Source organism: Bradyrhizobium tropiciagri, from assembly GCF_001189845.1.
In the GTDB taxonomy this organism is placed as follows: Bacteria; Pseudomonadota; Alphaproteobacteria; order Rhizobiales; family Xanthobacteraceae; genus Bradyrhizobium; species Bradyrhizobium tropiciagri.
In genome coordinates, this window is record NZ_LFLZ01000002.1 from 1 (window position 1) to 56,570 (window position 56,570).

General features: G+C 60.6%; 54 protein-coding genes, 1 tRNA gene and 3 pseudogenes (1 of these 58 running past the window's edge). 34 read left to right on the plus strand and 24 right to left on the minus strand.

All coding sequences use genetic code 11. From position 1 onward, the window contains the following. Positions 1-603: 603 nt before the first annotated feature. Complete coding sequence (locus tag AKN84_RS01820) at positions 604-1,452, plus strand: Wzz/FepE/Etk N-terminal domain-containing protein (RefSeq protein ID WP_050419085.1); 849 nt, start codon at positions 604-606, stop codon at positions 1,450-1,452. 66 nt (positions 1,453-1,518) lie between these two features. Beyond that, positions 1,519-1,680, plus strand: coding sequence for a hypothetical protein (locus AKN84_RS47140; RefSeq protein ID WP_157863234.1), 162 nt, complete (start codon positions 1,519-1,521; stop codon positions 1,678-1,680). Positions 1,681-1,816: 136 nt separating this feature from the next. On the opposite strand, the gene AKN84_RS01825 is transcribed toward AKN84_RS47140, so the two are convergent. Both AKN84_RS01825 and AKN84_RS01830 read right to left on the minus strand, forming a co-directional pair. Then, complete coding sequence (locus AKN84_RS01825) at positions 1,817-2,245, minus strand: hypothetical protein (protein ID WP_128970339.1); 429 nt, start codon at positions 2,243-2,245, stop codon at positions 1,817-1,819. Between the two features lie 119 nt (positions 2,246-2,364). After that, positions 2,365-2,604, minus strand: coding sequence for a hypothetical protein (locus AKN84_RS01830; RefSeq protein WP_050419087.1), 240 nt, complete (start codon positions 2,602-2,604; stop codon positions 2,365-2,367). Between the two features lie 1,011 nt (positions 2,605-3,615). Here AKN84_RS01830 and AKN84_RS47145 point away from each other — a divergent pair. Continuing rightward, positions 3,616-3,768, plus strand: a complete 153-nt coding sequence (locus tag AKN84_RS47145; RefSeq protein ID WP_157863235.1) for a hypothetical protein — start codon at positions 3,616-3,618, stop codon at positions 3,766-3,768. Positions 3,769-4,450: 682 nt separating this feature from the next. Here AKN84_RS47145 and AKN84_RS47150 read toward each other — a convergent pair. Together AKN84_RS47150 and AKN84_RS44440 are read right to left on the minus strand one after the other, a co-directional pair. Then, positions 4,451-4,523, minus strand: a tRNA-OTHER gene (locus AKN84_RS47150). Positions 4,524-5,103: 580 nt separating this feature from the next. Then, positions 5,104-5,361 carry a hypothetical protein gene (locus tag AKN84_RS44440; protein WP_128970340.1) on the minus strand — a complete coding sequence of 86 codons (258 nt, stop codon included), beginning with the start codon at positions 5,359-5,361 and terminating at the stop codon, positions 5,104-5,106. A gap of 757 nt (positions 5,362-6,118) precedes the next feature. On the opposite strand from AKN84_RS44440, the gene AKN84_RS01845 reads away from it, so the two are divergent. From AKN84_RS01845 to AKN84_RS01860, 5 genes are all read left to right on the plus strand, one after another. After that, positions 6,119-6,532, plus strand: a complete 414-nt coding sequence (locus tag AKN84_RS01845) for a hypothetical protein (RefSeq protein WP_128970341.1) — start codon at positions 6,119-6,121, stop codon at positions 6,530-6,532. 324 nt (positions 6,533-6,856) lie between these two features. Continuing rightward, positions 6,857-7,567: a hypothetical protein gene (locus AKN84_RS01850; RefSeq protein ID WP_050419091.1), complete on the plus strand. Its 711-nt coding sequence runs from the start codon at positions 6,857-6,859 to the stop codon at positions 7,565-7,567. Between the two features lie 190 nt (positions 7,568-7,757). Continuing rightward, a complete protein-coding gene (locus AKN84_RS47155; RefSeq protein WP_157863236.1) occupies positions 7,758-7,910 on the plus strand; it encodes a hypothetical protein in 153 nt (50 codons plus the stop codon). 163 nt (positions 7,911-8,073) lie between these two features. Next, positions 8,074-9,480 (plus strand): MBOAT family O-acyltransferase, encoded by a 1,407-nt coding sequence (locus AKN84_RS01855; protein ID WP_050419092.1) that lies wholly within the window; start codon positions 8,074-8,076, stop codon positions 9,478-9,480. A 5-nt stretch (positions 9,481-9,485) separates the two neighbouring features. Further along, entirely contained in the window at positions 9,486-10,508 is a 1,023-nt protein-coding gene (locus AKN84_RS01860) for a hypothetical protein (RefSeq protein WP_050419093.1), read from the plus strand. A gap of 74 nt (positions 10,509-10,582) precedes the next feature. Here AKN84_RS01860 and AKN84_RS01865 read toward each other — a convergent pair whose 3' ends face one another. Beyond that, a complete protein-coding gene (locus AKN84_RS01865; RefSeq protein ID WP_050419094.1) occupies positions 10,583-10,768 on the minus strand; it encodes a hypothetical protein in 186 nt (61 codons plus the stop codon). 336 nt (positions 10,769-11,104) lie between these two features. Between AKN84_RS01865 and AKN84_RS01870 the strand changes: the two are divergent. Next, positions 11,105-11,566: pseudogene (locus AKN84_RS01870) on the plus strand (phosphomannomutase/phosphoglucomutase); the annotation flags it as partial. Positions 11,567-11,814: 248 nt separating this feature from the next. On the opposite strand, the gene AKN84_RS01875 reads toward AKN84_RS01870, so the two are convergent. Together AKN84_RS01875 and AKN84_RS01880 are read right to left on the minus strand one after the other, a co-directional pair. Continuing rightward, a complete protein-coding gene (locus AKN84_RS01875) occupies positions 11,815-12,009 on the minus strand; it encodes a hypothetical protein (protein WP_128970343.1) in 195 nt (64 codons plus the stop codon). A 202-nt stretch (positions 12,010-12,211) separates the two neighbouring features. Further along, positions 12,212-12,460, minus strand: coding sequence for a hypothetical protein (locus tag AKN84_RS01880; protein ID WP_050419097.1), 249 nt, complete (start codon positions 12,458-12,460; stop codon positions 12,212-12,214). A 233-nt stretch (positions 12,461-12,693) separates the two neighbouring features. Here AKN84_RS01880 and AKN84_RS01885 point away from each other — a divergent pair, with 233 nt between their 5' ends. The 5 genes from AKN84_RS01885 (at position 12,694) to AKN84_RS01905 (ending at position 18,418) form a co-directional block, all read left to right on the plus strand. Then, positions 12,694-13,167 (plus strand): PH domain-containing protein, encoded by a 474-nt coding sequence (locus tag AKN84_RS01885; protein WP_128970344.1) that lies wholly within the window; start codon positions 12,694-12,696, stop codon positions 13,165-13,167. Between the two features lie 395 nt (positions 13,168-13,562). Further along, positions 13,563-13,889, plus strand: a complete 327-nt coding sequence (locus AKN84_RS01890) for a hypothetical protein (RefSeq protein ID WP_050419099.1) — start codon at positions 13,563-13,565, stop codon at positions 13,887-13,889. Positions 13,890-13,975: 86 nt separating this feature from the next. Beyond that, the gene (locus tag AKN84_RS01895) at positions 13,976-15,325 is read left to right on the plus strand and encodes an MBOAT family O-acyltransferase (protein ID WP_050419100.1); all 1,350 of its coding nucleotides are present in this window, start codon (positions 13,976-13,978) and stop codon (positions 15,323-15,325) included. Between the two features lie 30 nt (positions 15,326-15,355). After that, a complete protein-coding gene (locus AKN84_RS01900; RefSeq protein ID WP_128970345.1) occupies positions 15,356-16,189 on the plus strand; it encodes a hypothetical protein in 834 nt (277 codons plus the stop codon). Between the two features lie 237 nt (positions 16,190-16,426). Then, on the plus strand, positions 16,427-18,418 hold the full coding sequence (locus tag AKN84_RS01905) for an acyltransferase family protein (RefSeq protein WP_050419102.1): 1,992 nt from the start codon (positions 16,427-16,429) through the stop codon (positions 18,416-18,418). A 623-nt stretch (positions 18,419-19,041) separates the two neighbouring features. Here the strand turns inward: AKN84_RS01905 and AKN84_RS44450 are convergent. Then, positions 19,042-19,767, minus strand: a complete 726-nt coding sequence (locus AKN84_RS44450) for an outer membrane protein (protein ID WP_128970346.1) — start codon at positions 19,765-19,767, stop codon at positions 19,042-19,044. 286 nt (positions 19,768-20,053) lie between these two features. Between AKN84_RS44450 and AKN84_RS48695 the strand changes: the two are divergent. Then, positions 20,054-20,466 (plus strand): annotated as a pseudogene (locus AKN84_RS48695) (hypothetical protein). 74 nt (positions 20,467-20,540) lie between these two features. Here the strand turns inward: AKN84_RS48695 and AKN84_RS01910 are convergent. Beyond that, positions 20,541-21,821 (minus strand): glycosyl hydrolase family 28-related protein, encoded by a 1,281-nt coding sequence (locus AKN84_RS01910; RefSeq protein WP_128970347.1) that lies wholly within the window; start codon positions 21,819-21,821, stop codon positions 20,541-20,543. 618 nt (positions 21,822-22,439) lie between these two features. On the opposite strand from AKN84_RS01910, the gene AKN84_RS01915 reads away from it, so the two are divergent. Next, positions 22,440-23,765 (plus strand): hypothetical protein, encoded by a 1,326-nt coding sequence (locus AKN84_RS01915; RefSeq protein ID WP_050419104.1) that lies wholly within the window; start codon positions 22,440-22,442, stop codon positions 23,763-23,765. A gap of 970 nt (positions 23,766-24,735) precedes the next feature. Continuing rightward, on the plus strand, positions 24,736-25,035 hold the full coding sequence (locus AKN84_RS01920; RefSeq protein ID WP_050419105.1) for a hypothetical protein: 300 nt from the start codon (positions 24,736-24,738) through the stop codon (positions 25,033-25,035). Positions 25,036-25,411: 376 nt separating this feature from the next. Here AKN84_RS01920 and AKN84_RS01925 read toward each other — a convergent pair whose 3' ends face one another. The 4 genes from AKN84_RS01925 to AKN84_RS01940 all read right to left on the minus strand — a co-directional run bounded on the left by AKN84_RS01925 (position 25,412) and on the right by AKN84_RS01940 (position 30,125). Next, positions 25,412-26,209 carry an enoyl-CoA hydratase/isomerase family protein gene (locus AKN84_RS01925; RefSeq protein ID WP_050419106.1) on the minus strand — a complete coding sequence of 266 codons (798 nt, stop codon included), beginning with the start codon at positions 26,207-26,209 and terminating at the stop codon, positions 25,412-25,414. Between the two features lie 49 nt (positions 26,210-26,258). Next, positions 26,259-27,455 carry a pyridoxal-phosphate-dependent aminotransferase family protein gene (locus tag AKN84_RS01930; RefSeq protein WP_050419107.1) on the minus strand — a complete coding sequence of 399 codons (1,197 nt, stop codon included), beginning with the start codon at positions 27,453-27,455 and terminating at the stop codon, positions 26,259-26,261. Positions 27,456-27,585: 130 nt separating this feature from the next. After that, the gene (locus tag AKN84_RS01935) at positions 27,586-28,869 is read right to left on the minus strand and encodes an MFS transporter (RefSeq protein WP_050419108.1); all 1,284 of its coding nucleotides are present in this window, start codon (positions 28,867-28,869) and stop codon (positions 27,586-27,588) included. A gap of 53 nt (positions 28,870-28,922) precedes the next feature. Then, the gene (locus AKN84_RS01940) at positions 28,923-30,125 is read right to left on the minus strand and encodes a pyridoxal-phosphate-dependent aminotransferase family protein (protein WP_050419109.1); all 1,203 of its coding nucleotides are present in this window, start codon (positions 30,123-30,125) and stop codon (positions 28,923-28,925) included. A gap of 131 nt (positions 30,126-30,256) precedes the next feature. Between AKN84_RS01940 and AKN84_RS01945 the strand changes: the two genes are divergently transcribed. The 4 genes from AKN84_RS01945 to AKN84_RS01960 all read left to right on the plus strand — a co-directional run bounded on the left by AKN84_RS01945 (position 30,257) and on the right by AKN84_RS01960 (position 35,676). Continuing rightward, positions 30,257-31,009, plus strand: a complete 753-nt coding sequence (locus AKN84_RS01945; protein WP_050419110.1) for a GntR family transcriptional regulator — start codon at positions 30,257-30,259, stop codon at positions 31,007-31,009. Between the two features lie 139 nt (positions 31,010-31,148). After that, positions 31,149-34,127 (plus strand): FAD-binding and (Fe-S)-binding domain-containing protein, encoded by a 2,979-nt coding sequence (locus AKN84_RS01950; RefSeq protein ID WP_050419111.1) that lies wholly within the window; start codon positions 31,149-31,151, stop codon positions 34,125-34,127. After that, a complete protein-coding gene (locus AKN84_RS01955) occupies positions 34,120-34,548 on the plus strand; it encodes a GlcG/HbpS family heme-binding protein (RefSeq protein WP_050419112.1) in 429 nt (142 codons plus the stop codon). The genes AKN84_RS01950 and AKN84_RS01955 overlap by 8 nt, the downstream gene beginning before the upstream one ends. 234 nt (positions 34,549-34,782) lie before the next feature. Beyond that, positions 34,783-35,676: a 3'-5' exonuclease gene (locus tag AKN84_RS01960; protein ID WP_050419113.1), complete on the plus strand. Its 894-nt coding sequence runs from the start codon at positions 34,783-34,785 to the stop codon at positions 35,674-35,676. Between the two features lie 69 nt (positions 35,677-35,745). On the opposite strand, the gene AKN84_RS01965 is transcribed toward AKN84_RS01960, so the two are convergent. Together AKN84_RS01965 and AKN84_RS01970 are read right to left on the minus strand one after the other, a co-directional pair. Next, positions 35,746-36,486 (minus strand): invasion associated locus B family protein, encoded by a 741-nt coding sequence (locus AKN84_RS01965; RefSeq protein ID WP_128970348.1) that lies wholly within the window; start codon positions 36,484-36,486, stop codon positions 35,746-35,748. Between the two features lie 59 nt (positions 36,487-36,545). Then, the gene (locus AKN84_RS01970; RefSeq protein ID WP_050419115.1) at positions 36,546-37,745 is read right to left on the minus strand and encodes a YadA-like family protein; all 1,200 of its coding nucleotides are present in this window, start codon (positions 37,743-37,745) and stop codon (positions 36,546-36,548) included. On the opposite strand from AKN84_RS01970, the gene AKN84_RS01975 reads away from it, so the two are divergent. Next, on the plus strand, positions 37,728-39,002 hold the full coding sequence (locus AKN84_RS01975; protein WP_128970349.1) for a hypothetical protein: 1,275 nt from the start codon (positions 37,728-37,730) through the stop codon (positions 39,000-39,002). The genes AKN84_RS01970 and AKN84_RS01975 overlap by 18 nt on opposite strands. A 61-nt stretch (positions 39,003-39,063) precedes the next feature. Here AKN84_RS01975 and AKN84_RS01980 read toward each other — a convergent pair. From AKN84_RS01980 to AKN84_RS01990, 3 genes and pseudogenes are all read right to left on the minus strand, one after another. Next, positions 39,064-39,842 (minus strand): annotated as a pseudogene (locus AKN84_RS01980) (enoyl-CoA hydratase/isomerase family protein). Between the two features lie 78 nt (positions 39,843-39,920). Next, positions 39,921-42,020, minus strand: coding sequence for a molybdopterin oxidoreductase family protein (locus AKN84_RS01985; RefSeq protein WP_050419117.1), 2,100 nt, complete (start codon positions 42,018-42,020; stop codon positions 39,921-39,923). A gap of 127 nt (positions 42,021-42,147) precedes the next feature. Further along, positions 42,148-43,218 carry an ABC transporter substrate-binding protein gene (locus AKN84_RS01990; RefSeq protein ID WP_050419118.1) on the minus strand — a complete coding sequence of 357 codons (1,071 nt, stop codon included), beginning with the start codon at positions 43,216-43,218 and terminating at the stop codon, positions 42,148-42,150. A gap of 175 nt (positions 43,219-43,393) precedes the next feature. On the opposite strand from AKN84_RS01990, the gene AKN84_RS01995 reads away from it, so the two are divergent. The 3 genes from AKN84_RS01995 (at position 43,394) to dapD (ending at position 46,379) form a co-directional block, all read left to right on the plus strand. Further along, on the plus strand, positions 43,394-44,344 hold the full coding sequence (locus AKN84_RS01995) for a tripartite tricarboxylate transporter substrate binding protein (protein WP_430649878.1): 951 nt from the start codon (positions 43,394-43,396) through the stop codon (positions 44,342-44,344). A gap of 38 nt (positions 44,345-44,382) precedes the next feature. Next, positions 44,383-45,090, plus strand: coding sequence for a molybdate ABC transporter substrate-binding protein (locus AKN84_RS02000; protein ID WP_050419120.1), 708 nt, complete (start codon positions 44,383-44,385; stop codon positions 45,088-45,090). Between the two features lie 317 nt (positions 45,091-45,407). Then, complete coding sequence (dapD, locus tag AKN84_RS02005) at positions 45,408-46,379, plus strand: 2,3,4,5-tetrahydropyridine-2,6-dicarboxylate N-succinyltransferase (RefSeq protein ID WP_050419121.1); 972 nt, start codon at positions 45,408-45,410, stop codon at positions 46,377-46,379. Positions 46,380-46,537: 158 nt separating this feature from the next. On the opposite strand, the gene AKN84_RS02010 is transcribed toward dapD, so the two are convergent. Then, positions 46,538-47,344, minus strand: a complete 807-nt coding sequence (locus AKN84_RS02010) for an SDR family NAD(P)-dependent oxidoreductase (RefSeq protein ID WP_050419122.1) — start codon at positions 47,342-47,344, stop codon at positions 46,538-46,540. 78 nt (positions 47,345-47,422) lie between these two features. Between AKN84_RS02010 and AKN84_RS02015 the strand changes: the two genes are divergently transcribed. The 5 genes from AKN84_RS02015 to AKN84_RS02035 all read left to right on the plus strand — a co-directional run bounded on the left by AKN84_RS02015 (position 47,423) and on the right by AKN84_RS02035 (position 51,687). Next, positions 47,423-48,166, plus strand: coding sequence for a GntR family transcriptional regulator (locus AKN84_RS02015; protein ID WP_050419123.1), 744 nt, complete (start codon positions 47,423-47,425; stop codon positions 48,164-48,166). 42 nt (positions 48,167-48,208) lie between these two features. Then, positions 48,209-49,234 carry a TRAP transporter substrate-binding protein gene (locus AKN84_RS02020; protein ID WP_050419124.1) on the plus strand — a complete coding sequence of 342 codons (1,026 nt, stop codon included), beginning with the start codon at positions 48,209-48,211 and terminating at the stop codon, positions 49,232-49,234. 42 nt (positions 49,235-49,276) lie between these two features. Then, positions 49,277-49,789, plus strand: a complete 513-nt coding sequence (locus AKN84_RS02025) for a TRAP transporter small permease (RefSeq protein WP_050419318.1) — start codon at positions 49,277-49,279, stop codon at positions 49,787-49,789. Positions 49,790-49,804: 15 nt separating this feature from the next. Further along, the gene (locus AKN84_RS02030; RefSeq protein WP_050419125.1) at positions 49,805-51,100 is read left to right on the plus strand and encodes a TRAP transporter large permease; all 1,296 of its coding nucleotides are present in this window, start codon (positions 49,805-49,807) and stop codon (positions 51,098-51,100) included. 161 nt (positions 51,101-51,261) lie between these two features. Beyond that, complete coding sequence (locus AKN84_RS02035) at positions 51,262-51,687, plus strand: cyclase family protein (protein WP_050419126.1); 426 nt, start codon at positions 51,262-51,264, stop codon at positions 51,685-51,687. Here the strand turns inward: AKN84_RS02035 and AKN84_RS44460 are convergent. Continuing rightward, positions 51,672-51,869: a hypothetical protein gene (locus AKN84_RS44460; RefSeq protein ID WP_128970351.1), complete on the minus strand. Its 198-nt coding sequence runs from the start codon at positions 51,867-51,869 to the stop codon at positions 51,672-51,674. The two genes, AKN84_RS02035 and AKN84_RS44460, sit on opposite strands and share 16 nt — an antisense overlap. Before the next feature lie 292 nt (positions 51,870-52,161). On the opposite strand from AKN84_RS44460, the gene AKN84_RS50565 reads away from it, so the two are divergent. The 3 genes from AKN84_RS50565 to AKN84_RS02045 all read left to right on the plus strand — a co-directional run bounded on the left by AKN84_RS50565 (position 52,162) and on the right by AKN84_RS02045 (position 54,122). Further along, the gene (locus tag AKN84_RS50565; RefSeq protein WP_430649879.1) at positions 52,162-52,533 is read left to right on the plus strand and encodes a tripartite tricarboxylate transporter substrate-binding protein; all 372 of its coding nucleotides are present in this window, start codon (positions 52,162-52,164) and stop codon (positions 52,531-52,533) included. Between the two features lie 55 nt (positions 52,534-52,588). Further along, positions 52,589-52,924, plus strand: coding sequence for a Bug family tripartite tricarboxylate transporter substrate binding protein (locus tag AKN84_RS49865; RefSeq protein ID WP_128970353.1), 336 nt, complete (start codon positions 52,589-52,591; stop codon positions 52,922-52,924). Positions 52,925-53,027: 103 nt separating this feature from the next. Continuing rightward, positions 53,028-54,122: an amidohydrolase family protein gene (locus AKN84_RS02045; RefSeq protein WP_050419128.1), complete on the plus strand. Its 1,095-nt coding sequence runs from the start codon at positions 53,028-53,030 to the stop codon at positions 54,120-54,122. A 72-nt stretch (positions 54,123-54,194) separates the two neighbouring features. On the opposite strand, the gene AKN84_RS02050 is transcribed toward AKN84_RS02045, so the two are convergent. Next, a complete protein-coding gene (locus AKN84_RS02050; RefSeq protein WP_050419129.1) occupies positions 54,195-54,464 on the minus strand; it encodes a hypothetical protein in 270 nt (89 codons plus the stop codon). A gap of 137 nt (positions 54,465-54,601) precedes the next feature. Beyond that, a complete protein-coding gene (locus AKN84_RS02055) occupies positions 54,602-55,339 on the minus strand; it encodes a Crp/Fnr family transcriptional regulator (protein WP_050419130.1) in 738 nt (245 codons plus the stop codon). Between AKN84_RS02055 and AKN84_RS47680 the strand changes: the two genes are divergently transcribed. After that, positions 55,284-55,559, plus strand: coding sequence for a hypothetical protein (locus AKN84_RS47680; protein ID WP_162240839.1), 276 nt, complete (start codon positions 55,284-55,286; stop codon positions 55,557-55,559). The genes AKN84_RS02055 and AKN84_RS47680 overlap by 56 nt on opposite strands. A 70-nt stretch (positions 55,560-55,629) precedes the next feature. Here the strand turns inward: AKN84_RS47680 and AKN84_RS02060 are convergent, their stop codons facing one another. Together AKN84_RS02060 and AKN84_RS02065 are read right to left on the minus strand one after the other, a co-directional pair. After that, complete coding sequence (locus AKN84_RS02060) at positions 55,630-56,469, minus strand: phosphodiesterase (RefSeq protein ID WP_050419131.1); 840 nt, start codon at positions 56,467-56,469, stop codon at positions 55,630-55,632. A 9-nt stretch (positions 56,470-56,478) separates the two neighbouring features. Beyond that, positions 56,479-56,570, minus strand: the end of a protein-coding gene (locus tag AKN84_RS02065) for an ABC transporter ATP-binding protein (protein WP_050419132.1). The gene runs 967 nt beyond the window's last position; only the last 92 of its 1,059 coding nucleotides appear in the window; the start codon falls outside the window, past its right edge; it ends in the stop codon at positions 56,479-56,481.

Genomic DNA, 56,570 nt, shown 5'->3' on the forward strand with positions numbered 1-56,570 from the left:
GCACCTTCACACCGCAAGAATGCTCAAACTACTTCCAGGCCGCAGGATATGGTTCAGCGTGATCGGAATCTGCTCTAGCCAGCCAAGCGGGGCAACAATTCCTAGCGGCTTCCAGCCCGCGGAACTCCGCGCGATAATGGGCGCTCATGGCCTCGAAACATCGAAACACCACCCCACGCCCCTCTCTGAGGGGCGACCGAAAGGCGCTGAAGAAGGAGGTTTCGCGAGCTCGAGCCACCGGATCTACAGCATGCGATCCAGCCTAGGTCGGTTTCCGTTCAAGGCCTTCATGACTGACCGGCGCGATCGCGCATGGGCGTCGACCGACGGCTTTGCATAAGTTTAGCTGAGGAAATCGGGCTGAGGCTGCGAAACGTCCTTCACCCGAGAGACCCCCGTTGCTTGGTTGCAGAATGCGGAACAAGGCTGGCGAAGAACCGTTAGACTTTAGCAATGCTGATCTTCCGTATTAACCCGTGATTGCCCACAGCATAGGCGCTTGATTTAAGCATCGTCGAACAAGCTACGGGCCTTCACGATCGACCACGTTCTGGGGCGATAATTGTTTCAATAAAGGGGACTAATTAAAGGGGATTAGACGAAGTGACGTCAGTTTCAAGCCATTTTCAAGAACCGCAGCTTCATGAAACCGGTATTCTAGAGGCAGCCATCCGCGAAATCTATGCGGTGGTCTGCAAAAACGTTGTTGCATTGATCGTGGTGCCGCTCATTGCAGGTACCCTTGCCGCCGCTTACGCGAGCTTCCGAACCAAGGAGTATACTAGCCAGGCCTACCTGCGGCTTGAAGAGAACTCGGCACGGGCCACCGACGCCATCATGAGCACTGCTTCCGTCCTCGATCAAATACTCGCCAAATTCAAGGTCGACGGCGCGACCGCCGAGGATCGCCGCCGCGCACTCGACAGCAAACGGTCGCTCTCCGTCCCGCCAAACCAAAACCCTAAGACATCGCCACTGTACCGGCTTAGTGTAACCGACCCCGATCCGGCGATGGCGCAAGCCATCAATGCGGCGTTCATAGAAGCGTGGCTTGAAGCAACAATCCCGCCGCCAATTAAACTGCGGTCACTGAACGACGAGATTGCTCGAACGGAACAATTGATTCCGCAAATGTCTGATCTGCTCAACATCATCAAGAAGGCGTCGCCGCCCATGTTGCACGCCGAGAACACGCTTTCGGAGGATGCCTTGACCCCGGCCATCGCTCTTATCACCAAGATAGATCAAGCCAGTCAACGAATTGAGGACCTAAAAAGGCAGACGCTCGGGGCCTCGCAGGACGCGGTGTTTAGCCCGCCGAACCTGCCCGATGCTCCTAACCCATCTCATGCCGCTCGCTGGGGCCTGCTCGCAGCAATCGCAGCCGAGCTACTACTCCTGATACTTCTGCTCGGGCGCTCGATTCGAATGCTCCCAGCTGCAGTTGAGTAAGATCAGGAGCAGAGCAGCACCATGGCTTTACGGCCATGGTGCAACTACAAGCACATGACCAGACGCATGATGTTCGAACATGTCTTCTGCGATTACTGCGAGGAAGATTATGCGCCAGAGGAGCTGGCTGTTCTCGCGCCACCAACCGGAGACGGCAAGCTGATTTGCGCGCGGTGCCTTGAGATCAAGCTGCGCCGGGCGATCGCGGAGCTGGAGCACAAGAATTAACAGACGCCAGCGCCCCAGCCCGTACAAAGCTGGGGCGCCCACGACCAGCCTCCTGAACGCGGATTACAGGGGCTGCACAATTATAGCAGCAGCTGACATCCACATGCAACCGCTGGCTGAGCAGCACCCCGAAGGGCTATCGCTTACGTTTTTGCGGTGCTGGAGCGGGTTGCGATGCTGCAGCGGGAGTGTCAGCCCTTGCCGATTCCAGTGAGTTGACTCGCGCACTGAGCGCGCCCAGCTGGTCAGATATCAGCTTTTGCTCGCCCTGTCGTGCAGACGTCTTCTGCTGGACATCGCCGACTTGGGCACCGAGCTTTTGCTGATCCTCCTGCAAACCCTGAACTGCCTGTTGCAGCGAAGACAAGGTCTGCTTCATCTGCTCAATAGCCGGGTCCGGAGGAGGCGCGACCGCTGCTTGCTGTTGTGTGGCTGCAATTTTTGTTGCGTTACCGTAGCTCATCCAAAGCCCAGCGGCAGCGACGATGAGGGCGAGGATAGCCACCATCAATGGCAGTGTAGATCCCGGCCGAGCGTCGGCGGGAGTTGAGCGGTCGTCGGTCATGAGTGATCCCGAGTTACAGATGACGGACCTAATCATCCAAACACATGTTGGTTCCGGGCGCCAGTGACAGCAATGACAATGCTGCTCCATTCGCGCCCGGGTGCAGTCGCAGGTGGGTTTTAGCCGAGCCGTTCGATGAGCCAGTGCACCTTGGTGTCGGCCGGCCAGTCGTTTTGCAGCGTGAGCTTGATCTCCTCGACGAGCACCCTCAGGCGCCAGGCCTCGCGATCGTCCCGCACCTTCTCCACGTATGCTGCTTCGCTGTCGGTGATAGCCATGGCCTGCGTTTCTGTATGGCTGGCAAAAGAGCGCAGGAACCTATACGCCGACCAGCCCGCCACAAAGGCAATGACGAACACCAGGGCTGGATACCACGGTTGGGCGACGACGTCCCCAATGACGCCAAGTAACCAGGCGAAGCCTGATCGGAATCATCGAGATATCCGCGCCGATCGAGCCAACGCTGCAAGACCTCTGCAACATCAGTAACAGCAGCAGCAAGGCCCAAAAAAGAAATCATGACGGCTCCGAATATGACCGCCCTTCCGAAACTAAACTTCAAGGCCCCCCCCTAAAGACTTGAAAGCGAAATAATTTAGGGATTACACGCGCGGGCTCGGCGGTCAATCCGGAGATCTGCAGGGACTCTGTTTCCGATCGCGCAGTCAAAAGCACGCGAAGCCGGAAATAACCCACGTTAATTCCCCGAAAAAATCACCGAACTCGGCCGGGGAGACAGCTACGGAGCGGCGATGGCGAACAGGCTGAAAACCGAATAAGCATAAGCAAGCCGGCCTCCCTACACTTTACAATGCGATATTCGGCTTCATTATAGCTCACCGTTCATTGCCGTTTTTCGGAATATCGCATGTTACTTTTTATGCCTCGCGGTGCCGCTTTTTCCCCATCAGCTGTCGCGGCGTGGAGGCTCAATTGGCTGCGCTAGCTTCCGATTGGGGCAGACTGATCCCGGCGCTGATGATTGCCATTGGCTTTGCACTAGTAGTGGCCGGATTGATCGCTAGACGCCGGCTCGAGCGATTTCAGGCCGAGCAGGAAGAAGAGCCGAGACCTTCGCGACCGCAGATGGCACCACTTCCGCGGTTGCTTTCGACTGAACGATCCAACAAAGAAAATCCCGACGCCGGTTAAGGCGACGAGCAGAACACAATGGGCCCAGCTAGGCATCTGGTGATCAGAGCTGCGAGCGAACAGCGCGATTCGACTCAGCGGGCTCAAGTCACTAAATTTGACATGGGACCTTAGTTTGTTTGGAGCTGCGTCATGCGTCGGTCCGATTGGACACCTCGATGTCGCGGCCGGGCGCCTGAAAGATAGCATATGACGTCGCCGCCGAGACCGCCCGCCTGATGAAGGTCGCCGAGGCAATTGTTCATGAGATGGACCGTCAGGGCGTCGCAGACATGCTGGCCGATCGTGGCTTCAAGATAATGGATCTGGCAAAGGTTGTGATCCGCGCCGCTGATGGTGACGTAGTGCCGTTCCGGAGGCCGCAGAGTTGATGCACCTCGCGCTCTGCCCCACCGTCATAACCGGCACCTTGACCTAGCCGTTGTACGCGAGTGCGGGGCGTCCAATAGCCCTGCCGGCTTCGCACTCAGGCGACCGGGCGGAAAATGGCCTCGCTTCACCTTCTCCGTCCACGCTGACCGAGCCACCTATCGCTTGGTGCGTTTTGGGGGCAGAAGCCGCCTTTCGGCCCTTGCCGATTCCAATGAGTTAACACGCGCGCTGAGGGCTCCGAGTTGGTCAGAAATCAGCTTTTGCGGTGCGATCGTCAACGGCGCTCCCCCGTTCGAGGACCGTACCGTGAGCCAAACGACGCTGGCGGTACTGGAAGCGCGAGCAAAACGCTAGCACATGAACCGCATCGGCCCCCGCACCGCGTCACTCCCGCGTCGGGAACAAGTTTAGTTCCACTCCATGAGTGCGTTTCTCTAAACGCAACCAGTGGAGTAGCATTTAGGTTCCCCTCAGTAAGAGTCAGGGACGCGCCATGTCTGCTTCCAAGCGAAGCTCGAACGATTTGAAAATCTCGCCGACGAGTGCGAGCTAATCGCTAGCCGATCGCTGGAAGTCAGCAACCGTGAACTCTATCGGAGGCTCGGTGCTCACTATCGCGAATTGGCCACCGATATGCGGGCTGTCATTGCAAGTTTGGACGCCGCCGCGCAGAACGGCCAATGGAGCGGACCTATGGAGTCGAACCATATCTCCGCCCTTGGACAGGGCGGCGCTCAACCTAGAGCTGGCCCGCAGCTCTCCGAACACAGGCAGCAAACGCTTTTCAGCTCCTAAAGGAGCGGAAATCAATTTTATTGATCGCCGGCCGCGCTGTGGACCATGCGACCTGCGACGCGGCGTTGCTGTAGGGCGGTCGAGGCTGCTTCGAAGGTCCTCCCGGTCCCGCCGGTGCTCAGGGCGAAAAGGGTGCGCAAGGTGCACAGGGCGAGAGGGGCGAAAAAGGAGAACCTGGCCCTAACGGTGACAAGGGTGACCGGGGTGACAAAGGCGACCAAGGCGATCCAGGCAAAGATGCGCCGGCGCCGGCGGCAACGAGACGATGAAGAGCGCACTTCACCTGATCTTGCTCACGGCTAGGCGCCTTGCCCCTCTTGCTCCACTTCCAAGAAGGAAACGTGGAATGTGATTGGGTGCTTGTTGCCGTCCAAAAGCACGCGGACCTTCGTTCGAGTCACGCCGATGCCGACGATACCGGCAACGATCATGAGGTCCGTTGGATCGCCGGACACATCCTCGCTTGCGACATCCAGAAAATATCCGCCAGGGATGTCGGAAGGGCGCGGCCGCGCAGCCTCGGAAGGAATCGGAAGCAGCTACTCGCCGTGATGGCTCGGCTCGAACTCGAGGGATGGCTCAAACTGACGTGCGCCGACCCGGCAAGTTGAAAGGTCAATCCAGCGGTCCATGATGGGCGTTTCGATGAAATCAGGCGCGCCGAAACGGAGCGTCGTGCCGCCATTCGCGGCGAGATTGCGACCGCGGCAGCAAGCCGGCGGGCAGCCGAAGGACGTATTCAGTGATCGCCGCACCCCGTCAGCGGCGTCAGCGGGTGTCACCGCTGTCAGCGTCACCGCACCGCACCGTCGCATCTAAAATCGCGCGCTGCTCTTGCCGTACCGCGCTGACAGGCGCTGACACCGCTGACGGTCTGAAGACCCGGCCAGCGTGTGACCGTCAGCGGTGTCACTTGCGCGCGCGAGAATATCAAGGCTTTTTACCCCCTCCTCCTGCTATTTCTCCTCCTATCTCATCTGGGCGGAATCCGCTGACACCGCTGACGCTTGCCGCTCATGGCCCGTTTGGCTGAGAGGACCGCATGAACCCGTTCGAACCTGGCCGCCGCTTCAAATCCCGCGGACAGCGCTACGAGATCCTCGGAACGAAGGACCATTGGACCCGGGACGACCGATATCTCGAGATGATCCGATATCGGTCGATCTGCGCTCACCCTGGGTGCAATCGCACCTTCGATGCCGTGACGACGAAGACGATGCTTCGGAGGGGCCGGCTGAACAAGCGGTGCAAGCTCCACCACGCTCCCGGCGTCCCCGCGCCGGTGAAGAAGGTCCAGAAGGCAGCAGCGAAGAAGGCCAAGCCGAAAACGCCTCGCGTAGCACCGAGAAGCCCTCCGATGAGCCCTGAGGCGCGCGAGCGGGCCCGGCTAGTGTGGAAGGCAGAACTGGCGGTCAAACGGCCAGCAGCCGTCCTACCTCGATTGAACGGCCATCAGACGGCCTTGCATGCAGGCGCCGTTCACGGCAATCTGGCGTTGAGCTCCAGAACGGGGGATTCCGGATGCCACGAGGTCAATTCATCACCGTCTTCACGTTGGGATTTGCAACAGCGATTGCCCTGCTGAGTGTCGCCGTCGGCGCGGCTATCTTCTGGTCGGGCGAAGCCTCGGCGTGGGCCTATGTGATCCTGCAAGCGCACGAAGTACCGAACAATTGGCTCGAGCCGGCCTATATGGGGCTATTCGTCGCCGGCACCGGGCTGTTCCTCGCGTACTGGGTCGTCCGGATCGAGCAATCCATCGTAGGCTGGGCGGCAGATCGCACGATCGCGAAGCTGAATCGCGAGTACAACGAAGTCGCGCAGCGTTATGGGCAAGACAAAGCCGACGAGTTCATCAAGCAGCGAGCGTCGGCGCTATTCGAGCGCGAGCGGTTCGACCTCTTCGGCCGGGATGATCTAACGCGGGCGATGGCGGCCGCCGGCGTGCGCATCCCGACGAAGCCGTAGCGTCACCATTCGAACTGTCACCGCTGTCACTTAAGGCTGTCAACGCCAACCGAATTTGAGTTCGGCGAGCGAGGTCGCGTCCCGACAAAACCGTTCCGCCAGCGTCAGTAAATTCCCTGTACCCGGCCCCGCTGACGCGCGTTTCGCAAACTGAACCCTGCGCAACCATTCAACGTCTCTCAAAATCGTAAAACCAAACAAACTCGACAAAACGCCGATAAGCGATTGAAGCACGATGTGCTTCACAAAATCTCAACTCTCACATTTGACAGACACGTGCCATCAGCGCTCCCATCTCGCGAAACCACGCGTGTGGAGAGCTCAATGGCCGAGCAGAAAGTCTATGATGCGCACACCGTCATCACTCACCTCAAGCTGTGGAAATATGAGATCGACGCATTACTCGAGATCGGCATCATAGTTCCCGTCGGACGAAACGCTTTCGGTCAGTCTCTATTCTCCGCGGAGGCTATCGATCGCCTGGCATCCAACGAACACCGCGAGCGGATCCGCGATGCTCTGTGGTGGGACTTCGAACCGCACCCGGATCGTAAGGGGCCACGCGGCCGGCCATGGGTGGCACCGGTCGAGCTGCCCTTCTATCCGTTCGACAATGAGGAGCAGCACCGGTGGGCGAAGAAGCTCCACACCCGGAAGAAGCAATATGCGCCCTTCCCTCACCGACATGGCGCCAGCGTCGCGCGCTTCAAGCAGATCGCCGAGGACAAGGCCACGAAGGCATTTGAAAAGGCGCACGGTATCAAGCGCAACCGCGCGCGATCGCAAATCCTGGTCGGCCGCAAGCAGCTGCCGATCACTCGGGGCAAACTTTTCGCCGCCGTCTGGCGCAAAACCATGGCCCGGGTAGCAGCGGACCTAAGCATCTCGGAGCGCGCGCTGCGCGAGGTTTGCAAGAAGTACAGAATCCCGATGCCGACGCGTGGACACTTCAACCACAAGCGCGCAAAGGATCGCCCGCCGAAGCCGAAGTTGCCGCCGTTGGGAGATGCAAAAAAAGAGCCCACCAATCACTAGACCGGCAGGCTCAGTTGGTCGCAGAGACTCGCCGAAACCGCGACATCGACGAGCTAGTTTGAAAAAGTGAACACAAAGGTTCGCAAGCTTCGACCTTAGTAGCAGCGACCTTCCGTATTAACCCGTGGCTGCATACGGACACGGCGGCGTGATCTAACCACTGTCAAACGCCAAACTGGGGAGGCTGATCATGAAGAAGCTCATTTTGACCGGCGGTCTGATGCTCGCAGCAACCGCCGCACAGGCGCAATGGACAAATCCGAACACGCATACACCCTATGCGCGATGCCCGAACCAAAGGCCCGCCTCTTTTCAGGGACGGGCTACGACGGTGCGGGCTTGATAGATCTCAGGCCCCCTCAGACCGGTTGGGCGCCTCAGCCGGCCTCGCGCAGTTGCAGCGTAATCACTTGCAGCCTTGGAAGCGCGATTTAGGGCGCTGGCTGCTTGTTGCTCGGATTGGTTGTGGGTGGTAGTTTCCACCCCCTTCTAGCAAGGGGGCCTGAGTGCTCTTCAATTCGTACGAATATCTGTTGGCCTTCTTGCCAATCTCGGCCATTTTGTACTTTACACTGATCCGTCAAGGCTGGATGACGAGTGCGAAAGTCTGGCTGGTTATCGCGAGTTTGGCGTTCTACTCGTGGTGGGGCTTGGCGTATTTGCCTCTCATCACGTTCTCGATTTTCGTCAACTATGCCACGGGGACAGCGCTCAGTATCGCTCGCATCTCGCAGCAAGGACGGAAGGGCCTACTGGCAGCGGGGATCGTCTTCAATCTCGGGCTACTGGGCTACTTCAAGTACGCAAACTTCTTCGTCGACAACCTGAACAACCTGACCGGCAGTGACATTCACTTGGCCCGGATCGCGCTTCCTTTGGCGATCAGCTTTTTCACGTTTCAGAAGATCGCGTATCTCATAGACAGCTACCGCGCCGAAACAGTCGGGTACAACTTCCTCGACTATGCGTTGTTCGTCACATTCTTCCCGCAACTCATCGCAGGGCCTATCGTTCACCACAAGGAAATGGTGCGGCAATTCGCCGGCAAGCTAAGCCCGCGCGACTATGGGAGCATTGCAACTGGACTTTCTGTCCTGAGCATAGGCTTATTCAAGAAGGTGATGATTGCAGACACCTTCGCCGTGTTCGCCGATTCCGGGTTTGACGACACAACCAGTATCACATGCCTTGGGGCATGGGTCGCTAGCCTGAGCTACACCTTCCAACTCTACTTCGACTTCAGTGGATACGCGGATATGGCGATTGGTTCGGCGCTGATCTTCAACATAAAGCTGCCGATCAACTTCAACTCCCCATACCAAGCAATCGAGATCCAGGATTTCTGGCGACGATGGCATATCACGCTGAGCCGGTTCCTGCGTGACTATCTCTATATTCCCCTCGGCGGTAATCGACATGGCAAGCTCGCGACATACACCAATCTCTTCCTGACCTTTCTAATTGGAGGCCTTTGGCACGGCGCTAGCTGGATGTTCGTGATCTGGGGAGCGATGCACGGCGCTGCCGTAGTCGTTCATCGGGTCTGGTCGCAAGCTGGAAGGACCATGCCGACAATTTTGGCATGGCTTCTGACATTCAACTTCGTCAACATTGCCTGGGTATTCTTTCGGGCAAAAGATATGACCTCGGCTCGTCGGATTCTTTCCGGCATGGCTGATCTAGGCGACGGTTCCCTCTTTAAGATGTTCGACATTGACCAACGCTACGCAACCATCCTGATCGGCGTCGCCCTCGGAATCGTCCTTCTAGGAAAGCCTACGGTCGTCTTTTGTACCCAATCCGACCATGAGGAACGCAGCAGCGTAATTTCCGGGGCGGCGCTCGCGATAAGCCTGGTAGCCATGTCGTTTGTCACCGCCGGCGCCTCGCAGTTTCTCTATTTCAATTTCTGATCGCCATGCACCGCATTTCATTATTTCTCAAATCTGCGGGCTTAACGCTAGCGATCATCCCCTTGATGTGGATCTTGTCCCTCGGAAGATATGAGCGGGCAGAGCACTGGCTACGGAACGTCTATTTTGTGAAGGAGCGTCGCGCCGAACAGATTTCCGGACCAAAAACATTGATCGTGAGCGGGTCGAATGCCCTGTTCGGCTTTGACAGCGAGGCGCTGGAAAGGATCATAGGCCAGCCCGTTGTCAACCTTGCCGGTCACGCGGGGCTCGCGTTGAGTTTTCACATCAATTTAGCGCTTAAACACGCGAAGGCCGGCGATACCGTGATCATGCCGCTAGAGTTTGCCTACTACGCGGAGACATCCGGTCTCACAAGCTGGCAAGTGGCCAACATGCAAAGCTGGGGAGCTCGTTATGTCGATTGGGATCTCCCGACGTTGGTGAGCTACTTTCGGAATTCGTCCTTTTCGACATTGCTGCTAAGGACGTTGATACGCCGAATACCGGAGGACCCAGAAAGCAAAGTGCTAGCTGCAGTCGAACGAAACTCAATCACAGGGATTGTGTCCTGGCATGGTTATTCCTACCGGTCCATGAACGCCAGAGGCGACATCCTAGTGGGAGAAGCCGGGCCTGCGTTTGTTGGACCTGCTGATTACACGAGAGGCGAACTCACGCAGTACGCTTTGGATCAGCTCGGCGAACTCAAGCAAACGTTGGAGAAACGTGGAGCGAGATTCCTTTTGACTTGGCCTGTTTCCATACGAAACGAAGCCTTCGATCTCCAATCAGAACCGCACCGTGCGATTGTGGACGGCCTGAAAGGAAAGTTACTGTCGGCAGGGCTACCGATCATTTGCGACGCCGCGAACTTTCAGTTCGATCGTTCTCTTTTCTTAGAGACCCGATACCATCTGGGAGTTCTTGGAGCTGAGCTGCGAACGGAAGCGCTGGCTGCCTGTCTGCAACATCGCCCTATAGACAAATCCGCTGCAGAAGCACGATATCTAAGTAAGCTCCGATAATTCAAGGCGGGAAGCAGTGTGCGTTTTTACGTGACAGGATTGCGTGCCAGCCGCTTCTCCAGCGCGCTGGCTTATTACCGCCGACCGTTTAGCTGATGAGGAATGCCGCGTTTGCGCTGCGATCTTCGCGGCGCGCCCTCCTCAATAACATCGGCCAGTGCTTCGGCGAGTGCGCGGGCGGCAGCGAGCGCCACCTTGTTGTCGTTCATGTCCTCCAGTGCCGCAATGATTTTCAGTGCTTCGAATTCGAGATGTTGCAAGCTCGTTGTGGTAATGCCCTCCGGCCGACCCGTTCGGCAGCGAAAAGAGACTAACAGCGTTCGCCCCGTTCTGTCCGTAGGCAAGAACGCAACAGCATTGTTCAATGCCGTCCGCAGCGCCTACGTCACCGCCCCACCGTCACCGCATCGGGCCCTGTCGCAAATCTTCGCCACAATGCCCGAGTACCACGCGCCGTACATCGACCCGACCCGGCGCTCCTAGGCCTCGCGCACCCATGCCTAGCCGTCCGCGGTGTGCCGCCAGCCCCAAGCCAGCTGCGCTTTCCGCAGACCTAACGTTAGCCTTATCTCGCACCGCAGTCAGGTTTGCCTTCGCACGAGACATTCGGCCGCGGCTATGACGACGGCCTGGTGTCGGCGATTGCGATCTGCGAGATGCTCGACCACGCCCCCGGCAAGTCGATGGCCGATCTGAAGGACGCGCTGCCGAAGACCTGGTCGTCGCCGACCATGTCGCCGCATTGCGCCGACGAGGCGAAGTATGGCGTCGTCGATGCCGTGGTGAAGCACTTCGAGACGCTGCAGCAGAACGGCGGCAAGGTCGCGGGCCAGAACATCCGCGATCTCGTCACCGTCAACGGCGTGCGCGTCACGGTCGAGGACGGCAGCTGGGGCCTGGTGCGCGCATCCTCGAACAAGCCGGAGCTCGTGGTCGTGGTCGAAAGCCCGGTCAGCGAGCAGCGCATGCGCGACATGTTCGAAGCGATGGATCCGGTGCTGCGCACGCATCCCGAGGTCGGCGCGTACAATCAAGGCGCAATACCTCTACTGGTCTAACGGAGACGGCTACAAGATCATCAGCTCCAGCGCAGCCGAAGACTGCGCGGTTGTAGCCGCGAACTGGCCCAAGCTGGCCGATCCGGCAAGGCTGAGCCAGGAGGACGATCTTTCGAGCTGTTAAGCGTTCGGGTTCTGGACGGCTGGATTGGATCTCCAATAGAAAAATCCCGGCCCCATTAGGCGCGCGGCAGGCGTGGCGCTCGAGCAGATCAGCGCGAGTGCGACGACGACGATGATGCGGAACATCAGCGCTTGAGGTGGATATCGACGAAATTCGTGATGATCCAACCGACGCCGCCACTCAGCGGCACCGCGATCCAATAAAGCCAGCGACCGGCATTGCGCACACCCGTCGCCTGGACCGTGACGTTCTCGACCACCTCGACGACAGGCTTCATCTCCGCGATATCCTTGATCGCAGTTTCGACCTGCGTGCCCATCTTCGCCATGTCCCGCGCAACCCGTCGACCTTGGACGACATATCGTTACGGAGCTGGTCGACCTTCTGATGCAGCTCACGCCGCCCCGCCGAGGCGCTGTTCTCGTGCGCTCGCCAGGTCCGCTCTATGCTGCTGACGGTCGAAATGAGACCGCCGATCTTTTCCGCCATTTCCCGCAACGCGGCCTGCGTCGCCTCGTCGCTCATTCCGCTTTCTTTCGCTTGAACACGCTGAAACCACGCGACGGCTTGTCCGCCGGCGCCGCGCTGTCGCACGACACGCCCTCGACCCGACCGATGCCCTCGCGCGTGTCCTGGTATTGGCAGACGGCGCGCCGCAGGCAGGCGTTCACCTTTGACAGCGCCGCACGATCGGTTTTCCAGAGCCGCTCGACCTCGCCGGCGTCGAGCTCGAGGTCGGGCGTATCGACCGGCTTGCGCTCGCCAGGCACGCGAGGCCCGCTCGAGCTGCAGTGGAAGCGCTTAAGTCCAGGAAGCACGCGCTTGCGGGGTTCCCGCCTAGTAGCGCGGCACAGAGCGGGGCTGCCCGCGGCCTGACTGTCTCATTAGGTTTGTGGGACTCTATATGATCCGAAGCCGCCGCATCGCTTGTCACGCCGCGGTTTCGTCCCTTGCACTCGCCCTCGGGTTGCGGCTGGATTAGCCGTTGGAGGGGAGCGTTTTGATGAAATATATTGACCGCGTATTGGGACCTAACGAAGAGGTACTCTACGAGACTGGCTTGCATTGGATAATATTCGCCGCTCCGATCGCCGTCTTGGCTATTGCTGCATTCACTGCAGCTGACCTGGGAAACAAGAAGAGCCCGATTGCTGGTTTCGTGTTCTTCGCGTTCGGTGTAGTCGGCGTAATCGCTCTCGTGAAAGCATTGATCAGTTGGGCGACCACCGAAATAGCTGTCACCACCCGTCGCATTGTTTTGAAGCGAGGTCTCATCGCTCGAGACACTATCGAAATCAACTTCAACCGCATTGAAGGACTGGACGTCAAGCAGACGGTCCTGGGCCGCATCTTTGATTTTGGAACGGTCGTCGTGCGCGGCACCGGGGTAGGCTTACAGCCGATGCGCAACGTGTCCGCTCCGATCGAACTGCGCAAAGCTGCGTTCGGAGATCTGACGGCGTGCACTCGGTCGTAATACACTCGGATCCGTGTTGTCGAGCTCGGTCACGGCCGCGGAGGTCAAGCGCAAGCATCGTTTGGCGGCTTTTACACGCCTCATTGTGTGAATCGTGCATAACCCGAACATCGCTCCCTTACCGCGGGCAGTTGGGGCTTACGTTGGATTCGCTCAGTGGAAATGCAGAAGGCCGGCGGTTGCGTCGCCGGCCCTCCAAGCCCACCGAGATGGCTCCCTGCGGGGGTGGCTTCGGGAAGCGCCCGGATCCACCCCTTGGAGCTTGCACCATAGTCGCCAGTCCGGCAACGCCTACGTGTCGTGTATAGCTGTGGACATCATCGGGGGGATTCATGCGATTGCCCGGAACGCCCGCTATTCCTCTTGAGGAGCTACGCCATCGATTGGTGAGATCGATGATGCAGTTACCGTCCGCCTCCGCGCTGGAGGAGGACCCACTCTCATCCGACGTGATTAAATGGGTCGGCGACGTCAGCGCTCTGCTTGACGCGACCGGAACCCGCCGCATGAATTTGATGCTGTGCGTATTGGGTCTGCGTTTCTTGTTTGTGGGCTCGATAGACAGCGGAAGAAATCCGTTTTTGCAGCTGTTCCCTAAGCTGGTTGCAGAGGTTATCAGCAGAGTTTCACCACGCCAGATCCGCCGAGCGCAAGGTGCGGCATCGGTTCTTTCGCGGCGTGCGAGGATTTGTGAGATGGACGCCTTTGGTCGGCTACCCTGAGATCACCGGCCGGAATGTTGCTCGATCGATGGTTGAGATGCTAGAAACCAAAATCCCGACCCATAGTCCGCCGGCGGCATCAAATAATGGCCTTCACGTCCTGGTATTTTGCGTTGTTTGTAGCTGCCGTCCTTGTTTTCTACTACCTGCCAATCTTCGCAGCATTTCAGGTTCAGATATTGATTGCGGCAAGCGTATTCTTTTACGCTTATGGTCAGCCCGAGCTGTTGCCGCTCCTGCTCGTAGCAGTCATCGGCACTTACATCTTTCTCGTGCTGACAATCCGCAACAGAGCGTGGCTGCCACTCGGTATTGTCTTCAATCTCGGTCTGCTGGCTTTCTTCAAATACAAGCTTATCTTCTTCGCAGCGCCCATCGCCACCGGCAGTCCCGTGGGAGATTTCCTGCTCAATTTGCCCTTGCCGATCGGCATTTCATTTTTTGTCTTTCACAATATTAGCCTGCTAGTCGACCGGTCAAAGCAGAACATACGCTGCCGGCTGAGCGACGTCTTTCTCTATGTGATCTTCTTCCCGCAGCTTGTGTCTGGACCGATCACGCAGGCCCGCAATTTCTTTCCTCAGATCAAGCCGAAATTACTGGCCGATGTTCCGACCATTGATGCCGCAAGGTGGCTAGTCTTGGGCTACTTCTTCAAGCTGTTCGTCGCCAACAACCTCAATGAGATGACGGCTTATATGGCTTACCCTCTCTTTGAGACCCTGAAGACTGCGGACAAGTGGCTTCTGGTCTTCCTCTACAGCTTCCAGATCTACGCCGACTTCTTCGGCTACTCGTCCATCGCACTAGGTCTAGCGCTGCTGTTCGGATACCGGTTGCCGGAGAACTTCAACCGGCCCTACATCTCGACATCCATCGCGGAATTCTGGCGCCGCTGGCACATCTCGCTCTCGAGCTGGTTGCGCAACTACCTCTACATCCCATTAGGCGGCAGCCGCCACGGCGGCGGCCGCACCTATCTGAATTTGATGGTCGTGCTGGCGCTCGGTGGGCTGTGGCACGGTGCCGGCCTGTGTTACCTGGCGTGGGGATCGATGCATGGTGTGCTTTTGGCCGCCGAGCGGCCGTTCTTGCCATGGATGGACCGCATCAATTCGACGGCGCTGGACGCGGGACGCGCCGCGGTCATCTTCGTCATTGTCTCGCTTCTTTGGATATTCTTTAAATTGCCGGACTTCGCGCATGCCTCGTCCTACTTTCTTGGCCTCTTTCAAGAGAGCACGATCGCGAACCCACCGAAGATCTATCGGTCCCTCGCGTTTGCCTATTCGTTGCCCGTCATAGTTCAGCACTTTGCTGTGCAATCTAATTCGAAGCTCTTGGGTGCGGTCGAGCCATTTGCCTATGGCGCGCTGGTCGCCCTGATGTTCGTGGAAGCCGGCCCTGACTCGGCCTTCATTTATTTCCAGTTCTAAGCGCGCCCGATGTCGTCGTGGATCCTCAAATTGATCAGCACTGTCGCCCTGCTCCTCCTGGCGTTTCGATTGATGGCGGGAGGAGCCGATCAGCCGCTCGTTACGACCACTGAAGCGAACAATCTGCTGTCGATCAGAAAATACATCAACGACGAAAATCCATCGGTAGTTCTCGTCGGCAGTTCACTGTTGTTCAGGATATCTGAGAGCTATTTCTCTTCTTTGAAGGTGGACAACCTCGCCTTGGCTGGAGAATCGTCGATCACTGGACTTGCGATAATCGAAGACCGACCCACATCCCCCAGACTTGTCATCATCGAGACCAACCTAATTGTTCGCCCTGTCGATAAGCTCCTCGTTGCCGCATCCCGTGGCCGGGCTACCTTCGGCCGACCGATCCGCATTCTCGCTCAAAAATACGAAGATTTGATCCACACACCGCCCGACAAGGATAGGGCCAAGCGAGACCAGGACCAGATGCTGTCGATGCCTGCGGCGGACGCTGTCAATCAAACGCAACTCGCGAGATCAATTGCTGCGTCGTTCGCTGACTATCCGAGCGCTGTCGTCGAAGCCAATCTCACCGAAATGACCCGGATGATCTCTACTTTGAAGAAGCGCGGGACAAGAATTGCGTTGCTCGACGTCCCCATGTCACCGCAACTCGAGAGTGAGCCGCTCTTCGCAAAAGCTAGACAACGTGTGAGGTTGGCGTTTCGAGATCAGAATTGGCTAGAGCCAAACGTTGAGATGTCCGAACTTCGATGGACAGACGGAGCTCACTTTGACACTCGTTCGGCAATCATCTTCGCCCGAGCCATAGAAGCCAGCGCCAAAATTCTTCTCACAAGTAGCGGTCAGTAACTCCGCGATAGCGCCAAATCGAATTCACTAGTGGCCTCGATCCGCAAGTGCGGTGAATGTTCTGGAAATCTACATCGGCGTAGAATCCAGTCCTTAGGGGTGACGCCTACCGCGAGCAATTGCCTTGAGTTTGAGTCGCTTCGCAATATTTTATGCCGGCTGGGCAAGTCCTAAATTTCGGGTAAACCCTTCTTGGGCGTTTACTTCTTCTAGTTACGGCCGGGATACGCGCGCGTCATGTCAATGAAACTATCTCAGTCTTCCACATACCGCCCAGATATCGACGGACTGCGGTGTGTTGCCGTAGCTACGGTCGTCATTTTTCACGCATTCCCCGAGGCGCTCCCCGGTGGCTTCGTCGGCGTGGATATCTTTTTTGTCATTTCAGGCTACCTAATCTCAGGCAACATCTTTAGCCGCATCGACGCGTCAATGTTTTCCTTCTTGGAATTCTACGAACACCGTATCCGTCGAATCCTTCCGGCACTCGCAGTCGTTCTGGCGGCTGTCATGACAGCAGGATGGTTCATCCTTCTTGGAGACGAATACGCGCAACTCGGCAAGCACGCTACAGGAGCCGCAATATTCGCATCGAATTTTCTGCTTTGGCATGAGAGCGGCTACTTCGACAATGCCTCAGCAACCAAACCACTGCTCCATTTGTGGTCTCTAGGCATCGAGGAGCAATTTTATATTGTCTGGCCGCCGATCTTGCTGGCGGCACGAAAACTACGCCTCAATTGGTGGCTAGTCTTGGTGACGATATTCTTGGCTTCATTCGCCGCGAACATTCACTATCGCGGCATCGACCCCGTTGCAGACTTCTACTCGCCAGCGACAAGATTTTGGGAGCTAACGATCGGGGCCGTATTGGCGCTGGCCGAACGTGACTTCAAATGGATGGCTGTATTTCGCCGGCTGTGGGTCGGCGTGTTTGGGATCGCAATAATCGCTATATCGGTCTTCTACATTCACGAGGGAATGCCGTTTCCGGGCTGGTTGGCAATAGGGCCGACGCTCGGATCAGCGCTCCTCATAGCATCGGCCACGCCGTTGCTCGCGAACCGTCTGTTCGTTGGCATCGGCCTCATCAGCTATCCTCTTTACCTCTGGCATTGGCCACTCCTCTCCCTTGCGAGAATTGTCGGTTCGGAGACCCCTTCGACGGGGATTCGAATTAGCGTGGTCGTTTTAAGCGTCGCACTCGCGTGGCTAACTTATCGATCGATAGAGAGGCCCATTCGGTTCGGGCCAAGAGAACGGGAAAATGTTTGGGCATTGACGTCTGCCCTCACGGTAATTGGCATCGTTGGATTTATCGCTTCGCGAGACAATGGCTTCGAGGGCCGGCATGTCGTTAGTCTCAATCCTCTTGCCCGCTCAGGCGCGGCCGATAGGGATGAATTAGACAAAGTTCACATTGCACAGGGCTGTGGAGTCAGTCCGGAAGCTGGCAAATTGCTTGCACTCTGTTTCCATGATCCGCGGGGTACGGCCAGGTATGCATTGATTGGAGATAGCAAGGCAGGCGCATTGTGGAAGGGCGTCTTCGGTGAAACCAGACAGCCCGGTTACTGGGTCTTCCTCGGCAGCAATGGCCCACATGGCGCCAATGTTCCCGTGATAAGCGATGCTTCTGAATATGAGCCGTATCAGGCCCTCATCAGACCTACGATAGAAGCGCTCGAAACAAACAGAGATATCAAGGTCGTGGTTTTTACAACGGCTATGAGAGCACTTTTTCAACTCAAGAACTCAACTTCAATCGACGACCTGCCGGCGAGCAAGAATTTCGATATTGCATTCTCGGGCTTGAACGAGGCAGCCAGCAGACTGATCAAGGCCGGGAAGAAGGTCGTCTTAACAATCGATAATCCAGCGCTTAACGATCCAAAGGAATGCCTCTCTCGCGTCACCGCCATCCCATTCCTCCGCAGGGTTTTGAAGGCAAGCCGCGTAGACGGCTGCTCGATCTCTTATGATCGATTTCTTGAACTCTCCGCGCAATATCGTCTTTTGCTGGAGAAGCTGAAGCGCAAACACCCAGAGGACCTACTCATCTTTGACCCTTTGGATTTGCTGTGTGACATGAAGGCCCGGCTGTGTTCGTCATCGCTCGATGGACGACTCTTGTACGACGATTCCGATCATATTTCGCAGTACTCAAGCTTTCGTATCGCAAGGAAACTTGTTCCATTTGTAGAGAGCTTGGACGGAGGTGCTCCTTGACATTAGGCGACGGCCCATCAGATGCTGACTAATCCGATACACTCCTTCGCTGGCAAAAAGATAAAAACGAACTGATAAAGCCATTACAGCTTCACTTCAACGGATCTGAGCGCAATTTCCATCAGAGCGAGACACCCGACAAGCTGAGACACGTCGGAATTTTCCGATATCCGCGCTTCCTCGCCGGCAGCTACGCAGTTCGCCTACAAGACATTCAGTCTCCTGTTTCGCTCGAGGCGCCAGCTTACCTCGACGGCAATATGCTGCGAGGTGAGACTGTTTCGGAAAGCCTGTGGGAACGCATCTAAGGCTTCGTACCAGGCTTCGGGCTGCCGGGTCTCACTTATAAGCCAGGATTGCTGATACGCAGAAGCCGCATGAGGCGTTAAACCACCTCTCCCTCCGCCCCACCGGTCAAAGCCGGCGACCGGGTCGATCAAGTCCGTTGATGACTCACGCCGTTGCCGAAGCTGCACGCCGCAAAAAGAGACCAAATCGGCTCGCGAACAGCATGCGTTGCCATCCATCGATCCCGTCAGGGATGGCGCGACTGCGGGGAAGCCGCAGTCGCTGCCGCATGTAGGTCATGAGCGCGCGGCGCTGCGTTCGAGTTGCGACGAAACTCAATAACGCGCAACAACCGCGTCCGCGCCGAATTTGTAAGAGAGGCCGGCACGAACAACATCCAATGTCTGACTTCCTCCCCTGTCCGCTGAACTGAGAAGGGGAGATCCGGGGTTGATGCTGGTCACTTGCTCATGTGCGCTGCCGAAGTCGTAGTGCAAGTACTCAAGACGAGCGATCCAATTGCTTCTAAGCACATTGGCTTCGGCGCCGACACCTGCCACCCAGCCAAAAAGGTTGGTCGGTGTTGTAGTGGAGCTAATGCTTCCTGCAACAAATGGCGATGTTGGAACAATTCGAGTCGTGGTCTCATCGACTCGTTCCCAAGCCGCACCAGCAGTACCGTAAAGCATGAAGCTCGAACCGAGCCCGTCGGCAGCGAAGCCGAGACGCGCGCGCACGGTGCTGATATACTTTATGTCAGTGCTCACGGTCGCAGTGAACGGAACAACAGGAGTAAGAAGACCAGCAACTGGATCACTCACTCCCTTAATACCGGTGGAGCTGAAATCGCCTTCCACACCCGCGACTGCGTATCCAAATTGCCAATTGTACCCGGCATGCCCACCTGCGACCCATCCTTGGGACTTGAAGCCGACCACGGCGACGCCCGGAAAGACGGTTTGGCTGAAATCATCGTCATTCCAGCCGTAACCACCATGAAGGCCGAGATAGAACCCAGCCCATGACGGAGCCGCGGCGATTGGTGCAATTGGACTATTCACCGCTATGTCCGCTGCCAGCGCGTGCCAAACGGAAACGCAAGAAGTGACGTTACGAGTGCAAGTTTCTTCATTTCAATCTCCTGATGACAGCGCGCAACTAACGCGGGAATTTTGCTAGACTAGCGTCGTAGAGATTGATATGACCTCAGGGCAACAGCCGTACATTTCCACACCCACCGATTGCAGTTTGCCAATGTGGAATTGACCAACCTCTAGCCGGCTCATGTTGACCACGAACAAATCCTAGCGGCTTCCCGCTCATCGGATTCAGCGCAATGATTGGCCAATGGGCTCAAAATCCAGGGAATACATGTTCGGCGCGACGGTCAGGCATCTGGCTGAGCGAGCCAAGGAAGCGAGGCTGACGGCAGACACGGCCGCCTGTCAGGCCTGGAACGCCCGCATGCTCGCCTTCCAAGGGCCCGCCCAACCTCGCCCGCCCTCGGTGACGCGCTCAACGCCAGCTATCGCTATCTCGAGGTGAAGTGCCTCGGCTGCGAGACTCATCAGACGGTTACGCTCGACATTGTGCGGCGACCAAAATGGACGCCGATCCACGAACTCGAGCGTTACATGCGGTGCAAGCAATGCTCTCGATCGAGCGGCTTTCCGTTCAAGCGCAGTCATTTGGTGGCATTGCGGACGAACAAGATCTCCGCCATGAATCCTCCTTCGACTTGGTGGCCCGAGGAGCGGTAACGGCTACAGCGACAAACCGAGGTTGCGAGCATGAGCGAGCAAGAAGCTGCCGGATCACAGATTCGAAGCCGACGCTAAAGTACGCGGTGGTCCCTATGCCGGCGGGGCACGCCTTTCGCGTCGGTGTCCATCGTAACAGGGCAGACGTTCCAGTCTGGATTGGCACTAGGAGCGAGCGGATCTCGTACGCGGATCGCATAGGCGCCAAAATTCGAAAATTGGCATCGGACAAAAGTCAGATGCTTGATGTCGTTCGGATACGATCCCTCAAACGAGAAACAGGTGGTCGAACCGCGCGGCGTCGTGTTCGGGTCAGCACGCGTCCCGAAAGACAGATCATAGAAGCGGACACTCTCCATCTGCACGCCAGCCGAGTGCGTAAACAGTGATCCCGTGTCAGCATCCAGGAAGATGTACGAAGGCCGCTCCGCGCCGGATGGCACGCCGAAGACTCCGTTGGTGCAACCCTCTCCCCTGAACTCCAGACCACTGTGCAGCGGCAGGGAGGCAGTAATGCGGTAACGGGCGCCGCGCGGGACGAGGATTACTCCGCCGCCTGGCAACGCCACGATCGCGGCCTTGAATGCGTTGGTATCGTCGGTGATCGCGTCACCGACTGCGCCGAAATCTTTGACGCTGACAAAATCGCGCAGCTTGTCCTGCCACGCGCGCGCAACGGCGCCAGTGCCGGTCTGAAGGAAGCCCGCCCACACGGGTTTGGTTCCGTCCGACAGCGCGGCGAAGCCGGCCGTTCCCGACGGGGAAAGTGAGTCCGGGCCAGGCACGCCTTGCGGACCTTCCGGCCCCTGAGGACCTTGATCACCTCGTGGGCCTTGCGTACCCGATGCGATGTTGGCGATGAACAGCCAACGACCCTTGGCCAGATCGGTGTCGAATATCCCCGACGTATGAGAAACCTGGCATCGATACAGCGCCCCCTCGGCAATGACGCTGCTCCCGACGGTGTAGTCGGTCGACGCCGCCCAAGCATCCGCCGGTGCGACCCCGGCACTCTGCAGTGCGGGTGAAAGCTGATCGAACCCGATCGCGCCGTTCTGGATCTTCCCGTCGGCGCGCGCGATACCCTTCAGAAAATCAATGATCTCGGACGTCGACAGCGCGACCGCATTCAGATCGGCGTTGACCTTCGTTGCCGGCAGCGGCCGGTTCGGATTCGAATTCTGATACGAGACGTAATCGTGCTGACGGGTGTATTTCGTTGGGGAGGCCATGGCTGCCGACGGGTTGATGTGGGTTGCGCGGTGTTGCCGTCGGCGAAGCGGCGTTGCGTCCGTGAATGGAATTGTAACTGCGAAACGGTTGTCGAAAAGTGAATCGATCGCCGCGATCGGCAACGGCAGCGCGCCGCTCGAAGCGCCAGAAGAGGCGTGGCCTCTTGCACAACACCTTTGTCGTTGACTCTTCAAACCACCCGATGGGCCGCGCTCAACCCACGCGTATTGCGGCTCCAAGGAGCGTCAGGAACAAACGATGCGATCGTGCTTCCAATCGTAGTGACACGAACTCGTGCCAGGAGGCCCGACGTCATTTAATTGTGCGTGATGAAAGGAAGCGAGATTAGCAAACGCACCGGCTTCGGGTGTCGTGGGTGCCTTCATTGTGACGTGGACCTGTCGATATCTTTGGTCACCGCAATGCACCCATCGAATTGGGGCGACATCCTCGATATGCTCGAGCGGTAGCGAAATCCAAGTTGAGCAATCGCCGGTCCGCGCGAAGAGGACCGATTCATCGTCGGCAGCTGGCTTAATCATGCCCGTAAATGTGCGGTGGGAAACATCCAGCGTCCCGGCTTTCTCGAAAAGCTCAGCCGCTGACCGAAAGCGAGGCTTACCCACCTTTGCCATATGACTCTCCAATAAAAATCTCGCTTGCGTCAAGGCAAGCGCAACATAAGATAGCAATGGGGATATTGTTCGCGCGACATTGTCTAGGCTGTCAAGGGGGGACCGATGAGGCCGGTCACAAGACTATTTTCAAAGACGCTTTTTTCAGTTTGTGTTGTTCTGCTAGGTGGCTGCGCTCTGGTTGATGAGTTTAATGGGCGCGCCATCCAGTATAACGATCAGACGTCCGAAGCTAAGCGTTCGACAATCTTGATGAATGTACTGAGAGCAGCCTATGCGGAGCCGCTCCAATTCACCGATGTAACGACCGTCTCGGGCTTATCAACGGTCAGCACGCAACCGACGGCAAGTATCCCGTTTCCGATGAATGCAGCAGCCGCGGCTGCCGCCCGTGGCGCTAGCCTCACACCCAGCGTAACCCTCCAAGGACAAAACACCGTCAATGTGGGCAATCTGAACAACCAGGAATTCTATTCCGGAATCCAGACGCCCCTATCCATGCAGCAAATTGCTTTTTACATGCTCGATGGACAAAACGGCCTTACGCCATCTCAACTTCTACCGCTTTTTATTTCAGACATTGAGGTTACGGCGAATGGAAAAAAGTACATCCTTCGAAATCGCGGAGACAAGCGAAGCTATTTTCTTGCCTTTTACTACGCAATTGACGCGTTGCTGCAACAAGGACTGAGCGTCGAAGCGACGGACAAGAAGGCGGCGCCAATCGGGCCTGTATTGACGGAAAGCGAGGCCAAAGATCCTAAGCTGCTTTCGGCCATTATCGGAGCAAGTACCACACCGCCCACACTGAAAGAATTGCCAACCAAAATTGACGGAAAATCGTCGTATCAACTGCAGCGCGAGAATGGTGGTGGCTACCGCTTCTGCTTCCGGCGCAACTTCGAGGTACCCAAAGCCTATCGAGAAAACGTCGACCTGACGATCGTTGGTCGGCCAAATCGACGTCTCTCCGTCCCATTGGGATTCTCAGGCGATCAGCCGGCGCTCTCGATCGAAATCGGCGAGCAATACTACTGCGGCGCAAATTCAACTTCTACGGCTCTCGGCGGCAGAAAATATGCTGTAGCCCAAGGCCTCAACATTTCGATCCGATCGCTCGAGGGCATGATCTACTTCCTCGGCGAAATGGCGCGGACTGAACTCGGCCTTGCAAACGGCTTAGAAACGTCGCTCGAACTCAAACTGAACGAGACAGCAAGCTACCGGCTCTTTAACATCGAGCGTCGTTTGCCCTCTCCAGGGGAGCCATGGGTCTATTTCCGAAGTCAACCGTTTGCAATCGCCGTTGATCCGTCAGGAAGTGCGGACACATCCAGCCGTATACTACAGCTATTGACGGACCTGCTAGCTTTGCAGAGTTCAGCAAAGAGCTTGCCGGCGCCAAACGTGATTGCGGTTACGACGCAGTAGCTGATCTCTTCAAGTCTCCAGGACAGGGGCAATCAACACACTGCGGCGTCGGCGGCGTGGAAGGAATCCTGCTTAGCTTGCAGACAGTGCGGCCTTTCGGGCAGACAACGGCTCCCCGCATCGACAGCTGCGGACGAGAGCGAGGTCGGAAGACCGAGACTTTTTGGGATTTTGAAAATTAGCGGAAGCGTTCGGCGGCCCGACACGCTTAGCTCGGCACCCCCTGCCGGGGGGTGGGGTGGCCACCCTCCGGGGTTGGACGCCGCGGCGCGCGGCGCTGCGCTTCACGCGTCAACAACGAAAGCCCCTCGTCAATCGTATCAGCGAGTCGCTGCATCATAATGCGTCCGTCAAACGTGAGGCGATCGCCCTGCTCTAACGCCGCCTGGCGCGATCGCTCGAGATTGCGCTTCGCTCGCACACCTTGCGCTGTCAGCGCGGGACAAGTCTCGAGCTGCGCGATCGCGACGTTGTACTCTTCGTCATCGTCGCCGGCAGCGAGGGAGTCTGCTCAGTGCAATGACTGCAGGATCTTCCGATGGCCTGGCTTTTCTCATGCACGCCTCCCGAGAATACGCTCCAGTCTAGCGAAATTGTTGGCCGCGCGCGACTCCATGAGTCACAGAAACCGGTGCGGCACAGGCACTTTTTGTATGGTCATGCGAATTTGGAAAACCGACAAATGCGCTAGAGCGGAAGAAAATGAAGCGCTCTCAATCGCGTGCACGTCGGGTATTCGTATTAGACTTTTTCAGACAAAATTTTCGTTGCTGATCTTCCCCAAGAGCGCATTCTGATCGCGGGTCGAAAGCCCGAACGTTAGCCGAATGCCATTCCGGTTAGTCGGCGACACCATTTTGTCCAGGGGCCGCGCGCGCATGTCCAAGGCGCGAGCCTAAAGGCGCGCGGGGCCGTCTAACGTCGGTCATTTCGCCCCTGGGCTTCATTCTTGCTCGAAAGGCAAAACGTTATGCGCACCGCAACCGCTTCCAAGATTGATCGCAAGGAAATCTCAATCGGCCGCGAGCTCGCTCGCCACGGTGTGGACGTCCTCCTCGATGTCGAGGATGGAAATGCTCTCGTCCGCTGCCAGGTGAGTTCCGCGATCGCCGCGGCCATGCTGGCGCCGCTCGGTGGTGAGGCCGCAGGTCAATTTCGCCCCCTTGCCGGAAACATGGTGGAGATTGACGCTGCGGTGACCTTGGCGTCGGCTCAAGTAATGCTGACGGCACGCGCGGAGGCCCTCGCCGGCTCTGTCTGCCTTCACTAAGGCTGACCCGTCTCGGGAGCGCCAAAGGGTGCACCCTAATACCTAGGCGCGCTCGAAAACCTGGCCCGCCCTTCCCCGGTGCTTCCCCGAGGTGGCGCGGGCGCCGCAATCGTCAAAACGGAGGAAAAATGTATAGGCAGTTTCAACGGATTAGATGGTCGGGGCAGCTGGATTCGAACCAACGACCTGCAGTACCCAAAACTTGTGGTAGCGGAAGCGGGGATAGACGCAGCTTGAACTTGTGAGCCGCACCACGCGCTTCTGCGCACCCATTCGACAAGCCGAGTATTGTTTGCAAGAGGAGAAAGACCGGAATGACATTGATCTAACACAAAAACTCGACTTTTCGCGAACGTGCCAGCGCCTAGAACAAGCGTTAGCTACCCTTGAAGTTCGGCGCACGCTTGTTGAGGAAGGCGTCCATGCCCTCGCGGAAATCCTCGCTCATGTAGGCGCGCAGGATCAGGTCTTCGCCTTCGTCGCGCGACAGCGTGCGGCGGATGCGGCGGACCGCTTCCTTGGTCACCTCTAACGTGATCGGCGCATGGCCGGCGACGAGCTTCGCGGTCTCGTCGGCGCGGCGTTGCAAGGTCTCCACATCGGGGACGACTTCGTTCAGCAGCCCGAGCGCCAACGCTTCCGGCGCCTCGACGAGGCGCGCCTTGAAGATCAGGTCCTTGGTCCGCGCCGGACCGATCAGCGACACCAGGCGCGAGATGTTGGACATCGAGAGGCAGTTGCCGAGCGTGCGCGCGATCGGGAAGCCGATCCGCGTCGCCTCGGTGCCGATGCGGATGTCGCAGCACGCGGCGATGCCAGCGCCGCCGCCAGTGCAGGCGCCGGCGATCGCGGCGATGACAGGCACGCGGCACTGTTCGAGCGTTCCCAGCACCCGGTCGATCCGCGCCTCATAATCCAGCGCATCCTGCGCGGTCTTGAACGCCCGGAACTGGGAGATGTCGGTGCCCGAAGCGAACGCCTTGTCGCCGGCGCCGGTCACGATCAGCGCCTTGATGGCGTGATCCTGATTGATGTTCTCGCAGATCGAGGCCATCTGCTCATACATCGCAAAGGTCAGTGCGTTGCGCGCCTGCGGCCGGTTGAACGTGATGCGCGCGATCCCGTCCGCGACGGAATAGATCAGGTCTTCGGTCGGTGCGACGGGCGTGTTCATGTCTCGCTCTTTCTGTTCGTTACGATTCGACTTTCAGGCGATGGCCTTTTCAAGCGACGGCCTTGGAGGCCTGCGCGGCGTCGCGCCCCTTCAGGACGTCCATCGCCGCCAGCACGCCGCCGCCGCGGTGCGGCACCTTGGCCAGATCAAGCCCCATCTCGACGCCGGACAGCGTGCCCATCAGCATCAGGTCATTGAAGTGACCGATGTGTCCGATCCGGAACACCTTGCCCTTGACCTTGTTGAGGCCGGTGCCGAGTGACATATCGAAATTATCCAGCACGACCTTGCGGAAATGGTCGGCGTCGTGGCCGTCAGGCACCCGCACCGCGGTCAGCGCCGGCGAATGCGCGCCCTGCTCCTGGCACTGCGTCTCCAGGCCCCAGACCTCGATCGCCGCGCGCGTCGCTTCGCTGTGGCGCTTGTGGCGGGCGAAGACGTTCTCCAGCCCCTCCTCCTCCAGCATCTTCACCGCCTCGCGCAGGCCGAACAGCAGGTTGGTCGCGGGCGTGTAGGGCCAGGTGCCGGCCTTGTTGATGTTGATGACCTCCTGCCAATCCCAATAGGAGCGCATGCCCGGATTGGCCTTGGCCACGGCAAGCGCCTTCTCCGACACGGCGTTGAAGCCGAGGCCGGGCGGCAGCATCAGCCCCTTCTGGGACCCCGCGATCGAGACGTCGATGCCCCAGGCGTCGTGCTCATATTCCAGCGAGCCGAGGCCGGAGATGGTGTCGACCATCAAAAGCGCCGGATGCTTCAGCGTGTCGAGGATCTTTCGGACGTTGAGCGGATAGGTCACGCAGGCGGTCGAGGTCTCGTTATGGACCATGCAGACGGCCTTGATCTTGTGCGCCTTGTCGGCGAACAGCCTGGCCTCGATCTGCTCAAGGTCGGCGCCGTGGCGCCAGTCGCCCGCAATGAAGTCGACGTCGAGCTTAAACTTGTCGGCAATGCCGTGCCACAGCACGGCGAACTGGCCGGTCTCGCACATCAAGACCTTGTCGCCGGGCTGCAGGGTGTTGACGATCGCGGCTTCCCAGGCGCCGGTCCCCGACGAGGGGTAGATGATCACGGGCTGCTTGGTGCGGAACACGCGCTGCATCGCCGACATCACGGCAAAGCCGATCTCGGCGAATTCGGCACCGCGATGGTCCATGGTCGGCATATCCATGGCCCGCAGCACCCGGTCCGGCACGTTGGTCGGTCCCGGAATCTGCAGAAAATGCCTTCCACTATGCACGGTCATGAGCGTCTTTCCCGGTCTTGTCTTGGTCGTGGTGAGCCGCTCGCATATCACTATTCGCCGGGTTTGTCCTAGGCCCGGCGGGGGGCCGTCATGCATATCTGACGGCGCTCCAATAAGGCCTACAGCCCCTTCACTCGGCGGCCACCACATTGCGCTGCACGACCGGTGCGCCGGCCTCCTCGAACGGCCGCTCGGGGTGCATCAGAAATGCCGAGAAACCGCCGAGCAGCAGCAGGCCCATCGACATCAGGAACGGAAGGTACCAGTTCCCGGTGGCGTCGATGACGAAGCCGGCGACCAGCGGCGAGACGATGGCCGCGAAGGCCGAGCCGGTATTCATGATCCCCGCGGCGGTGCCGGAATATTTCGGCGCGATGTCCATCGGGATCGACCACATCGGGCCGATCACCAGCTCGGCGCAGAAGAAGCCGGCCGACAGGCACAGCGCGACCACCGTGATGTCGTGCACGAACAGGATCGGCATCAGCGACAGCAGGGCGCCCGCGAAACCCACGATTGTCACGCTGAGCCGCGCCAGGCGCACATTGCCTGTGCGCTCGAGGATGCGATCGGAGATGACGCCGCCGATGCTGTCGCCGACGACACCGGCGAAGAACACGCCGGATGCGAACAGCGCCGAGTTCTTCAGATCGAGGCTGTAATTGTTCTTGAAGAACAGCGGCAGCCAGTTGAGGTAGAGCCACAGGCACCAGCCGTAGCAGAAATAGGTCAGTGTCACGGGCCACATCCGCTGCAACAGCGGTCCCCACGGCACCTTCGGCCGTTCGCCCTGCGGGCGCGGCGGCAAGGTCGCAAGCTCGGCTTCGGTGATGGAGCGATGGTCCTTCGGCTCGTTGCGGAAGTACCAGACCCACACAATACCCCACAGCAGACTGACGATACCGAGCACGACGAATGCGCCACGCCAGGTCAGCCAGAGGATCAGGAGCGCGACGGCCGGCGGGGTCACCGCATTGCCGAGCCGCGCAAACGAGTGTGTCAGGCCTTGCGCGAAGCCGCGGCGGTTCGCCGGCGTCCAGTACTGCATCGCGCGCGTTGCGGTCGGAAACGTCGCGCCTTCGCCGAACCCGAGCGCGAACCGCGCGACGAACAGCGCCGCGAGACCATGGACAAAGCCGGTCATGATGGTCGCCGCCGCCCAGATCATGCCGCACCAGAACAGGGTCTGGCGCGGCCCGAAGCGATCGCCGACCCAGCCGCCGATCACCTGGAACAGCAGATACGGGTAGGCGAACGCCGAGAACACCAGGCCTAGCTCGGTATTGGACAGGCCGAGCTCCTTCTGGATCTCACTGGCCGCGGTACCGATGTTCACCCGGTCGACATAGGTGATGAAATACATCACGCAGAGCATGGCCAACACGACGTGGGTGGCCTTGAACCGAAGCCTCATACATCCCCTCCCTGATCCGCGATTTTTCTTAAGTCGTTGGCGTTCGCGACGCGCTAGGTGCCGACCACCTTCAGATGCGACGACGCATTGCGCTGGTCGCGCTGCTCGAGCAGCTTCATCGCAACCGCGACGCCGCCCGCGCGATGCGGCACACCGGCGACCGACAACCCCATCTCGACGCCAGTGAGCGCGCCAAGCAGCGTCAGCTCATTGCATTCGCCGAGATGACCGATGCGAAACACCTTGCCGGCGACCTTCGACAGGCCGGAGCCGAGCGACATGTTGAAATTGTCAAGCACGACCTTGCGGAACTGGTCGGCATCATGGCCGGGCGGCATCAGCACCGCGGTCAGCACCGGCGAGAACTCGGCGGGCTCCTGACACAGCACCTCGAGCCCCCAATGATTGACGGCGGCACGCGTCGCCGCGGCCAGCCGCTGATGGCGCGCGAACACGTTGTCGAGCCCCTCCTCCAGCAGCATCGCGATGGCCTCGCGCAGCCCGTAGAGCAGGTTCGTTGCCGGCGTATAGGGGAAGAAGCCGTTGGCGTTCGGCTTCAGCATCTCCTCCCAATCGAAGTAGGAGCGCGGCATCTTGTTGCTGCGCGACGCGGCGCGGGCCTTTTCCGAGATCGCGTTGAAGCCGAGGCCGGGCGGCAGCATGAACCCCTTCTGCGAACAGCTGACGCTGACGTCGACCTTCCATTCGTCGTGCCGGTAATCGACCGAGCCGAGCGAGGAAATGGTGTCGACCATCAACAGCGCCTGATGCGAGGTACGGTCGATGGCCGCACGGATGTCACCGATTCGGCTGGTCGCGCCGGTCGAGGTCTCGTTGTGGACGACCATCACCGCCTTGATGCTGTGCGCGGTGTCATCAGCGAGTTTTGCTTCGATCTGGGCGGGGTCAGCGCCGCGGCGCCAGTCACCGGAGATGAAGTCGACCTCGATGCCGAACCGGCCGACGAGTTGCCGCCACAGCGTGGCGAAGTGGCCGGTCTCGACCATCAGGACCTTGTCGCCGGGCGACAGCGTGTTGACGATCGCAGCTTCCCAGGCGCCGGTGCCCGAAGACGGGAAGATCACCACCGGACCTTTGGTCTGGAAGATTTTGGCGCTCCCTTCGAGGACCGTCCGGCCAAGCGCGGCGAACTCCGCGCTGCGGTGGTCGATGACCGGCATATCCATCGCGCGAAGAATGCGATCGGGGACCGGGCTCGGCCCGGGAATCTGCAGAAAATGGCGCCCTTGATGCATGAGAACCTCCCAATCGCCGGATTCCGGCCTTAGTGAAGCTATTTTGCATTCATTTTTTGTCTTTTCAATCCAATTTTGGTATTCTATTGAGGACGTCGACGCGACCGCGCCGGCAAATTATTGTTCAGAATATGAAATCCGCGATTCCCGAAACCGGGGTTCCGATCACCCCGCCCACCATCGGTAACGGCGGCGACCGCCAGGAGGCCTCGCTGCACGGCGAGATCCTGCTGCGGCTGCGCGACTATGTGGTGGAAGGCAACATTCCCGAGGGCGCCCGCGTTCCGGAACGCCAGCTCTGCGAGATGCTGGGGATCTCCAGGACGCCGCTGCGCGAGGCGCTCAAGGTGCTGGCCGCCGAAGGCCTGATCGAGCTCCTGCCCAATCGCGGCGCGCGGGTGCGCCAGCTCAGCCAGCGCGACCTCGAGGAATTGTTCGACGTCATGGCCGGGCTGGAGAGCCTGGCCGGACGATTGGCGTGCGAAGCCATCACGGACGAAGAAATCGCCGCGATCGAGCGCCTGCACTACGAGATGTACGGCCACTATCTGCACCGCGACATGCACGGTTATTTCCAGACCAACCAGCAGATCCACGAGAGCATCGTCGCGGCTGCGCGCAACGAGACGCTGAAGACGACCTACGCCAACTTCGCGGGCCGGATCCGTCGCGTGCGCTATTCCGCCAATTTCGCCCGCAAGCGGCAACGCTGGGCGGAGGCGATGCGCGAGCACGAGGCGATCCTCGATGCGCTGCGGCGGCGAGCAGCAAGCGAGCTCAGCGACATCCTGTTCCAGCACCTGCGCAACAAGCGATCCGCCGCGATCGATCACCTCGCGGAAGCCCAGGGCGCCGACCTGGAAACGACGCCCCAGGGCGACTAAAGGGTGGGCCAAGGGATTGCGATTGGATCGCGATCCTTGCCCGTTTTGAATTCATAATGTAATTCTAAACTCGAGAGAATGCATAATCCATGAGCTGAGCAGGCGCCTGCGTCACGTCATGGATCACATCGGATCTGGGATGAAGAACGTCTCATCGCTCGAACAGCGCCTGCGGTCCGACCTGACCGGCGACGTGTTTTTTGATGCCTTCAACCGCGGCCGCTACGCGACCGACGCCTCGTTCTACCAGATCATGCCGGCCGGCGTGGTGGTGCCGCGGACCGTCGACGAGGCGCTGCGGACGCTTGCGATCGTCCGCGACGCCGGGCGGATCGTGACCCCGCGCGGTGGCGGCACCTCGCAATGCGGCCAGACCGTCAATGACGGCATCGTGGTCGACCTGTCGAAACATCTGAACAAGATCATTTCACTCGACGTCGCGAACCGCAGCTGTGTGGTCGAGCCCGGCATCGTGCTCGACGATCTCAATCGGCAACTCAGGAAGCACGGGCTGTGGTTTCCGGTCGACGTTTCGACCGCGTCACGCGCCACGATCGGCGGTATGGCCGGCAACAATTCCTGCGGCGGCCGCTCGCTGCGCTACGGCACGATGCGCGACAACACGCTGTCGATGGATGCGGCGCTCGCCGACGGCACGCTGCTGCATTTCGGCGAGGTGCCGCGCGACCTGACGCGGATCAATGGCTCCGACAGCGGATTGAAGCTGTTCCGCGACATGCTCGATCTCGGCGAGCGCGAGGCGCTCGAGATCTCGGACAAATTCCCCAAGGTGCAGCGCCGCGTCGGCGGCTACAATCTCGACGCGCTGGTGCCGCGGAATGCGCCGAACAACATGGCGCATCTGCTGGTCGGCTCCGAGGGCACCCTCGCCTTCACGACCCAGGTCGAGCTGAAGCTGTGGCCCGTGATCCGCAACAAGGCGCTCGGCGTCTGTCATTTCGGCAGCTTCTACGAGGCGATGGACGCGGCCCAGCATCTGGTGAAGCTGCGACCCATTGCCGTGGAGCTGGTCGACCGCACCATGATCGCGCTGGGGCGCGAGATCGCGATGTTCCAGCCGATCATCTCGGCTGCGGTGCGCGGCGATCCCGACGCGATCCTGGTGGTCGAGTTCGCCGAAGAAGATCAGGCTGACAATCTCGCCCGACTCAAGCAGCTCGGCGAGTTGATGAGCGATCTCGGCTTCGGCTGGGACAGACCGCAGCGCAAATGGGGCGGCGTGGTCGAGCTCGTCGAGCCGGCGCTGCAGACCGGCATCGCCGATTTCCGCGCCGCCGGCCTCAACGTCATGATGTCGATGAAGCAGGAAGGCAAGCCGGTCTCGTTCGTCGAGGACTGCGCGGTGCCGCTGCCGCGTCTCGCCGACTACACCGAACGGCTCAATGCCGTGTTCACCAAGCACGGCACCCGCGGCACCATGTATGCGCACGCCTCCGAGGGCTGCCTGCATGTGCGGCCAGTGCTCAATCTCAAGCTCGAGAAGGACGTCAAGGCAATGCGCGCCATTGCCGAGGAAGCCTTCGCGATGGTGCGTGAATACAAGGGCTCGCATTCCGGCGAGCACGGCGACGGCCTGGTGCGCTCGGAATTCCACGAGACGATGTTCGGCGCGCGCATCGTCGCCGATTTCCGCGAAGTGAAGCAGCGTTTCGACCCCGGCAATACGCTCAATCCGGGCAAGATCGTCGATCCGCCCAGGATGGACGACCGCTCGCTGTTCCGCTACGCGCCGGACTATCGCGTCGGCGAATTGAAGACGGTGCTCGACTGGTCGGCCTATCCTGGCGCCGGCGGCGGCTTCCAGGGCGCCGTCGAGATGTGCAACAACAACGGCGCCTGCCGGAAGCTCGAAGGCGGCGTGATGTGCCCGTCCTATCGCGCCACGCGCAACGAGAAGGACGTCACCCGCGGCCGCGCCAATACGCTGCGGCTCGCGATCTCGGGCCAGCTGGGGGCGGACGCGCTCGCCTCCGACGAGATGATGGAGACGCTGAAGCTCTGCGTCTCCTGCAAGGCGTGCCGCCATGAATGCCCGACCGGGGTCGACATGGCCAAGATGAAGATCGAGGTACTGGCCGCGCGCGCCGCGACGCACGGCCTGTCGCTGCGTGACCGGCTGGTCGGCTATCTGCCGCGCTACCTCGATCTCGCCGCGCGCTTTGCCCCGATCGCGAACTGGCGTAACCGCAGCCCGCTGCTGCGCGCGCTGTTCGAGAAACTCGCGGGGATCAGCGCCAGGCGCGCGCTGCCGGATTTTCGCCGCGACACGTTCCGGCCCGACGCCACGGCGCTGGGTCCGGCCGATGGCCGCGAAGTGGTGCTGTTCGCCGACACGTTCAACCGCGGCTACGAGCGGGAGAATCTCGACGCCGCGATCGAGGTGCTTGTCGCCGGCGGCTATCGCGTGCATCTGCCGAGGCCATCGGACGGCGGGCGGCCGCCATGCTGCGGGCGAACGTTCCTGTCGGCCGGACTGGTGGAGCAGGCCCGAGCCGAGCTTGACCGGCTGGTTGCGACCTACGTCCCGTTCGCGGCCCGCGGCGTGCCGATCATTGGTCTCGAGCCAAGCTGCCTGCTGACCCTGCGCGACGAGCTGCTCTCGCTGCGTTCGGATGAGGCCGCCAAAACGGTCAGCGCGCACGCGCTGCTGTTCGAGGAATTTCTGGTGCGCGAGGCCGAGGCCGGGCGCCTCGCTTTGCCGCTCGGCGCGGTCGCCGGCACGGCCGTGGTGCATGGTCATTGCCACCAAAAATCCTTCGGCGCATTCAAGCCGGTGGAGAAGGTGCTGCGCCTGGTGCCGGGCCTCGACGTCAAGACCATCGAGTCGAGCTGCTGCGGCATGGCCGGCGCGTTCGGCTATGGCGCCGACACCTATCAGGCCTCGATCGAAATGGCCGAGCTGTCGCTGCTCCCTTCGGTTCGGAGCGCCGACCAGGAGACGCTGATCGTGGCCGACGGCACCTCCTGCCGGCACCAGATCAAGGACGGCAGCGGCCGCACGCCGCTGCATGTCGCCAGCGTATTGGCGATGAGCCTGAAACGTGCGACATCGAATTCCGACAGATTGTCACCGACAAAGGAAGAGGCCCATGGCTGAGCTCACTCTCGAAACTGCCCGCAAGATTCTGGATGCCGCGCTGGCCAAGGGCGTCGAGAAGAAGTTCAAGCCGCTTGTCGTCACCATTCTCGACGCGCGCGGCGCGGTGAAGGTGACGGCGGCACAGGACGGCACCAGCCTGATGCGGGCAGAGATCGCCCATGGCAAGGCCTATGGCGCGCTGGCGCTCGGGATGGGATCGCGGGCGCTGTTTCAGCGCGCCCAGGAGCAGGCCTATTTCATCAATTCCGTGAACACGTTGGCGCAGGGCCGGCTGGTGCCGGTCCCCGGCGGCGTGCTGATCATGGACGGCTCTTCCCTGCTCGGCGCCGTCGGCGTCAGCGGCGACACCTCGGACAATGACGAGATCTGCGCCGTAGCTGGCATCGAAGCCGCCGGCCTGAAGGCCAACATCGGATGACAACAGCTGTTTGGTCTTCGCCGCTCTCGCCGCTTGGTTCAAACAAGTACAGCTTTCAATTATAGGACGATGATCGACCGGATCGTCAATCCGGTTCGACGGGAGAAGCCCTCCTGGTGCCAGGAACTCTCCGCGCACCAATGACCTATCCACAGGGGCTGCGATGCCGGGCCCGATCCGATCGGATAGACTTGCGAGCTATCAAACAAGCTCTATGTTCTCACACGGCCCAATATGACCGTTCAGCCGACTCTTGCCGAGATCGCCGGCATGCTGGAGCAGTCACCCGATTACCGGGTGCTGCGGCGGCTGGTTCCCCGCTCCGAATTTGCTCCAAGCGACGGGCAATCGACCAAGATCGCAATCCTGCTCGATGTCGAAACCACCGGACTCGATACGGCCAAAGACGAGATCATCGAGCTCGGGATGGTCAAGTTCACCTATCTTTCCGACGGTAGGATCGGCCGGGTCATCGATACTTTCAGTTGCTTCAATCAGCCGTCGATCGCAATTCCCATCGAGATCACGGCGCTGACCGGTATCACCGACGAGATGGTCAAGCACCACGGCCTCGATAAGGAGCGCATCAACGCCTTCATCTCCGATGCGGTCGTGGTCATCGCCCACAATGCCGGTTTCGATCGCAAGTTCATGGAGCGCTATGCGCCCCTGTTCACGCACAAGGCCTGGGCCTGCTCGGTGAGCGAGGTCGAATGGCGCGGCCTTGGCTTCGAGGGATCGCGCCTGTCCTATCTCCTGATGAAAGCCGGGCTGTTTCACGAGGCGCACCGGGCGGTCGACGATTGCCTGGCGCTGCTCGAAATCCTCGCCATGACCCTGCCCCAGCTCGATCGCACCGTGCTTTCCGTGCTGCTCGAGCGAGCCCGCCGCAAGACGATCCGGATCTGGGCTGAGCAGTCGCCGTTCGAGCTCAAGGACGAGCTCAAGCGCCGCGGCTATCGCTGGAGCGACGGCGCCGATGGCCGGCCGCGGTCCTGGTACATTGACGTCGATGAGCCCAATCAGACAGCCGAAATCGAATATCTGCAGAGCACGATCTATCAAAGGGAAGTTGAGGTGCGGATCCAGACACTCACCGCATTCGACCGCTTTTCAGCGAGGGCATAGGGCGCTTTCGAGCGCAAAGAAAACGCTCCAGCCCGAACGTTGACCATGTGGGAGTTATCAGGCGAAGCGTTATCGGATGCCCTTCCAGGGGCCGCCGTCGCCTGGGGTGGCAGCGACGGCTTCGGTCGATGTCCGGCGCGCCACGGGCTTCGCTGGAGGGCGTGCCGGGGTGGCAGGAGCCACCGCCTGCGAAAGATCCGTCAGTGCCAACATAAGGCCCCGCAAGCTCGCCATTATCGTGATGGGCTTGCCAACTCGCTCGAACACGATCGTGGCATGGTCCTCACGTCCCAGTAACGAGATCAAAGCGGCGTCCGCAGGAAACGTTGCGGCGCATAGCGCCTGGTCGCAGATCAGCGGCTTGACGACGCGCGCGAAGCCGCCAAAGGAGACCGTGACACCGACCTCCGCACTGCTGTCGCGTGGCAGCATGATCAGCGCCATCGATCGTCCATCCTTGGTGAGCGCGATACGCCAGTTCAATCGCGCGGCATCACCGTGCGAGATCGTTTCCAGATAGCAGATGCGCCGCGCGTTGCGGACCTCATCGCAAACCTGGATCCAATCGAAGAAAGGCCTGATCGTGCGGGTGTAGTCGCCCGCCGCGGCCGATTTTCCTGGCGTGAAGACGCTCGCCCACTCGAATCCAAGCGAAGTTGCCTTTGCCGGCTCGGATACAATGCTGGCGGGGGCCGCTCCAGTCTGACTCGAAGGCCGGGGTGCAGGATCGGACGCGATCGCCGCCGACAAGCCGGCCAAGGCCAATGGCAAGAGCCAAGCAGCAACACGAGGCAAGCGTGACCTGGGCATGGCTTGTTTCCGGATTGATGGCGGCGGATCCGAGCGAAAATGGCGCTGCGCAGAGGAGATCAGAATCTGACGCCGATTGAGCCGGAGGCTCCGACGTCGCCCGTGTCCGGCGTGTAGGACACACTGGCCTTGAGGCGCACCGCATCACTCACGCGGTAGGCAAGGCCTCCCGCCAATGAAACCGAGTCCCGGAAGGTGCCGATCGCGATCGCTACGGAGCGATCGCCTTTGGCCTCATCCGAGAAGGCGAGTCCCGCCGCTGCCATCGCTGCCGAACCAGCCGCTCGCGCGCGACGGTCCACGGCGGCCACCTTTCGATCTGTATACATCCGGTCTTCAGTACCCAGCGCGGCGAGACCGTCATTCAGTTGCTTCAGGTTGGTCGCATCGTTCGCCGCAGTACCCGCGGCCACATTGTGCAGCGCTACAGCGCCGGGAGAGCCGCCCTGCAGAGTTACCGAATTCAGGCGATGACCGTCTGCTGAGACGTCATATCGAATGCTGTTCACAGACGCAGCATTCAGGGCAGAGGCGACGTCATGATAGGTGCTATCGAGGATCGTATACGAGGGCTGCGACACGGTTCCATCGGAATTGACGTGGGAGCCACCGCCAAGCCAGGTCGCGACCGAATCGGCTGACCGGTACAGCTGCTGCCCCGTGAGCGCATCAGACGATTGCGCCGAGACTGCGCCATTTGTGATGCCCGTCAAGGTCCGACGGCCGTCGCTGCCGGTCAGATCGACGAGCTTGCCGCCCGTCTTGGCAGCAATGGTCACGGCCGCTGTTGGGTCCGTCTGCCGGACCAGCCCGATCGTGCCGCTTCCGATATCGTTGGTCATGGAGGAGCTCATCGTGGCAATCTGTTGTTCGATCGCTTCGAGCGCGCCGCCAACATTGGTGGAGGGCGTTCCGTTCACAAGTGTTGAAAAGTGAGTAACCTGCCCGGTCGTGGGGTCAAAGATCGCCCCTCCTCCGAAGGTCGAAGCTGTCGATCTGCCGAGATTATCATTGTTGGACGTGACAATGTCCTTCGGACTTGGAGGTTGGATCACCGGCTGCGGCGTCGACACCGGCTGCGGGGCCGGGACCGATTGTGCAGTCGCAGGTGGGGCCGGCACCTGCACCGGCTCCTGTTCGGCGCAGTCCAGTTCGCCGCCCATCGCCTTCCACTGCTGCCTGAGCTGCTCTGTGCAGCCGCCGGGCGGCCGAAATTTCTGCACGGCCGGTGTTACCACGCCGTGTTGGACCTGCGCCATTGCCGGTGCAGAAATTTCTTCGAGCCACCAACGTGGGCTCGCAATGAAGGCTGCCCTGTCACAGCTGAAGCACTGGGAGAAGACTATGCAACCGCTCTCAACAGAACCAAGAATATTCTGCTGCCTGCCTTCGACAGCTGGCGTTCGGGCGGATTGACCGACATGGTCCCGGCGTCTCCTGTGCCTGGCACTTTTGATTGGCTTGTTGGCGTTTTCAAAGCCAACCACCGATGGCGTGAAATCGATTTCAAGACCCAACGCTTATACGACCAAGGCCTGGCGCTATTCGCCAACCACGAATTGAGCGACGGTAGCCGCGCGGGCTCGAAACAGATTGCTGATTTTTCCAAAGCATTTGTCGATGCGGTTTATGCAAATCTGCTCGTCGTTCAATACAAGGACGCGGACGGAAACATCATCAAGCGCGAGCGTCGGCGTTTCGCCAACGCTGCCATGACCGCCTGCAGGCGCGCCTGGTTCGTTGGTCAGCGCGCCCAGGAAACGAAAGTGCCAGCCATCAACCCATTCTCGCGGATGGGCTTAAAATCGCGCGCCCCTGGTCAGGCCCTGCGAGAGACGCCTACCGCAACCTGGGACGAGCTTGTCGCCTTCAGGCAAGCCGCAAAGAGACTGGGGTACCACTCGATCGCAACCGCCGCATTGCTGACCTGGGAGTGGCTGCAGCGCGAGGAACATATATTCGGAGTCTTCGAAATCGAGCACTATCGACCGAAAGAACGCCCCAACAGCGTGAGGATTATGCACCCAAAGAATGGCGAAGAAGCCTGGTGGCCTTTGGTCGATGAGAACAGTGTGCTGCTCTTCCCTGAGTTGATGGCGGAGCTTGATGCTCTCAAAGACTCAGTCGCTTCAGGACTGGCGTTTCGCCGCGATCATGCTCATCGCACGTCGCCTACTCCTCTCCCGTGGATCACCGAGCGCAAGGATCTGCGCTACCTTCGGCATGTCGTTAAAAAGATAATCATAGCAGCGGGACTTCGGAACGAGCTCTCATTTACGTCCTTTCGCCACGGCGGCTTCACCGAAGGCGCAGACAGCGATCTTACGGACGCTGAACTGCGTGCCGCCGGCCGCCATCGTTCGAGACTACAACTACCCACCTACGCCAAACGCACGCGGAAGCAATTGATCGTGGCCGCCAAGAAGCGCCGCGAGGAGCGAGCCAGGACGAGCCTCTTGTCAGAAGGCGTGCTCGCTCCTCATTCTTCAATCGTTTCGAGCAATCGACACGCTTGATTTTCTTTTATCCACGGCGGTGCACGCTTCTAGCTCGGAGAGCTTGCAATCGACCCTCCGCCTAACGCCCGGTCCATGTCGGCTTGCGTTTCTCGCCGAAAGCCTTAAGGCCTTCCTTGGCGTCCTCGGTCATCGCGAGCAGCGCGATCTGGCTTTCGGTGTAGGCGATGCTCTCGTCGAACGACATCGACGCGATCGCGCGCATCGCGTATTTTCCGCGGCGGATCGCGGTCGGTGACTTGTCGACGATGCGGCCGATCAGCCAATCGACCTTGGCGTCGAGCTCGGCTGCCGGCACAACGTAGTGAGAAGACCCGCAGCCTTGGCCGTCGCGGCGTCGAACGGCTCGCCGGTCAGCGCCCATTCGTTGACGAGGCGGGCGGGCGCGATCGACTGCAGCAGGCTCAGCACCTGCATCGGAAACACGCCGACCTTCACCTCCGGCAGGCCGAAGATCACGCCCTCGGCGGCCACCGCCATGTCGGTCATGCACAACAGCCCCATGCCGCCGGCCATGCAGACGCCGCCGACCCGCGCGATCGCGGGCTTGGTCGCGTTCTGCGACAGCCTCAGCAAATCGGCGTAGTCGACATTGGGACGCGAGAAATCCATCGAGAACGCGGCGCCGCTATTCTGCAGATCGGCGCCGGCGCAGAATGCCTTGTCACCCGCGCCGGTCAGCACGATGACGCGCACGTCCTTGTCGTCATGCGCCTCGCGGTAGCCCTTGGCGATGCCTGCGATCACGCCGGCATTGAGCGCGTTGCGCTTGTCCGGGCGGTTGATGGTGATCCAGAACGCCTGCCCGCGCTTTTCGAGAAGAACGCTGTTGTCGGTCATGTTTCCCGCCTTCTTTCCTGCCCGTGTGCTGTTGTCAGCCGACATTTGCGGCAGGATCGGCACCGACTGCAAGCAGGATTATGCGGCGGCCGGCGCCTTCCTGATCCAGACCTTATTGTCGTGGAACGCGGCGCCGCCGACCGGAGCGACGGCTTCGGCCCCGGTCAGCATGTTGATGCCGCGGCCGCCGATATGCGACTTGTTCGGATGGATCGACTCGGCAATCAGCACGCCGCGGCGAACGCCATCGAACAGCCTTGCGGTCAGCGTGGTCTCGCCGCGCATGTTGCCGAGCGTCACAGCGTCGCCATCCGCGATCGACAGGCCAGCCGCATCGTCGGGATGGATCATCACGGTCGGCGCGCCCTCGCGGGCCTGCGACGACGGCGTTTCGTTGAAGCTGGTGTTGAGGAAGCTGCGCGACGGCGAGGTCGCGAGCCGGAACGGATGCTGCGCGTCCGCCTCCTCGATGATCGTCCAGTGGTCGGGCAGCGAGGGCATCTTGTCCCACGCGCCCATCAGCCCTCCTGAACCGACCGGCACCGTGCCCCAATCGACCTTGAAGTGGAACTTCTTGTCGGCATGGGCAAAGCCGTCGAGATAATGCGAGGTGCGGAAATCGGGCTGCAGATCGCGCCAGATGTCGGCCTCCAGCGCCCCGATATCGCCGTGCCCGCTTTTCTTCAGCGTCGCGTCGATCAGCTGGCGCGGCGTCATGTCGAAGCCGGGATGCGCGGCATTCAGCCTGCGGCCGAGCCCCTGCAGCACCTCGTGGTTCGAGCGGCACTCGCCGGGCGGATCGATCAGCTTCGGACCGACCGAGATGTGCTGATGGCCACCGCCGTAATAGAGGTCGTCGTGCTCCAGGAACATCGTCGCCGGCAGCACGATATCAGCCATCTGCGCCGTCTCGGTCATGAACTGCTCATGCACCGCCACGAACAGATCCTCGCGCGCGAACCCCTGGCGCACCAGCGCCTGCTCGGGCGCCACCGTCATCGGATTGGTGTTCTGGATCAGCATCGCCTTAACCGGCCCGCCGCCGCGCAGCGCCTCGGCATCGCCGGTCAGGATGCGGCCGATCTTCGACTGATCGAGCACCCGCGTCGTGGGATCGATCGCATCGTGGCCCTCGATGATCGACTCGTCGAAGCGCCAAATTCCGGCATTGTTGAAGAAGGCGCCGCCGCCCTCATATTGCCAGGCGCCGGTGACAGCGGGAATGCACGACGCAGCGTGCATCTGCGCAGCGCCGTTGCGGCTGCGGGTGAAACCGTAGCCCAGACGAAAGAACGAGCGCTTGGTCTGTCCGACCAGCCGCGCGAATGCCTCGATCTCCGCGACCGGCACGCCCGAGATCGCCGAGGCCCATTCCGGCGTGCGAGTCTTCAGATGCGCTTCGAGCTCATCGGGGCAATCGGTGTAGCGCGCAAGGTACTCGCGATCGGCAAATCCCTCGCGGAACAGCACGTGCATCACAGCGCAGGCGAAGGCGCCATCGGTTCCTGGCCGCAGCAGGATCTTGATGTCGGCCTGCTTCATGGTCTCGTTGTTGTAGACGTCGACCGCCGCGATCTTCGCGCCGCGCTCCTTCCGCGCGCGCGATGCATGCGTCATCACGTTGACCTGGGTGTTCACCGGGTTGGTGCCCCAGATCACGACGAGGTCGGAAACCCCCATCTCGCGCGGATCGACGCCGGCGATCTTGCCGGTCCCGGCGGCAAAGCCGATGCGCGCGATGGTCGAGCAGATCGTGCCGTAGAAGCGCGAATACTTCTTCACATGCGACAGGCGATTGAGGCCGTCGCGCATCACGAGCCCCATTGTGCCGGCGTAGTAGTAAGGCCAGACCGACTCGGCGCCGCACTCGCGCTCGGCGGCGTCGAAACGCGCGGCGATCTCGTCCAGCGCCTCGTCCCAGGAAATCCGCGTGAACTGGCCGGAACCCTTCGGCCCGGTCCGGCGCAGCGGATGCATCAACCGTTCGGCATGATGAATGCGCTCGGCATAACGCGCGACCTTGGCGCAGACCACGCCGGCCGTATAGGTCTGCTGCTTGGAGCCGCGTACCCTGCCGATCGAACGTCCTTCGATCACCTCGACGTCGAGCGCACATGCCGAGGGGCAGTCGTGCGGACAGGTGGAATGGCGGATGTCGACCTTGGCATGCTGGTTCATGCCAAATTGGTAACATCAAATATCCCCTCCGCCGAGGGGCATTATTGACCCAGCCCGGGCAAAAACCGGGCATGAGCCATGCGACGACCGCCGTCCGGACAGCGCGGCTACCAGTCCCCGCCGTCCGTCAAACGCGGAAGATGCGGCTGTAGCGCGTCTTGATCGATTCGCCTTCCCGCTCCACCGCGACGGGGTCGTCCTTCATCGTCTTGATGTCCTTCAACGGCGTCCGTCCGGCCTTCTCCTTGGCCTGCGCGTGGACAGACCTCAGGCCGCCGATCTCGATGTTGAGCTGCTGGCCCTCGCGCCCCAGCGCAAACGACTGGAACAGCCTTGCGGCATTCGGATGCGGGCAGTCCTTGAAGATGCCGTTCGGGCCGACAATGAGCGGTGATCCTTCGGTGGCATAGACCGGCTCGACCGGGCGGCCCATCTCCTTCAGCTGAAAGATGTTGTACTCGTTGCCGTCAGCCATCACCGCACGCTCGCCGAGATCGAGCTTCTTCGGTGGATCGGTCGAGGACTGCACCTGCATGATGTTCTGCTTGGCGAGCTGCTCGAAGAAGCTCCAGCCGAGATCGCGCTGCATCTGATAGGTCGCGGTCATGATGGTGCCGCTATAGCCGGGATGTGCCTTGACGATCTTGCCCTTCCATTTCGGATCGAGCAGATCGGCAAAGCTCTTCGGTGCCTCCTCGGCCTTCACGAGGTTGGTGTTGTAGGCAATGATCGACAGCCAGACCCGAAAGCTCGCGAACTGGCCGTCGGGATCGCGATGCTCGTCGGGGTAGTATTTCGCGACCTCCTCCGGAACATAGGGCGCAAGGATGCCGTCGCGCTTCCACACGATGAAATGCGCGGCGTCGGAGGAATTGACGACATCAACCGCGTGAATGTTGCTGGAATATTCCTGGCCGACCCGCTGGAAGACGCGCTCCGCGCCGGTGCGTTCGACACGCACGGTGATCCCGGCATATTTCGCTTCGAATGCCTTCGCCAGCTTCTCGGCGACCGGCAGATCGGTCGAGGTGTAATAGACGACCTGTCCTTCCTTCTTCGCGGCCTCGATCAGCGCCGGCGTCACCGGTTCCGCAGGTGGCGCGGCAGCAATCACACGCGTTGAAAAGGCGGCGCCCGCCAGCACGGCGCTGGAGCCCTTCAGCAGATCGCGCCGCGATAGCCCAGGATGTTTCCTCATTTGATTCCCCGCACGTGATGGCGAAGTTTGAGTACACCGTCTTCCCGCTCTTATTCCGATGCGCGAAGACGGAGTCTGTCGTCGACAGAGCCTTCAGGTTGCAGCTAGACTTCTGATCAAGAAACAAGACTAAAGTTGGGGGAGACGATCAATGGCGGGCTTTCGGTACGCCTTGATGTGTGTCGCGGCATTGCTGACCGTGTCGATGTCGGGCTCGTATGCCGACGCCGAGGATTACCCCGCGCGGCCGGTCAGAATCATCGTTCCCTTCGGCCCCGGCGGTCCGGCCGACGTCGTTGCGCGGCAGATCGGCAGCATCCTGCAGGAAAGCCTCGGCCAGCCCTTCGTGGTGGAGAACCGCACCGGCGCCGGCGGCGTGATCGGCACACTCGAGGTCGCGAAGGCGCCCGCCGATGGCTACACCCTTCTGATGATGTCGAACACTCAGACCGCGAATGAATCGCTGGTGCCCCAACGCAAATACGAGCTGATGCGCGACCTCGTGCCGGTCGCATCGCTGAACACATCGGATCTCGTGATCGTGGTTCACCCCGCCGTGCCGGCAAGGACGCTCGAGGAATTCATCGCGCTCGCAAAGGCAGAGCCCGGAAAGCTGAACTACGCCTCGTCGGGTCAAGGGACACCGTATCACATGGCGGGCGAATTGTTCAAAGCCATGGCCGGGATCAACGTCGTGCACGTGCCCTACCGCAACAGCGGCGAAGCCCGCAGCGGCGTCATCGGTGGCCAGGTCCAGATGATGATCGATGCCGTGCCGGCGATGGCCCCGAATGTTGCAGAAAACCAGGTGCGCGCGCTCGCCACAACCGGCAAGACCCGTTCCGCGGTGCTCCCCGACGTTCCGACGGCCATCGAGGCGGGCGTTTCCGGTTATGAGGCGACGATCTGGCTCGGGCTGATGGCACCAGCGGGTACGCCGAAGCCGATCATCGACAGACTCAACACGGCCGTGAATGCAGCGGTCAGGCGGCCGGAGGTCGAGAAGCTCTGGGCCGAACAGGGCGCGGTGCCGATGAGGATGACGCCGGAAGCATTCGACACATTCCTGCGCGCCGATATCGTGAAGTGGGCGGACGTTGTCAAACGACTGGACAAGACCGAATAGGCACGTGGCGGCAGGACCGTGGTGATGGAACAGGGCGGATGAAGACGTTGAATATCCTGAGCGGCGGCGCGGCGCAGGGACTGGTGCGCAGCCTTGCACCTGCGTTTGAGGCCGAAACCGGCCTCGGCATTGCCGGCGATTTTGGCGCGGTCGGCGCCATGGCCGACAGATTGCGGGCCGGCGTTCCGACCGACATCGTCATCCTGACCGCTGCGCTGATCGCTAAGCTTGCCGACGAAGGGTTGGTCTTGCGCAGCTCGATCGCCGACATCGGCCGCGTTGAAACGGCGCTTGCGGTCCGCGCGGGCGATCCACCGGCGCGCGCCGAGGACGCAGCAAGCCTGCTTACCGTCCTGCTTGCTGCGGACGCGATCTTCGTGCCGGATACCAAGGCGTCAACCGCCGGCATTCATGTCGCCAAGATGCTGACGCAACTCGGCATCACTGACGCCGTCGCCGACCGGCTGAAGATCTTTCCGAACGGAGCGACTGCGATGCGGCATCTGGCCGAGTCCCGAGACCGGCGACCGATCGGTTGCACGCAATCGACCGAGATCATCAGCACTCCGGGTGTCGTGCTTTCGGGCACCTTGCCGCCGGGATGCGGGCTCGCGACCATGTATACGGCTGCCATCCCGACGCGGGCGTCGGCTGCACCGCAGGCGCAACGCCTGATCGCGTTGCTGACGTCGTCGGAGACATCGGAGCTACGGCGTCAAGCTGGCTTTCTCTCCTTAACGTCGTAGACCCAGGATGGGACTAATGCGCAGCGGCAAGCGCGTCTATGAGCGGCCCCAGACACCAGCGCCGCCAGCGGACGAAAAGTTGTAGCAGGGTGGTGTAAGAGCCCAACGCCGCCGGCAGATCGTGTCAGGGTGCCCTTTGATCGGAGGACCCAGAGCACGCCGCTTACGGGCAGAAGTGGGCATCGACCTGCCGACAATTCCTAATGAATCCGTCGAAAACGCCCCCAAAGCAGGGCGTGTTTGAGAGTCCAGACGTTGCCAATTCTACGAGAACTCGCGTATGCATTACGTGTAGGATCGTAGTGTAGGAAATTGAAATGGCGATGGAACTGAGGGGCGCGAGCGGCGAGGGATTTGCGACGATTGCCGCTGACGGTCGCGTGTTGGATTCCTGGTTTCTTCGGCTGAGCCTGGTTACGAACGCCGACAAGGCGGCAACGGTACGGCTGACGAGCGACGAGATCACCAGGTCGCTGGGCGAAGCGGCAGATGGATGTGAGCGACACGACGACATCCGCAATGTCGACATCGTGGCCATTCGTACGGAAATTGACTCCCTTGCATCGGCGCCGACTGATGTGCACGACGCATATCTTCGCCTCCATCTGCTGAGCCACCGGCTCGTCCAGCCGAATTGCCTGAACCTCGACGGAATATTCGGTCTGTTACCAAACGTTGCCTGGACGACGCTCGGTCCCTGCGAACCCTCTCGTGTACCGGACGCGCGACTCGGAGCGCGAAAGCGTTCCCTCGCCTTTGAGGTGACGGGCGTCGATAAGTTCCCGCGCATGACTGATTACGTGACGCCCGCGGACGTGAGAATTGCAGATGCGGATCGCGTCAGGCTCGGAGCTCACTTGGCACCGGGCACGACCGTCATGCACGAAGGCTTTTGCAATTTTAATGCGGGCACGCTCGGTCCCTGCATGGTCGAAGGCCGGATCAGCGCCGGTGTAGTTGTGGGAAGCGGCAGCGACATTGGTGGCGGAGCGTCGATCATGGGCACTCTTTCCGGAGGGGGGAAAGAGAGGATTACAGTTGGTGAGCGCTGCCTGATCGGAGCCAACGCCGGCATCGGCATTTCTTTGGGTGACGATTGTGTCGTCGAAGCGGGCTGTTATGTCACGGCAGGCGCGCGCATCCTTTTGGAAGATGGCCGAGTGCTGAAAGCGAAGGAACTCTCGGGCCAGAAGGGCCTGCTCTTTCGTCGCAACTCCCAGAGCGGCGCGCTTGAGGCAACCAGACGTACACCGAACTGGGACGGCCTCAACGCACAGCTTCACGGCTAGGCCGTTCACTCGAAGAAGTCGTCGACGACAATTGTGGCGCGTCAGCGATGTGGCCTTCTGGCCTATCGCGACATTTGCTGCGGTTTCATGGAGGCGGTCGGTGTCAGGTCGAACCGGGCATCGACGAAAATAAATATATGAGTCCGCGTCCTGGCCACCTACCGCGTCAGCTGCGTGAGCCCAGTTGGTGGCCCATCGACCGCCGTCCAGCCGCCGTCAACGAACAGCGTGCTGCCGCTGACATAGCTCGCGGCGTCGGATGCAAGATAGGCCACGGCGGTAGCGACTTCGTCGGCGCTGCTCCAGCGATTGAACACGGTGTGGCCGGCATAGAGACTATAGATGTCCGGTCGCTGCTTGAACGGGCCGGTCAATGCTGTCTCCGCGATGCTCGGCGCGATGGCGTTGACGCGGACGCCGGAGCGGCCGACCTCGGACGCGAAGCCCTTTACCAGGAGACCGATGGCTGCCTTGGTCGAGCCATAGACTGCGAGCCCCGGCTCGATCGTCACGGCGCGCACCGAGGAGCAGGCAATCAGGCTGCCGCCTTGCTGCTTGACCATGATGCGACCGAATGCCTGGAAGAACCAGACCGTGCCCTTGATGTTGAGGTTGATGACGCGGTCGAGATCCTCCTCGGTGTAGTCGAGAATGGTCTTGCGGATGTTCAGCCCCGGCGTGGTGACGGCGATGTCGACGCGCTGCAATTCCGCGAGCGCCTTCGTCGCCAGCGCCTCGACGTCGGCACGATCGGCCGCATCGCAGGCGGCGGCCGTTGCCGATCCACCCTGCTCCCGGATCGCTGCGGCGGTCGCCTCGGCGCCCTCCAGCGTGCGATCGGCGCACAGCACGCGGGCGCCAAGCGAGGCCAGCGCTTCAGCCGAGGATTTGCCGATACCCGAGGCGGCGCCCAGCACCACGGCAGTCTTGCCGGTGAGATCGAATAGCTTGCGGTAGTCGGTCATGGGACCTCCCGGGATGCGAGCGGTGTTGTTTGCCTTACGGTTCTTTCATATACTAATATATTAGTTTTGGGAGCAAGAATGCCTGCCCGCTCGTCGAAAAAGTCGGAGCACCGCAACCTTGCCGGCCACCGGCGGACCGGCCGTCCGCGCACCGCCACTGCTGCGGCGCGGATCTATGCTGAGCTGCGCGCTGAACTCGTCTCCTTGCAGCGCAGACCGGGCGCCCCGATCATCGAGGCCGAGATCGCACGCTCCTATGGCGTCAGCCGGACGCCGGTGCGGGAAGCCATCCTGCGCCTGTCGGACGAAGGCCTGGTCGAGATTTTCCCGCAGTCGGGCATCTTCGTGTCGCGCATACCGCTCGCCGCTCTCCCGGAGGCCATCATTGTCCGCAGGTCGCTGGAGGAAACCACGACCCGCATGGCGACCGAGCGCGCCAGCGCCAGCCAGATCCTCGGCCTGCACGCGATCCTCGAACGCCAGCGCGAGGCCGAGATGGCCGATGATCGCGAGGCATTCCACCAGGCTGACGAGGCCTTTCACGCCGCTATCGCCGAAATTGCCGGACACCCCGGCATTTGGAAGCTGATCCTGCAGGTCAAGGTTCACGTCGACCGCTTCCGGTGGCTCACCTTGCCGCAGCGTGGGCGGATGGCCGAGGTCATCGCCGAGCACGAGGCCGTCATGGCCGCGATGGAGGCATGCGACGCGGCAGCCGCCGGGGCGGCGATGACGAGACATCTCGAACGGCTTCTGGCCGACATCGCGGCCACCCAGCACGACAATCCGGAGTTCTTCGACGATCAACGCCAGCCGGCATGACCGCGGCCGGACTCCGGCCAGGCATTTTTGGGAGGAATGACAATGAACCGTACAGATCGATCGCGGACTCGCGGTGCCGGGCTCAACCGTCGCGACATCATCAAGATCGGCGCCGGCCTTGGCGCCGCGGCCACGACGCAGAGCGCCCTCGCCCAGTCGAAAGCGGTGTTCAAGGCGTCAGACGTGCAACCGCCCGGCTATCCGACCGTGGTCGCGACGGAAAATCTCGGCAAGAAGCTTGCGGCGGCGACCAACGGCCGCCTCTCGCTGCAGATGTTCCCCTCGATGCAGCTCGGCGGCGAAAAGGAAACCATCGAGCAGACCCAGATCGGCGCGATCCAGATGCTGCGCGTCAGCGCCGGCTCGATCGGCCCCATCGTCGACGACATCAACGTCGTCAACATGCCTTTCCTGTTCAAGAACATGGCGCATGCCGAGCGGATGATGGATGGCCCGATCGGCCAGGAACTGCTGGACAAGATCACAGTGAGCCCGAATGCCGGGCTGGTCGCACTGTGCTGGATGAATTCCGGAGCGCGCAGCCTCTACAACACCAAGCATTCGATCAAGACGATCGCCGACATCAAGGGCCTCAAGTTCCGCGTCATCGGCAATCCGATCTTCATCGACATGATGAACGCGCTCGGCGGCAACGGCGTCGCGATGGGTTACGACCAGGTGTTCAGCGCGTTGCAGACCGGCGTCATCGACGGCGCCGAGAACAATCCCCCGAGCTACGTCTTCAGCAATCACTACACCGCGGCGAAGCACTTCTCGCTCACCGAGCACCTGATCGTTCCCGAGGTGCTGGTGTTCTCGAAGCGGGCCTGGTCTGCGCTGTCGGCCGACGACCAGACGCTGATCAAGAAGCTTGCCCGCGAGGCGCAGATGGAAGAGCGCGCGCTCTGGAACACATACGAGCAGCAGGCGATGGAAAAGGCGAAAGCCGCCGGCTGCGAGATCATCGAGATCGCCGACAAGACGCCCTTCCAGAATGCGGTCAAGCCGGTATGGGACAAATACGGCCCGAAATACCAGGACATGATCGGACGCATCCAGTCTGCCTGACACGGCACCACGCGAGAAATCGACAACATACGGGAAATGGACATGGCCGGATCATATCGCCGCGCGATGGACTATCTGTATCTGGCCTGCGTCATCACCGGCTCTGCCGCGTTGATCTTGATTTCAGCGGTCATCCCCTGGGCAGTGTTCACGCGCTACGTCCTGAACAGCGCGGCCTCCTGGCCCGAACCGCTCGCGGTGCTGCTCACCATCGTCGTGACCTTCATCGGTGCGGCGGCGGGATATCGGCTCAACCTGCATATGAACGTCGGCTATTTTGCCGGCAAGCTGCCGGACCCGCTCCGGGCGCTCGCCGACCTTGTCGTGCAACTGCTGATGGGACTGGTCGCGCTGTTCATGATGATATGGGGCTATCGGCTCGTCGAGGTGACCTGGCACAACACGATCGCCGACTTTCCGTCGCTGTCGGTCGGCGTCACCTATCTTCCAATTCCGATCGGCGGCTGCTGCCTGCTGCTGTTCATCATCGAACGGATCTTCCTTGGCGCACCGCCCGATCCGATCAGCCCGCATCGCGACGCATCGATCGACTGACCGCGAGAAGCCACCATGGACATCTCCCTCCTGCTCGCGACCATGCTGCTATGTTTCCTGATCGGCATGCCGATCGCCTACTCGCTGGCGATGGCGGCCATCGTCGGCGCCTTGTGGATCGGCATTCCGCTCGAAGCAGTGATGCTGAAGATCTCCGACGGCGTCAGCAAGGTCGCGATGCTGACCATTCCGTTCTTCGTGCTGGCCGGTGCGATCATGGCCGAGGGCGGCATGGCCCGGCGCCTGGTCGCGTTTGCCGACGTGCTGGTGGGGTTGACGCGTCTGCGCGGCGGCCTTTCGATCGTCAACGTGCTGGCAACGACGTTCCTGAGCGGCATCTCCGGATCGGCCGTCGCCGATACATCGGCGATCGGTTCGGTGATGATCCCGCAGATGGAACAGAACGGCTATCCGCGCGTGTTCGCCACGAACCTGACGATCACCTCGTCGGTTCAGGCTCTCCTGGTGCCGCCGAGCCACAATGCGGTGCTTTACTCGCTTGCGACGGGCGGAACGATCTCGATCAGCGCCCTCTTCATGGCCGGCGTATTCCCGGGGCTGCTGCTCGGCTTCTCGCTGATCATTCTGTGCCTTGCCGTCGCCTATCGCGAGAAGCACCCGCACGGCCAGACCGTGCCGGCCAAGGACGCGATCCGGATCGCCATCGATGCCTCCTGGGGCCTCATCACCCTCGTCATCATCCTGGGCGGCATTCTCGGCGGCATCTTCACCGCGATCGAAGCTGGCGCCATCGCCTGCATCTGGGCGTTCTTCGTCACCATGTTCATCTATCGCGACTATCGCTGGCGCGACCTGCCGGTGCTGCTGCATCGCACGCTGCGCACCGTCGCCATGGTGATGACGCTGATCGCCTGCGCCTCCAGCGTCGGCTACATCATGGCGCTGACGCAGATGCCGGCCAAGATGACCGCCTTCTTCCTGTCGATCTCCGACAACAAGTACGTCATCCTGCTCCTGATCAACGTCCTGCTGCTGGTGCTCGGCACGCTGGTCGACATGGCGCCGTCGATCCTGATCGCAACGCCGATCCTGCTGCCGGTCATGAAGAACTTCGGCGTCGATCCGGTCCATTTCGGCATGATCATGCTGCTCAATCTCGGCATCGGCCTGTGCCATCCACCCGTCGGTGCGATCCTGTTTGTCGGCTGCGCGGTCGGCAAGGTCACAATCGAGCAGGTCATGCGCAAGATCTGGCCGTTCTATGCGGTGATGTTCTTTGTCCTGATGTGCGTGACCTATCTGCCGGAAATCTCGCTATGGCTGCCGCGGCAGCTTCAGGCGCTGCACTGAGAGCAAGCTGCACCTTGCACTACCGCGGCAAACGCGGCAGCATCATGGCTAGAAGCGCGCCGGCGCCGGCTCCGTCAAGAAAGGGTATCCGTCGTGAGGACCATCGACTTGAGCCGAGAACTCTATTACCACACGCCGAGCTATCCCGGCCATCCGCCATCATGTCCCCAGGGCATTTTCGCCCGATCAATGAATATCCGCTGGAGAAGTGCATCGCGCCCGGCATCTGTCTCGACCTGCGCCACATTATGGCGCGGGCCGAGATCATCCCCTCCGACCTCGCTACGGCGGTGAAGGCGGCCGGACGCCCGATCCCGAAAGGCGGCACCGTCCTGCTCTGCACCGGCCATCATGCGCGGACCTTTCCGCGCAAGGAGTATTCGACCGACAATGCCGGCGTGAATGTCGCGGCCACCGAGTGGCTGGCGAAACAGGGCATCGTTCATTTCGGCATCGACTCGATGCGCTCGGGTCCCGACGGCGACGAGAACCTGCTCGTCCACAAGGCCTGCTTCGATCTCGATATCACCCACATCGAGAGCCTGTGCAATCTCGAAGCCCTGCTCGATCATCAGTTTTTGGTTTGATTCTGACTTTGAAGGATGTGCATTTCTGCCCGAGACAAGTGCTGACGAAGCGCGGCAATTGCTTGAAGGTTCACCTCGAATGCGACGGGACCCATTTCCTTTGTCTCTAATCGAAGGGCAGCATGTCCATCGGAACGCAACATTGTCTCCGAACCGGTCACATTCAGGATCACAAGATTCATTTTTCCTCCGATCGGGTACGTCCCCTCGCGCTTCAGACGCTTCCTATTTGGTGCTTAGACTTCGCCGCCCCTTGCGTCGGCTTCGGAGCGGCTTAGATGGGCCCCTTTGCCGTTCCTTTTAATCACGCAATCGGCCCTATAGCACGAATCGCCATCCTCACTGCCACCGATTCAACTTATATCCATTGGATCGCAGCCGCCTGGTCCTCGACGCCCGGTCCAGCTGGCCAAATAAGCTGTCCAGTCAGCCGGCATCGCGCAGCGATCGATGCAGGGCGACACTCCCAGCATCATGTGCTATCAAGGTCCAATCTGCTCCGTTGTGCCGGACCAGCAGATGCAAAGAGTCGCAATATCATCGACGGCCCCTTCTGGTTACGTGAGTGCCTACGTCATCAACCCGGGCCTCTACCCAAGATCCGGTACAATCCCGACACGGACTATGCGTCCTTCCGAACTTGGCACTTCTCCAAACGTGATGCTGGTCGATCCGCAGCTCGTGATCAATTCGATCGCGGACCTGGTTGCGCGCGCAAAAGCCAGCCCGGACGAATTGAACCATGCCAGCCCGGGCCAAGGGACGACGCCGTATCTCGCAAGAGTGCTGACGTCGCCAGGTCGGTACTTGTGCAGTACTCGGGCGCAGGTCCAACCATCCAGGTGATCCTGAACGGAACGAGCCAGATCGCCTTTAATGCCCTCCGCCTGCCGATCCGCACATCGAGTCAGGCGCACTGAAGGCGCTCGCAGTCACCAGAACCCATCGCTGGTTCGATTTGCCCGATGTGCCGACCATGATCGAGCTCGGCTACAAGGATTTCGTCTCCGACACCTTTCAGGGCTTCTCCGCGCGCGTGAATACGCCTTCCCCGATCGTCGAGCTGCTGTCGGCGAAATCGATTGCGATCCTGAAGACGCCGAAGATCGCCGACCAGCTGCGCAACGACGGCTCCGAGGTGCTGGCGAGCGGTCCCGACGGCATGCGCAAGCGCATTGCGGATGAGGTTCCGACATGGCGCGACATCATCGCAAGGGCCGGCATCAAGCCCGTCTGAGCAGATCAACATTGCGCGACACGCACAGCGTGTGATCTTGCGACCGCCAACCGGCATCCCTTACGCTGTCCATCCATAACAAAAAGACAGGGAGGCGATCGTCATGACCACAAGGCGTGATTTCCTGAAGGCGGCAGCGACGGCGGCAGCAGGTATCGTGTTCTGCGGCTGCGGGCTCGTCCACAACGCGAATGCACAGCCGTCGCGGCAGAAGTTGCCGGTCAGCGTCGACGGTAAGCGCGTCAAGACGATCGACATTCACTCGCATTGCCACTTTCGCGAGGCGGGCGCCCTGCTCGGCGCCGATGCCGGAAAATATCAACTGCCGCCGGTCAACGGCGCCACGGAGGCCTTCATCGAGATCGACAAGCGCCTGGCTGCGATGGACGCACAGGCCGTCGATATGGAGGTACTCTCGATCAACCCGTTCTGGTACGACCGCGATCGCGACCTGGCCGGGAAGATCGTGAAGATCCAGAATGAAAAGCTCGCCGAACTCTGTGCCTCGAAGCCCGACCGGTTTGCAGCTTTCGCCTCGCTGACATTGCAGGCCCCTGACCTTGCGGTGCAGGAGCTGGAGACAGCCGTGAAGAAGCAGGGGCTGAAGGGCGCGGCGATCGGCGGTGTCGTCGATGGCGTCGAATTCTCCGATCCCAAGTTCCATCCAGTGTGGGCCAAGGCCGAGGAACTCGGCGTCCCCCTGTTCATCCATCCGCAGGGCGTTCCCGAGCTCGGCAAGCGGCTCTCCGGCAATGGCTGGCTTGGCAACACGATCGGCAATCCGCTCGAGACCGCGATCGCGCTCTCGCATTTGATCTTCGAGGGGACGCTCGATCGCTTCCCCGGATTGAAGGTCATCGCCGCGCATGGCGGCGGCTACCTGCCCTCCTATGCCGATCGCTCGGACCATCCCTGCCTAGTCGGACCGAAGGGATGCAATCCGGAGATCAAGCTCCAGAAGGCGCCGACCGAATATCTCAAGCAGATCTACTTCGACTCCCTGATCTTCACGCCGGAGGCGATCCGGCACCTCGCCGCCCAGGTCGGCGCCGGGCAGATCGTGCTGGGAAGCGACTATCCCTATCCATGGCAACTGGCGCCAGTCGACCACATCTTCGCCTGCGCGTCGCTGGGCGACGACGACAAGGCGAACATTCTCGGCCGGACCGCAGCGAAGCTGCTCGGCGTTACCGCGTGAGGATCGCAGCGGACCATTGGACCATCTGAATTGCCGCTGTCGCACCCTGATGCGCGACGACGGCATCAACGATCAGTTGGCCTTCACCGTCCGCATCTCATTGCGCGGCAAAGCGGTGGGCGCCGGCTGCGCGACCCTGGGCGGCGGGCTGGCGTCGGCGGCGTCGGTTCCGACGAACTCGGCCTGTGCCGCGTCCGATATCCATTTGACCGCAGCCGGGTGACTGACCAGCATCCCGATCAAGGCAACGATCACGAGCACGGGCAACGCGATCAGCTTGATGCTGAAGCTCTTGTAGTTGCTTTCCGGGTCCTGACGTCGGTTGTCGAAAGAGCCCTGCATGGATTCCTCCACAGTGCGGACGTGATCCGCCCGGGGCTCACTTACCGCAGGGCACGCAAGGCTGATGTGAATGATTTCACACGCTTTGTCCGGTTCACCGTTTCGTGAAGTGCAGACTGGACGAGCGGCCGGCGCGGCTACTCGCCGTCATCAGCCCCGGCGTCAACCAGCGCCTGAAGCGACTCGGGCTTCAGTACCACGATCGCGCCATGCTCGAGCCTCACCCAGCCGCGTGTCGCCCAGGCGCGGAGCTGCTTGTTGATGCTCTCGCGGGTCATGCCAACCATCTCGCTGATCTCCTGCTGGGTGATCGAGATGGTGCGCCCCTGCGGCTTGTGCTTGTCGCTGAGGCGCAGCAGCGCACTGGCCAGCCGGCCCGGCAAGTCCTGCAGGATCACTTGCTCGACCTGGTCGCTGGTCCAGCGCAACCGCGCGCACAGCAGCTCGATGAACTTCATCGCAAGCGTCGGCTGGCTGCGCACGAACGGAATGAACTCGCGCCGGTCGATAACGAACAGCTCGCAATTGGTATTGGCGGTGGCGTCTGCCGTCCGCGACAAACCGTCGAGTAGCGCGATCTCGCCGAAGATCTCGCCTGCCTCGATCAGGTTCAGAATGGCGTTGCGGCCATCGGGCGACGAGATGCTGATCTTCACCGTGCCCGAGATCACCGCAATCAGGCTGGTGCCCGGATCACCCTTCGAGAAGATCGTCGTCCCGCGCTTCAGCGTGATGTGCTTGGCATAGCGGCAGAGCTGATCGAATGCCTCGGGCTCAAGATCGGCGAAATAGGGATGCTTGCGCAGCACCGATAGTTTGTTGTTCGAAAACAACGGCGCGCCGGCAGTTCGTTCAATGGGCGGCGCACCGGTCATCGTGATCCAGACTGATTGTGTTGCGTTTAATCGGCGCGCCAGCAGCGCGACACCGACAGAGCCATCGATCAATGAAAGCGGAAACGAGTATAGCCCCGCCGCGGGCCTACAGCAACAAAAGGTCCGATCCGCCGGCAGCGGGCTGGAAGGCATCCAAGCTACAATTTGGAATAAATACGTGCCTATGCAACGCTCAATTGCAAGCAGCGGCTGCCCGTGATCCGGAATATCCGGTCCAGCGATGATCTCGCCTGGCAAAACCCGTCTGTCCGAGGGTCAGTGCCGCAAACTCACAACAGCTTGCCGTCTGGGCCAAAGAACGCGTGCGGCCCGTCAAACCGACCGATGGGGACCTGGTGCGTCACCAACTGTCCAAAATCCTGCCCGGGAAACCACGCGTGCAAGTGAAATGCAGGGGGTTCCACCTTGAACGACGGTACGCGGAGCTGCCCGAGGTCCAGATCGACCGCATGGTTCGGCGCGGGGCAAATTGTCACGGGAAGCCCCGCGAAGGTGGTCAGCATCGCACGGTGGACGTGCCCGCACGCGATCAGCCGCACACGCGGGTGACGCTTGACGATTCCCGCCAGCTCGTCGGCATTGAAGAGGTCTTGCCGGTCCATGTGCCAGATGCCGCCCTTGAATGGCGGGTGATGCAGGAAGAGCAGCGCCGGCCGGTCGACTGCGGCCGCCAGCGCCTCGTCCAGCCATTGCAGCGTGGACGCTTCGAGCATGCCGTGAGGCTTACCGGCAACGCTTGAATCGAGCAGCAGGAGATCGAGACCATTGACCTCGATCTTCTGGTCAAGCGGGCCTGTGGCGCGAACATAGGGCGCGGCCGGAAACGCTTCGCGCATCCACTCCCGCGAGTCGTGATTACCGGGAATGCCGGCAAACGGCAGCCGCAGCGGCGCGAGCAATCGCTTGAGATAATCGTATTCCTCGACCGACGGCGTATCGACAAGGTCGCCCGAGATGACAACGAAATCGGGCGCCGGCTCGAACGCGTTGAGTTCAGCCACGCAGCGCTCGAGCGCCTTGGCGGTATCGACCCGGCCGTAAGCCAACATTCCCGGCGGCTTGATGTGAAGGTCGGATATCTGGGCGATGAGAACAGGTTTCGACGGCATCGATGGATCTCAGGGTTCGGAAGGCAGAAGACGAAGCGCGTCGGCCGCGATCGAAAGCCCTACTCGATCGCCGACCTTGGCCTGGATCGTGTTGGGCGCGT

Excerpts from the sequence above, each read along its gene's own strand:
- AKN84_RS02010 (WP_050419122.1), bottom strand. The coding sequence starts at position 47,344 with ATGACCGACTACCGCAAGCTATTCGATCTCACCGGCAAGACTGCCGTG.
- AKN84_RS50565 (WP_430649879.1), top strand. The coding sequence starts at position 52,162 with ATGTGCTATCAAGGTCCAATCTGCTCCGTTGTGCCGGACCAGCAGATG.
- AKN84_RS01955 (WP_050419112.1), top strand. The coding sequence starts at position 34,120 with ATGGCTGAGCTCACTCTCGAAACTGCCCGCAAGATTCTGGATGCCGCG.
- AKN84_RS01960 (WP_050419113.1), top strand. The coding sequence starts at position 34,783 with ATGACCGTTCAGCCGACTCTTGCCGAGATCGCCGGCATGCTGGAGCAG.
- AKN84_RS02035 (WP_050419126.1), top strand. The coding sequence starts at position 51,262 with ATGTCCCCAGGGCATTTTCGCCCGATCAATGAATATCCGCTGGAGAAG.
- AKN84_RS02025 (WP_050419318.1), top strand. The coding sequence starts at position 49,277 with ATGGCCGGATCATATCGCCGCGCGATGGACTATCTGTATCTGGCCTGC.
- AKN84_RS01925 (WP_050419106.1), bottom strand. The coding sequence starts at position 26,209 with ATGAACACGCCCGTCGCACCGACCGAAGACCTGATCTATTCCGTCGCG.
- AKN84_RS02030 (WP_050419125.1), top strand. The coding sequence starts at position 49,805 with ATGGACATCTCCCTCCTGCTCGCGACCATGCTGCTATGTTTCCTGATC.
- AKN84_RS01915 (WP_050419104.1), top strand. The coding sequence starts at position 22,440 with ATGAGGCCGGTCACAAGACTATTTTCAAAGACGCTTTTTTCAGTTTGT.
- AKN84_RS01930 (WP_050419107.1), bottom strand. The coding sequence starts at position 27,455 with ATGACCGTGCATAGTGGAAGGCATTTTCTGCAGATTCCGGGACCGACC.
- AKN84_RS01950 (WP_050419111.1), top strand. The coding sequence starts at position 31,149 with ATGAAGAACGTCTCATCGCTCGAACAGCGCCTGCGGTCCGACCTGACC.
- AKN84_RS01895 (WP_050419100.1), top strand. The coding sequence starts at position 13,976 with ATGGCCTTCACGTCCTGGTATTTTGCGTTGTTTGTAGCTGCCGTCCTT.
- AKN84_RS01940 (WP_050419109.1), bottom strand. The coding sequence starts at position 30,125 with ATGCATCAAGGGCGCCATTTTCTGCAGATTCCCGGGCCGAGCCCGGTC.
- AKN84_RS01920 (WP_050419105.1), top strand. The coding sequence starts at position 24,736 with ATGCGCACCGCAACCGCTTCCAAGATTGATCGCAAGGAAATCTCAATC.
- AKN84_RS01875 (WP_128970343.1), bottom strand. The coding sequence starts at position 12,009 with ATGGGCACGCAGGTCGAAACTGCGATCAAGGATATCGCGGAGATGAAG.
- AKN84_RS01945 (WP_050419110.1), top strand. The coding sequence starts at position 30,257 with ATGAAATCCGCGATTCCCGAAACCGGGGTTCCGATCACCCCGCCCACC.
- dapD (WP_050419121.1), top strand. The coding sequence starts at position 45,408 with ATGGCGATGGAACTGAGGGGCGCGAGCGGCGAGGGATTTGCGACGATT.
- AKN84_RS01850 (WP_050419091.1), top strand. The coding sequence starts at position 6,857 with ATGGCCGAGCAGAAAGTCTATGATGCGCACACCGTCATCACTCACCTC.
- AKN84_RS02060 (WP_050419131.1), bottom strand. The coding sequence starts at position 56,469 with ATGCCGTCGAAACCTGTTCTCATCGCCCAGATATCCGACCTTCACATC.
- AKN84_RS02050 (WP_050419129.1), bottom strand. The coding sequence starts at position 54,464 with ATGCAGGGCTCTTTCGACAACCGACGTCAGGACCCGGAAAGCAACTAC.
- AKN84_RS01825 (WP_128970339.1), bottom strand. The coding sequence starts at position 2,245 with ATGACCGACGACCGCTCAACTCCCGCCGACGCTCGGCCGGGATCTACA.
- AKN84_RS01890 (WP_050419099.1), top strand. The coding sequence starts at position 13,563 with ATGATGCAGTTACCGTCCGCCTCCGCGCTGGAGGAGGACCCACTCTCA.
- AKN84_RS01860 (WP_050419093.1), top strand. The coding sequence starts at position 9,486 with ATGCACCGCATTTCATTATTTCTCAAATCTGCGGGCTTAACGCTAGCG.
- AKN84_RS44460 (WP_128970351.1), bottom strand. The coding sequence starts at position 51,869 with ATGAATCTTGTGATCCTGAATGTGACCGGTTCGGAGACAATGTTGCGT.
- AKN84_RS01905 (WP_050419102.1), top strand. The coding sequence starts at position 16,427 with ATGTCAATGAAACTATCTCAGTCTTCCACATACCGCCCAGATATCGAC.
- AKN84_RS01935 (WP_050419108.1), bottom strand. The coding sequence starts at position 28,869 with ATGAGGCTTCGGTTCAAGGCCACCCACGTCGTGTTGGCCATGCTCTGC.
- AKN84_RS02015 (WP_050419123.1), top strand. The coding sequence starts at position 47,423 with ATGCCTGCCCGCTCGTCGAAAAAGTCGGAGCACCGCAACCTTGCCGGC.
- AKN84_RS02055 (WP_050419130.1), bottom strand. The coding sequence starts at position 55,339 with ATGACCGGTGCGCCGCCCATTGAACGAACTGCCGGCGCGCCGTTGTTT.
- AKN84_RS47140 (WP_157863234.1), top strand. The coding sequence starts at position 1,519 with ATGATGTTCGAACATGTCTTCTGCGATTACTGCGAGGAAGATTATGCG.
- AKN84_RS01985 (WP_050419117.1), bottom strand. The coding sequence starts at position 42,020 with ATGAACCAGCATGCCAAGGTCGACATCCGCCATTCCACCTGTCCGCAC.
- AKN84_RS02045 (WP_050419128.1), top strand. The coding sequence starts at position 53,028 with ATGACCACAAGGCGTGATTTCCTGAAGGCGGCAGCGACGGCGGCAGCA.
- AKN84_RS01970 (WP_050419115.1), bottom strand. The coding sequence starts at position 37,745 with ATGGCGCAGGTCCAACACGGCGTGGTAACACCGGCCGTGCAGAAATTT.
- AKN84_RS02020 (WP_050419124.1), top strand. The coding sequence starts at position 48,209 with ATGAACCGTACAGATCGATCGCGGACTCGCGGTGCCGGGCTCAACCGT.
- AKN84_RS47145 (WP_157863235.1), top strand. The coding sequence starts at position 3,616 with ATGAAGGTCGCCGAGGCAATTGTTCATGAGATGGACCGTCAGGGCGTC.
- AKN84_RS02000 (WP_050419120.1), top strand. The coding sequence starts at position 44,383 with ATGAAGACGTTGAATATCCTGAGCGGCGGCGCGGCGCAGGGACTGGTG.
- AKN84_RS01990 (WP_050419118.1), bottom strand. The coding sequence starts at position 43,218 with ATGAGGAAACATCCTGGGCTATCGCGGCGCGATCTGCTGAAGGGCTCC.
- AKN84_RS01995 (WP_430649878.1), top strand. The coding sequence starts at position 43,394 with ATGTGTGTCGCGGCATTGCTGACCGTGTCGATGTCGGGCTCGTATGCC.
- AKN84_RS01965 (WP_128970348.1), bottom strand. The coding sequence starts at position 36,486 with ATGCCCAGGTCACGCTTGCCTCGTGTTGCTGCTTGGCTCTTGCCATTG.
- AKN84_RS01885 (WP_128970344.1), top strand. The coding sequence starts at position 12,694 with ATGAAATATATTGACCGCGTATTGGGACCTAACGAAGAGGTACTCTAC.
- AKN84_RS47155 (WP_157863236.1), top strand. The coding sequence starts at position 7,758 with ATGAAGAAGCTCATTTTGACCGGCGGTCTGATGCTCGCAGCAACCGCC.